The sequence below is a fragment of the Micromonospora sp. AP08 genome, from assembly GCF_008085935.1.
In the GTDB taxonomy this organism is placed as follows: domain Bacteria; phylum Actinomycetota; class Actinomycetes; order Mycobacteriales; family Micromonosporaceae; genus Micromonospora; species Micromonospora chersina.
Genome location: NZ_VSEZ01000001.1, coordinates 399,167 through 454,291, shown reverse-complemented (window position 1 = coordinate 454,291; position 55,125 = coordinate 399,167). Strand labels below are relative to the sequence as shown.

The window sequence follows — 55,125 nt, the reverse complement described above, 5'->3', positions numbered from 1 at the left end:
TCGTCCGGGTCGAGATCGCGGAGCGCGGCCACTCCCAGCGCGCGCCGGCCGGGATGCCGGTCCGGGGCGCTGAACCGGCTGACCGTCCCGCGCAGCCAGGCCAGGGTGCCGGGCGGGCCGCCGGGTGCGACGGGCACCACGTACCGGGGATCGGTCAGCACGGCGACCACGTCGGCGTGCCGGGTGACCAGCCAGCCGCCGGCGACGGGCACGGGCGCCCCGCAGGGGGGCGTGTCGGGGTCGGGCGGGATCATCGGCCAGCTCATCGCCCGACCGTATGGCCGGCTTCCTTCGGCCCCGACCGAACGATCGCGCCGCCGCCGACTCGCCGCGGCCGGCATTGCCCGCGGGACGTCGCCGCACCGCCGCCGGCGGTTAGCCTGACGGCGTGCGTACGGTCGAACTGCTCTGCTCGCCGGAGCTGGAGGAGGCGGTACGGGCGGCCTGGGACCGGCTCGCCGCCGCCGGCCTGCCCAGCCTGGCCCGCAACGCGCACCCGACGAACCGGCCGCACCTCACCCTCGCCTCGGTCGACGAGTTCCCGGCCGGCGCCGAGCAGCGCCTCGCCGACCTCTGCGACGCGGCGCTGCCGCTGCCGGCCCGGCTGGACCGGGTGGCGGTCCTCGACGGCAGCGCCCCGCTGGTCTGGCTGGTCCGGCCGACGCCGCAGCTCGTCGCCCTGCACGGCGCCGTCTGGGACGTGCTCGCCCGGGCGCCCGGTCCGCGGCCGTGGCACCTGCCCGGGCGCTGGGTGCCGCACCTGAGCCTGGCGCTGCGGTTCCGCGACGCCGACCGCCGCCGCGCCCGCGCGGTGACCGGGCCCGAGCGCCCGGGCGGGGAGTTCGTGGCCGCACGCAGCTACGACAGCGACACCCGGACGGTCAGCGAGCTGACCGCGGCCTGCCCGCGTCCCGGCGCCTGACCGGGACCGCCCGTCACCGCACGGCCCCGACGGACCGGGGCCGCCGTCCCCGGATGAGCCCGGCGGACCGGGGCCGCCCGCAGCAGGACGGCCCCGGTCGCGCGGGTCAGCGGTGGAACCGCAGGTAGTCGAACTGCGCGGTCACCGCCGGGGTGGCGCCGCCGTGCGCGACGAGGCCGATCCGGGGCGTGGTGTCGGCCGGGAAGGTCCACACGGCGCCCCACGTCCAGTGCGTGCCGTCCCGGCTGGACCCGGCCCGGAACTCGTGCTCGCCGCTGACCGGGGCGACGTGGTGGGCCAACCGCAGCCAGGTGGTGGTGGCCGGGGTGCCGACGATGCTGCCGCCGTAGACGGGCCGGCCGGCGAAGGGCAGCTCGTAGCCGTACTCGACCTGGCGGGTGTTCCAGATGGCCACCTGGGCGAGCCGGGCGAACCGGTCGTCGTCCACGTACGCCACGAGGCCCGCCTGCTGGTAGTTGCGGACCACGTCCTCGCCCAGGTCGAGGGTCACCTTCGTCTCCGCCACGTAGTCGCCCGTGGGCGCGTCGCGCAGCAGGACCCCGGCCGTGTTGCCGGTGCCGACGAGGTCGCCCGACTCGACCGGCCAGCGCAGCGCGCCGCCGGTCACCGTGGCGGCCGGGTTGGGCCGGATCCACTGCCAGGCCGGGTCGAGCCCGTCGGTGAACTCATCGGACCACCCGGAGAGCACCGGGCCGACCCGGGGCGGGGCGACCGTGTGCCGGACCGGGCGGTACAGCCGGGCCGCGCTGACGTTGTCGAACTCGGCCGGGCCACCCTCGGCGCGCAGCGCGAGCGGGCCGGCCGCCGGCCGGGTCAGCGCCAGCGTCACCACGGCGAGCTGGTCGCCGAGGCGGGCCGGGCTCAGCTCGGCGACGAGGTGCCGGTCGCGTACCTCCACGGCCAGGTTGTGCCGGTCGGTGAGGTCAAGTCCGGCGGGCAGCGGCACGCTCGCCGTGGCGCCGCCGCTCTGCCGGGCGGTCAGCCGGCCGCCGCCGACCGTGACCTCCACCGTCCCCAGCCGCAGCCCGGCCGTCTCCGCCCCGGCCAACCGCAGGTCGGCCTCGGCCCGCACGTCCCCGCCGAGCCCGGTCCGGCTGCTCAGCGTGCCGGTGCCGGCGAGGACGCCGCCGGTCACCCGCCACTCGCCCGTGCCGCCCCGCCAGTCGTGCAGGTCGGCGGTGTCGAAGCGGGCGTCGACCCGGCCGGTGGTGACCGGCGCGGGCCGCGGCTCCTCGGAGGGGCCGGCGCCCGCGTTCACGGTCGGCCAGCCGTCCACCCAGTCGAGGCGGTCCAGCAGCATCGGCCGCTCGTTGATCCCGAACGGCTCGTCCAGGTACGGGTCGGCCCGGTCGATCGCGTGGTACGCGATCCAGTCCTGGCCGGACAGGTCGGTGAGCACGGCGTTGTGCCCGGGGCCGATCCAGCGGTTGCCGTTCTGGGTGAGCACCGGCGTGCCGCCGGCCCGGGACACGTCGAGCCGCTGGCCCTCCCGGTCCACGAACGGGCCGCGCGGGTCGCGCGCCCGGCCGACCTGCACGGAGTAGCCGGTGGCCGGGCCGGCGCAGCAGTTCGCCGTGGAGGCGAACAGCCAGTACCAGCCGTCGTGGCGCAGCACGTAGCTGCCCTCGAACTTGTTGTCGATGGCGACCAGGGTGGACGCGCCGACCGCGCGCAGCCCGTCGGCGGAGAGCTCGGTGACCGAGATGCCGCCGTAGTAGCTGCCGTAGTACAGGTAGGACCGGCCGTCGGAGTCGGTGAACTGGCTGGGGTCGATGGTCCAGAGGTAACCGCCGCCCCCGCCCGGCCGCGGGGCGACCACCGGCGCGTCGGAGAACGTCCACGGCCCGGCCGGGGTGGGCGCGGTGGCCGCCCCGATCGCGGTGTCGAAGGTGTCACCGGAGACGGTGGTGTCGGTGACGGTCACGTACATCACCCAGCGGTCGCCGATCCGGCGCACGTCGGGCGCCCAGAACGCGGCCCCGGGCGCGGCGAAGGGCGGCCGCTGGTCGGGAGCGAAGGCGTCGCCCACGTAGGTCCAGTCGACCAGGTCGGCGGAGCGGGCGATCGGCACCCGGTGCGCCTGGCGTTCGCCCTCGCGCAGCGGGTCGGAGGTGCCGAAGGCGTACCAGAGGCCGTCGTCGCCGCGGACCACGGCCGGGTCGGCGAAGGTGTCGGCGAAGCCGGCCGTGACCGGGTTCCGGTAACGGTCGGCCCCGGCGGCCGGCGCGGCTGCCGCGGCCGTGGTCGTGGTCAGGAGCAGAGCGAGTGCGGCGGCGAGCACGCCGCCGCGGTGGAGGTGTCCCATCAGACCTGCCTTGGAGGTAGACGGAGGTCGCTGCGGTGCCCCGTTTCTACAACGTTGGAGACAACGATGTAAAGAGCGACGCGCACGGGTCGGTGGGGACCGAACAATTCCCGTGTCAGCATTGCCCGCATGACCACCCGCACCGACGGACAGGCGCTGGCCGGGCTCGCCGCGCTGCTCGCCGACCCGACCCGGGCCGGCTTCTGCCTCGCCCTGCTCGACGGTCGGGCCTGGACGGCGGGCGAGCTGGCCCGGTCCGCCGGGGTGGCGCCCTCCACCGCGAGCGACCACCTCACCCGGCTGGTCCGCGGCGGGCTGCTGGCCGAGGAACGGCAGGGCCGGCACCGCTACGTCCGCCTCGCCGACCCGTCGGTGGCCCAGCTCGTCGAGGACCTGGCCGGCCGGGCGCCCGCCCCGGCGACCCCGCCCCGCACGTTGCGCGCCGCGTCGGCCCAGGCGTCCCTCGCGTACGCCCGGACCTGCTACGACCACCTGGCCGGCCGGCTCGGCGTGCTGGTGCACGACGCCCTGCTGGCCCGCGGCGTGCTCGACCGTGCCGGCGGCCTGGCGGTGACCCCGGCCGGGGTGGCCTGGCTGACCGACCTCGGCGTGCCCGTCGAGCCGCTGCGTGCCGCCCGGCGGCCCCTGGTCCGGGACTGCCTGGACTGGACCGAGCGCCGCCCCCACCTGGCCGGCGCGCTCGGCGCCGCGCTCTGCCGGCGCTTCCTCGACCTCGGCTGGACCGCGCGCGGCACCGGCCGGGCGGTCCGCGTCACCCCGGCCGGCCGCCCCGCCCTGGCCGCGGCCCTCGCGCTCGACCCGGCCGCCCTCGCCCCGCCCTCCCGCGACTCCGGTCCCGCCCGCGCCTGACCCTCGCCGCCCGGCGGCGCCGTTCCGGCCGGCGTGCTGCCGTCACCCGCCGAGCTGGCCCGCTGCCGCGGCCGCGTCCGGGTGATCCAGCCGGGGGACGGGGCCCTGCCGGGTCACCCCGGCGTGGCGGGGGCGACGGTTTGCGGCGGTCGCCGCGACGGCCGGGTGGGGGTGATGAAAGGCTTGCCCCATGAGTTCCGCACCAACCCCGACCGATCCCGCCACCCCCGCCGAGGACGAGGCCGCCGCCTTCGCGGACCTCGGACTGCGCACCGAGCTGCTGAACGCGCTGGCCGTCCTCGGCTACGAGGAGCCGACCCCGATCCAGCGGGAGGCGATCCCACCGCTGCTCGCCGGCCGGGATCTGCTGGGGCAGGCGGCGACCGGCACCGGCAAGACCGCCGCGTTCGCCCTGCCGCTGTTGCAGCGGATGCCCGACGACCGGCCCGGCGGGGACCCGGTGTCGCTGGTGCTGGTGCCCACCCGGGAGCTGGCCGTGCAGGTCTCCGAGGCGTTCCACCGCTACGGCAAGGACCTGGGCGCCCGGGTGCTGCCGATCTACGGCGGCCAGCCGATCGGCCGGCAGCTGCGCGCCCTCGACGCCGGCGTGGACGTGGTGGTGGCGACCCCGGGCCGGGCGCTGGACCACATCGCCCGGGGCACCCTGCGGCTGGGCGCGCTGGCCACCGTGGTGCTGGACGAGGCGGACGAGATGCTCGACATGGGCTTCGCCGAGGACATCGAGGCGATCCTGGAGCACGCCCCGGCCGGCCGGCAGACCGTGCTCTTCTCGGCCACCATGCCGGCCCGGATCGACGGGCTGGCCCGCAAGCACCTCACCGACCCGGAGCGCATCCAGATCGAGCGGGAGCGGCCCGTCGCGGGCGAGGCGCCGCGGGTGCGCCAGAGCGCGTACATCGTGGCGCGGGCGCACAAGCCGGCGGCGCTGGGCCGGGTGCTCGACGTGGAGTCGCCGACCGCGGCGATCGTGTTCTGCCGCAGCCGGGAGGAGGTGGACCGGCTCACCGAGACGATGAACGGCCGGGGCTACCGGGCCGAGGCGCTGCACGGCGGAATGAGCCAGGAGCAGCGCGACCGGGTGATGGGCCGGCTGCGATCGGGCACCGCCGACCTGCTGGTGGCCACCGACGTGGCGGCCCGCGGGCTGGACGTGGAGCAGCTCACCCACGTGGTCAACTACGACGTCCCGTCGGCGCCCGAGTCGTACGTGCACCGGATCGGCCGGGTGGGCCGGGCCGGCCGGGAAGGGGTGGCCATCACCCTGGCCGAGCCGCGCGAGCACCGGATGCTCAAGACCATCGAGCGCGTCACCGGCCAGCGGATCGCGGTCGACAAGATCCCGACGGTGGCGGACCTGCGTACCCGGCGGCTGGAGCTGACCCAGGCGGCGCTGCGGGAGTCGCTGCTGGAGGACGACCTGGAGCCTGTCCGGGCGATCGTCGAGTCGCTGACCGACGAGTTCGACCTCATAGAGGTCGCGCTGGCCGCGGTGCGGCTGGCCCACGAGGCCACCCTGCCCGGCACGGCCGACGAGGAGGAGGAGATCCCGCAGGTCGCGGTCCGCGCGCCCCGGGAGACCCGGCCGGGGTACGAGGGCCGGGACCGGCGCGGTGGCGCGCGTCCCCGCGCCGGGGGCACCACGCAGGTGTTCATCGGGCTGGGCCGGCGCGCCGGGGTGCGCCCGCAGGACCTGGTCGGTGCGATCACCGGGGAGACCGGGGTCAGCGGCCGGGACATCGGCTCGATCGAGATCGCCGACCGGTTCTCCCTGGTCGAGGTGCCGTACGGGGTCGCCGACGAGGTGATCCAGGGGTTGCGCGGCAGCACCATCAAGGGCCGCAAGGCCACCGTGCGCCGGGACCGGGACGGCGACGGCGGCGGCGAGCGCCGCTTCGACGGTGACCGCCGGGAGCGGCGCGGCCGGGACGGCGACGGTGGCGAGCGGCGGGAGCGCCGGGACCGCTGGTGAGCGCGGCCGAGGCCCCCGGTCCGGGTGGACCGGGGGCCTCGGCGTGCCGGGTGGTCAGGCCGCGGCGAGCGGCTGGCCGCCCAGCGTCTCCGCGTCGACCTCGGCCGGGCGCAGCGCCAGGGCGAGCACGTCCGCCACGTCGGCGAGGGTGTGGATGGTCAGCGCCTCCCGGACCTCGGTGGGCAGGTCGTCCAGGTCCGGCTCGTTGCGCTTCGGGATGATCACCTCGGTGAGGCCGGCCCGGTGGGCGGCGAGCAGCTTCTGCTTCACGCCGCCGATGGGCAGCACCCGGCCGGAGAGGGTGACCTCGCCGGTCATGCCGAACTCCGGGCGGACCGGCCGGCCGGTGACCAGCGACGCCAGCGCCGTCACCATGGTGATGCCGGCACTCGGGCCGTCCTTGGGCACCGCGCCCGCCGGGAAGTGCACGTGGATCCGCCGCCCGGCGAGGGCGTTCGGGTCGATGCCGAGGCGTCGCCCGTTGGAGCGCAGGTACGACAGCGCGATGCGCGCCGACTCCTTCATCACGTCGCCGAGCTGACCGGTGAGGGTCAGCCCCGGCTCGCCCTCCATGCTGGTGGCCTCGATGAAGAGCACGTCCCCGCCGGCGCCGGTGACCGCCAGGCCGGTGGCCACGCCGGGGACCGCCGTCCGCTCGGCCGACTCCGGGGTGAACTTGGGCCGGCCCAGGTAGCGGGCGAGGTTGTCGGTGTCGACGCGGACCGGCGCCGGGTCGGACGCCAGCGCCACGGTGACCTTGCGCAGGATCTTCGCGAGGGCGCGTTCGAGCTGCCGGACACCGGCCTCCCGGGTGTACTCACCCGCGATCAGCGCCAGCGCCTCGTCGGCCACGGTGACCTCGTCGGCGGTCAGCCCGGCCCGCTCCCGCTGCCGGGGCAGCAGGTGGTCCCGGGCGATGGCCACCTTCTCGTCCTCGGTGTAGCCGTCCAGGGTGACCAGCTCCATCCGGTCCAGCAGCGGGCCGGGGACGCTCTCCACCACGTTGGCGGTGGCCAGGAACAGCACGTCGGACAGGTCGAGGTCGACCTCCAGGTAGTGGTCCCGGAAGGTGTGGTTCTGGGCGGGGTCGAGCACCTCCAGCAGGGCCGCGGCCGGGTCGCCGGAGTAGCCGACGGCCAGCTTGTCGACCTCGTCGAGGAGCACCACCGGGTTCATCGAGCCGGCCTCGCGCAGCGCGCGGACGATCCGGCCGGGCAGCGCGCCCACGTAGGTGCGCCGGTGGCCGCGGATCTCCGCCTCGTCGCGGACACCGCCCAGGGAGACCCGGACGAAGTTGCGGCCGAGGGCCCGCGCCACGGACTCGCCGAGGCTGGTCTTGCCGACGCCGGGCGGGCCGGCCAGGGCGAGCACCGCGCCGGAGCCGCGGCCGCCGACCACGCCGAGGTTGCGCTCGGCGCGCCGGTTGCGCACCGCGAGGTACTCCAGGATGCGGTCCTTCACGTCGGCCAGGCCGGCGTGGTCGGCGTCGAGCACGGCACGCGCCGCGGCCAGGTCGGTGTTGTCCTCGGTACGCGTGTTCCACGGCATCTCGAGGACGGTGTCGAGCCAGGCGCGGATCCAGCCGGCCTCCGGGGAGGCGTCGCTGGCCCGCTCCAGCTTGCCGACCTCGCGCAGGGCCGCCTCGCGGACCTTCTCGGGCAGGTCGGCGGACTCGACGCGGGAGCGGTAGTCGGCGGAGCCGTCCGGCTCGTCCTCGCCGAGTTCCTTGCGGATGGCGGCGAGCTGCTGGCGGAGCAGGAACTCGCGCTGCGACTTCTCCAGCCCCTCGCGCACGTCGCTGTTGATCCGCTCGGTGACCTCCTGCTCGGCCAGGTGGTCCTTCACCCAGCCGACCAGCAGCTCCAGCCGGGCGGTGACGTCCGGGGCGGCGAGCAGCTCGGTCTTCTGCGCCAGCGTCAGCCAGGGCGCGTAGCCGGCCGCGTCGGCCAGCTCGGACAGGTCGGTCATCCGCTCCATGGCGTCGATGACCTGCCAGGCGCCCCGCTCCTGGAGGACCGAGGTCATCAGCGCGCGGTACTCGCGGCCGAGTTCCCGGGCCCGGCCGGCCGGGGCGGGTTCGTCGAGGGTGGTGGCCTCGACCCAGAGGGCGGCGCCCGGTCCGGGCACGCCGGAGCCGATCCGGGCCCGGGCGAGGCCGCGGACCACGGCGGCGGGCTCGCCGCTGGGCAGCCGGCCCACCTTCTCGATGGTGGCGACCACGCCCACCGAGCCGTACTCGCCGTCGAGGCGGGGCACGGCGAGCAGCTTCTTGTCGCCCGTGGCGCGGGCCGCGTCGACCGCGGCCTGGGTGGTCGGGTCGAGGGTCACCGGGATGACCATGCCGGGCAGCAGGACGGCGTCGGTCAGAGGAAGTACCGGAAGAGTTGCCATCGAACACCTGCTATCACGTTGGGTTGAGCGTGTCAGGCTCAAGTAACAAACCGTCTCCCTTGTTCCGGCTTGTGACCCACGCCACTCCCGAGGCCCGGCCGGACAGCCCCACCGGGCCCGAACGCCCATTGGGCGGCACGGAGATAAGACGACCCGCCGAATGGCGAAGGACGGGTATTGTTGCGAAATTGCCGCGAGATACGTCAAACTCTTAGCCACACCCCGCCCGACACAGGGAGTAATGGCGATGGCAAGGAAAGTAATCACCGTTCTGACCGACGACCTCGACGGCGGAAAGGCTGATCGGACCGTCGAGTTCAGCCTGGACGGCGTGGCGTACACGATCGACGTCTCCGACGAGAACGCCGGCGTTCTGCGCAAGGCGCTGGACCCGTACATCAGCGCTGGCAGGCGGATCGGGCGCGGGCCCGTGGAGGCCGGGCGCCCGGCGCGCGGCGCGACCCGCCCCAGCACCTCGGGAATGGACCGCGAGCAGAACCGCGCCATCCGGGAATGGGCCACCAAGAACGGCTACGAGATTTCCGAGCGGGGTCGCATCCCCGTCTCGGTGGTGGAGGCCTACAAGAACCGCTGAGCCCTCCCGGTTCACCGTCGGGCATCCCGGGGTCACGCTGAGAAATCGGCGTGGCCCCGGTCGGCTTTCCTACCGTTAACGATTTTCGGCCGGGCGGGGAATCCCCGGCAGGGGAACTTCACCCGCGCGCTCCGGTCCGCAAGGCGCGCGATCCCGGACCCAGGAGGCCACCCGTGCGCGTCAGCATGGCGACCAGCGCCGGCCACGGCGGCCGCCCGAACGAGGACTTCCTCGGCGCGGTTCCCGGCGCCGCCGTACTGCTGGACGGCGCCGGCATCCCGGGCACCGGCGCGATCTGCGCCCACGGCGTCGCCTGGTACACCCACCGCCTCGGCGGCGCGCTGCTCGGCCGGCTGTCGCGGGACGACGGGCGGGACCTCGTGTCGCTCCTCGCCGCCGCGATCGACGAGATCGCCGCCACTCACCGCGACACCTGCGACATCACGCATCCCGCCAGCCCGCAGGCGACCGTGGCGATCGTCCGCGCCCACCGGGGCCGCCTGGACCATCTCCTGCTCGCGGACTCCTTCCTCGTGCTCGACCAGGTTCGCGGCGGCCCGCAGGTCGTCACCGACCCGCGCGAGGCCACCGCCCGGCGCATCTGCTCCGCGCCGCTGGACGGGGTCGCGCCGGGCACGCCGGAGTACGACCGCGTCCGGGAGTCCTGCGTCGCGGCGCTGCGGGCGCGCCGGAACCAGCCGGGCGGCTACTGGATCGCCAAGGACGACCCGTACGCCGCGGAGGAGGCGGTGACCGGCAGCCGGCCCCTGGACCACCTGCACGGCGTCGCGCTGCTCAGCAACGGCGCCAGCCGCATCGTCAGCCCGTACGGCCTGACCGACTGGGCCGGCGTGCGGGACCTGATCGCCACCGACGGGCCGGCCGAGGTCGTCCGCCGCGTCCGGCGCGCCGAGGCCGGCTTCGGCACGGGCCCCGACGCGCCGGTCCCGGACGACGCCACGATCGTGCACTGCACCGAACTGGCCCGCTGGGAACTCGGCGACGCGTCGGGGCCGGCATCCGGTCGCTGAGGCGGGCGACCCGGGTAGGCACGCACGGAACGGCCGGAGCCGCCCGGGCGTGCCCCCGGGCGGCTCCGGCCGTCGGTGTTCAGTTGACCCGGATCCGCACCGCGTCGAAGGCGGGGGTCTGGTTGGCCCGCTCCATCATGGGGATGCGGTGCGAGCCGTCACCGGCCCAGACCGCGCACTGCGCGAGGCCCGACTGGGGCAGACCGGGAACCTGGATGGTGACCTGGTCGGCCTGGCGGCTACCGCCGCCGTCCTCGGTCGCCACGAAGAACGCCGGAACGTCCTGCGGGTTCGACGGCGCCGCCTGGGTGCTCTGCAGCATCCGGCACGCGGTGTGGAAATGGCCCCGCACCAGGCCCTGGTCGTTGAGCAGCGAGCTCTCCACGTAGTAGCCGCCCTGGCCGGCCGCGAGGAAGCGGTCGCGGATGAGGTTCCGGGTGCTGACCCGGAGGGTGAACGGCTGGTTGCGCTGGACCCGGTTCGGGAACTGCGTGATGAGCAGCGAGGGGTTGTTGGCGGCGGCGCCGACCTCACCGAAGGCGGTGCTCACGCAGCGGTTGCCGTTCTGGAAGCCGTCGTGCGCCTGGAGCTGGCTGTTGGAGCAGTCCTTGGCGAGCACCTGGAGACCGTTGTTGCCGCCGTTGTTGCCACCATTGTTGCCGCCGTTGTTCCCGCCGGTCTGGCCGCCGTTGTTGCCGCCGGTCTGCCCGCCGGTCTGGCCGCCGTTGTTGTCGCCACCGGTCTGTCCGCCGTTGTTGTCGCCGCCGGTCTGGCCCCCATTCTGGCCGCCGTTCTGGCCGCCGTTCTGGCCGCCGTTCTGGGCGTTGTCGGCGAGGGCGCACTGGGCCAACTGGTCCAGGCCCTGAGGGCGGTCGGCGACGCGGCCGATGGCCGTCGCGATCCGGTTCAACGTCGCGGTCCGCTTGTCGGCGAGGGGCCGCAGGATCGTGTTGTTCACGACGTCGCCGTTGCGGGCGCCGTCCGCCGCGAGCCGCCGGTTGGCCTCGGCGATCTGGCTGTCCAGCAGGGCGAGGTTGCGGTCCACCTCGGCGCGCGCCTGGTCGGGCACCTCCGGCAGCTTGCTCCGCACATCCGGGCAGGCCACGGTCGGCGTCGCGGCGCCCGCGCCGCCCCCCTTGGTCTGCTGGCACTCGGCGGACGACATCTGGCCGTCACCCCAGTGGTTGCGGACCCACCGGCCGTTCTGCCAGGTCCGCGTGGTGCTGCCCTGGCCGCCCGGCGCGGTGGCACCCGGGCTCGCGGGCACGCAGGACGCCGAGGCGGTACGGACGGTGGTCCGCCGGTCCTGGGCGGACGAGATCTGGGTGACGGCGACGATTCCGCCGAAGACCGCGAGCGTGCCGACCACGGCCAGCAGACGCTTGCTCCGCGCGTTACCGGATGACCGGCGCGCCCGTGTGGACCTGCGCATCGAATTGCTCTCCTTCTCGATCCGGTAGCTGACTGGTGATCCCGGCGGACCGATGGAATTCGGGGTGAGGATCACTGCGACGTTCCGGTCGCACGTCGATGACCGACGATGCCCTTTCCGCACCGTCACCGCGCCGTCCGGCGCGGCGGGGAAGATCTGCGTCCATTCCCGCTTAGGTACGGAGCGAGGGCGGCGAAGGTTCAACCGGGGAACGGGAGAATTCGCGGGGACACCCGCGGGGCCGGCCGGGGGCCGGGAACACCGGTCAGTCGGCGCAGAGGTGGTCGAAGGCGAAGCCGCCGTCGAACTCGTCGCGCCGGGCGGCGAGCTGCCGGATCCGCCCGCGCAACTCGTCCCGGTCCACCAGGGACGGTCCGGCGGCGTCCAGGTCGCGCAGCCGCTCCCCGACCGCCACGGCGGCCAGGTCCTCGGCGAGCCGGCCCGGATCGACGCCGCAGGAGAGGCGCTCGGCCGCCAGGTGCACCCGCTCCACGAGGCACCGGCCGGGCCGCACCTCGACCCAGCTCCAGCCCTCGGCCGGGCCGTCCGCCCACCGCACGTGCAGCCCGCGGACGATCGGGTCGGCGAGCCGACGCTCCACGTACGCCTCGACGGCGGCGGCCCGGGTGAGCGCCCCGAGGTCGTTCACGGGCCCGCGGCGGCCGTCCGGGAGCCGGCCGACGATGTCCCGGAACCCGACGGCGTCGCCGGTGTCCGGGTCGGTGCCGGCGTCGTAGCCGCGCGCGTCGATGACGTACTCGACGAGGCGGCGGGCGTGCTCGGCGCCGCGCAACGTGGGCGACTCCACCCGCAGCAGCGGCAGGCCGACCGCGGCGCAGACCGCGCTGGTCATCCGCTCGGCCCGGCGGGCGGGCGACCCGGCGGGCGCGGGCGGGGCGAAGCGCACGGCGAACAGCGGCAGGCCGCTGTCGGCGGCGCAGACGACCTGGTCGAAGCCCTCCCGGCCCGCGGTGCTCCACTGGTGCCCGGTGACGCCCGGCGGCCGGCCCTGCACCAGCTCACCGAGCCGCCGGGCCGGATACCCGACCTGGTTCGCCCGGGTGAGCTGCGGCGCGACCCCGGGCGGGATCGGACGCAGCCAGGAGGCGGCCACGCTGCCGGTGCTCGTCATCTCGCCAGTTCCATCCGTCGTTCGGTCGACGCCCGAGTCTAGGGCGTCGATCATGGTGGCCGCCTCGGCGGTGCGGCGGTACCCCGGTCACCCGGACCGCCGAAGGCCCGTGAAACGGTCCGTGCGGCGCGCGCCGCACCCCGGCGGGCACCGATCCCGACCCGTCGTCTGGTGCGCGCCGGGTTCCGGGCCTCTAGGCTCGGCCGGTGCACAGCGGACGGACCCCGGAGCGCCTGACCAAACGCCATCTCGTCGCCGTGTCCCACGCCATCGAACGGGCCGCGCTGGCCGAGGCGGAGGACGGGCCGCTTGTCGTGTTCGCCCTCTTCCAGCGGCTGCCGTACTTCGCCCGCGAACAGGCGGTCTACCGGCGGATCGCCGCCCGGGCCGCGGTCACCGTGGTGGGCATGGTCGGCGGGCCGCCGCCGGACCTGCCCGCCGGCGTGTACCCGGTGGTGCTGGGGGAGGCCGAGGAGCTGGCCCGGGAGTGGAGCGTGGTGGCGCTGACGCCGCGCTTCGGGGCGAGCCTGGTGGCGTACGACCGGGCCGAGGTGGCGCCGGCCGACACCCTGGAGGCCGGCCGCCTCTTCGACGGGCGCTGGGGTTTCCGCCGGGACGAGGCGCTGCACGACGTGATCCGGCTGTCCCGACTGCTCGCCGAGCGGCTGCCCGGGCCGGCGCGGGCCGGGCTGGACGAGGCGGTGGCACGCGTTCGTGACATCCCGGCCGCACCGGGCGAGTCCCGCGCCGAGGCCGCGCTGCGGTTGCTGGCCCGGCGGGGTGAGCGGGCACGTCCGGTCGAACCGGCGGACGTCCTGCTCGACGAGGCGGGGCTGCGCCGGTGGACCGGTGTGGACGGGGTGACCGCCTCGGGCACCCTGCCGGTGGCGCTGGTCGGCCTCCGGGTCGACGAGCCGGCCGGCGCGCCGGAACGCTTCGGCCGGCGCGGCGCGGCCCGGGAGGGCCAGGCCGTCCTCGCGGCGGTCACCAGCGTGCTGAGCCCGGTCGACCGGGCGGTCCGCGTCGCCGACAACGAGTTCCAGCTGATCCTGCCCGGGCGGGACGAGGCGGCGGCGCTCGCCGTGGTGGGCCGGCTCCGGGAGGCGGTGGCCGGGTTGGCCCACTCGTACCCGTTCGTCGCGTACGCGGCGCACGCGGCGGTCACGGTGACCGCCCGGCGGCCGCTGCCGGTCGCCGACCTGCGGCAGGCGGTGGAGTGGGCGGTGCGGGAGGGCGTGCCCGTGGCCTCGCTGCCCTCGGAGCGCGCGTCCGTCCCGGCCGGGGCCGGCTGACCGCCGGAGGAGTGCCGCGCCCGGAAACGGGTACGCCCCGCCGGTCCGGTCGAGCACGGCGGAGCGGAGGTGGGGGCATGACGCGCGGGCAGTTCGGCTTCCTCGCCGGGTTCCTGGTGGTCGCGGTCTGGGCGCTGGGCGGCGCCGGGGCGGCGGCCGCCGCCACCGTGGCCGGCCTGGTCGGCTGGCTGCTGGTCCGGGCGCGCGACGGCGACGTCACCGTTCCCGGGCTCGCCGACCGGGCCACCGCCGCCCGGCGCCGCTGAGACGGTCCGCCATGACCGGCATCCTGCCCCGCCGCGCCACCGCCCCGCCCGCGCCGGCGCACGACCGTTCCGGCGCGTCCGCGGCCCGCCTCGTCCAAGGCCGGCCGGCCTGGTCGGAGGAGCGGATCGCCGGGCTCGCCGAGGAGGCGGCGCGGCGTACCGGGGCGGTCAGCGAGCCGGTCGCCACGGTCCGCGCCGACGACGGCGCCGTCCGGGTCGACCTGGACGTCGTGGCCGCGCACGGCGCGGAGCTGACCGCGGTGGCCGGGGCGGTCCGCCGCCGGGTCGCCGCCCGGATCGAGGCGTGCACCGGGCTCACCGTCGAGGCGGTCACCGTCACGGTGGTGGGCCTGCGCCTGCCCGCCGAGGCGACCTCGCCGGCCGGCGGGGACCACCCGGAGGCCGGGCGGCGCCACCCCGCCCCAGGCCCGGGACCCGGGACGGACGCGCGGGAGGCGACGTGAGCGCACCGCACGGCGACCGGAGCGCGACGTGCGCACCGTGAACCGGGTCGCCACCCTGCTGCTCGCCGTGGCCCTGCTGGCCGGCGGGGTGCTGGTGGCCGTCGCGGGGCTGCTCGCCGCGCTGGGCCGCCCGGGCCCCGTGCCGGCCGGGTGGTCGGCCACCCTGAGCGCCGTCCGCTGGCGGGACGCCCCGGTGCGGACGGTCGCCGCCACCGCCACCCTGCTGGGCCTGCTGCTCCTGGTCGCCGAGCTGCTCCGGTGGCGGCCGGCCCGGCTGCGGCTCACCGCCGACGACGGCTGGCACCTGCACCGCCGCTCGGTGGAGCGGCGGCTGGCGCGGGCGGTCCGGTCGGTGCCGAGCGTCCGCCGGGCCCGGGTACGCGTCCGCCGGCGCGGGAACGCCTGGCGTCCCCGGGTGACCGCCACCGGCGACCCGGCCGCCCGGGCCGACGTCGAGTTCGCGCTGCGCCGGGAGCTGGACCGGTTGACCGCGCCCCGCCGCGACCCGATCGAGGTGCGGCTCGTCCCGGCCCGGCGGACACCGTGAGCAACGCCGCCCACCGGCTGCTCTGGACGGTGCTCGCCCTGCTGCTGGTGGCGGCGGGCGGCGCCGCGTCGGCGGTCGGGGCGGGCCGGCTGCCCGGCGGCGGCGTGCCGGTGCTCGCGGCCGGGCCGCTGAGCTGGTGGCGGGCCGGCGCCCCGTGGAGCGCCCTCGCGGTGGCCGTCGGCGGGGTCCTGCTGGCCCTGCTCGGGCAGCGGATGCTCGCCGCCGGGCTGCGGGTCCCCGACCGGCTCGGTGGCACGCTCGCGCACGCCGGCGACGGGGCCGGCCGGACCCGGGTGGCGAGCGGGGTGCTGACCGGCGCGCTGGAACGGGACATGCTCCAGGCGCCCGGGGTGCGCCGGGCCCGGGTGGTGCTGACCGGCCCGGTCACCGGGCCGGACGTGTGGGTGGAGGTGCGCCTGAGTCCGTCCGCCGGGCTCGACGCCGCCCGCGCGCACGTCGACGCCGCGGTACGCCGGTTCGCCGCCACGATCGGCTGCCGCCCCGCCCACCTGGACGTGACCGTGCTGGTGGACGAGACGAGCGGCTGACCGCCGACCCGCGAACCGGTGACCGTCGATGCGCGACGATGGGCCGGGACGTGGGAGGGAGCGGTCGTGCGGGTGGTGTCGCTGGTGCCGTCGTTGACCGAGGCGGTGGCGCTGACCCGCCCCGAGGTGCTGGTGGGCGCCACCGACTGGTGCACCCACCCGGCGGGGCTGGACGTCGCCCGGGTGGGCGGGAGCAAGTACCCGGACCTGGACCGGGTGCGCGCGCTCCGGCCCGACCTGGTGCTGCTCAACGAGGAGGAGAACCGCCTCGCCGACGCGGAGGCGCTGCGGGCGGCCGGCGTGCCGGTGCGGGTCACCTTTCCGCGTACCGTGCCGGAGGCCCTGACCCAGCTCGGCGAGCTGGTCGGCGCGCTCGGCGTGGCCGGCGAGCCGGACTGGCTGCGGGCCGCCCGCCGCGCGTGGGCGGCGCCGCCCGCGCCGGCCACGCCGCGGGCGGCCGTGGTGCCGGTGTGGCGGCGCCCCTGGGTGGTGCTCGGCCGGGACACCTTCGCCGGTGACGTGCTGCGCCGGCTCGGCGTGACCAACCGGTACGCCGACCACCCGGAGCGCTACCCCCGGCCCGGCCTCGACGAGTTGCGCGCCCGGGAGCCGGAGCTGGTGGTGCTGCCGGACGAGCCGTACCGGTTCACCGCCGGCGACGGGCCGGAGGCGTTCCCCGGGGTGCCGGCCGCGCTGGTCTCCGGCCGGCACCTCACCTGGTACGGGCCGTCGCTCGCCGAGGCTCCCGCGCTGCTCGCCGCCCAGCTCGCCGCGGCGGCCTGAGCCCGTCGCCCGGTCAGGCGACCGGGGTGGCGTGCACCGGGTCCAGCTCCATGAGCGTGGTGTCGTCCACGTCGTACCCGATCGCGTTGTGCACCGCGACCACGCCGCTCACCTGCGCGGCGAGCCGGCCGGCCAGCTCGACGGCGCTGCGCCGGTCCAGCCGTCCGTCCAGGGTGACCTCGCCGGCGCGGACCTGGACGGTGACCAGGCCGTCCCGGACGGCGAGGACCCGGCGCAGCACCTCCCGCACCACCTCCTCGCGGATCTCCGCGTCGGTGCGCAGGTGCACCCGGAGCAGGTCGCCGCGGGTCACGATGCCGACCAGCCGGCCCAGGTCGTCCAGCACCGGCAGCCGCTTGACCGCCTCCTGGTCCATGAGCCGGGCCGCCGCGGGCAGGGTGGCCCGCGCGTCGGTGGTCACCGCCGGCGCGGTCATCAGGTCCCGGGCCACCAGCGCGCCCGCCTTCTCCCGGGCGGTGCGCCGACGCCGCCCCTCGAACACCCGCCGCTCGTCGGGGCGCCCGGCCCACTCCACCTTGTGCAGCAGGTCCGCCTCGGAGACCACCCCGAGCACCCGCTGGAACGAGTCCACCACCGGCACGCCGCTGACGCCCCGCCGGATCAGCACGTCGACGATCCGGCGGTACGGGGTCTCCTCCCCCACCGTCGCGACGTCCCTGGTCATCACGTCGTCCACCTGCCATGTGCGCATCACGGCCTCCTCTGTCCGGCCCTCCTGTGGCGACGGTAGGCCGCCGGCGGCGCCGCTGGTCAGAGGCGGCGGGCAGGCCGCGGCGGGCCGACCGGACCGGGCCGGGAGGGGACCAAGGTCCCGGTCAGGAGGGCACCGGTCGGCCCTGCTGCCGGAGCGCCCGCGGCGGTGGAATGAATGTGCCACCGGAAAAGCGCGGTGCGAGGCACAGGAAGGGACGTGGACACCATGACCGCGACGATCGAGCGGATCACCGCCAACACCATCGCTCCGGCGGCCGAGACCACCCGGGACGCCGAGACCACCCGCCAGAAGGCCACCCGGTACGTCTTCGCCGGACTGCGGATGGCGCTGGGCTGGACGTTCCTCTGGGCCTTCCTCGACAAGATGTTCGGCCTCGGGCACGAGACCGCGGCCAAGGCGGCCTGGATCAACGGTGGCAGCCCGACCAAGGGGTTCCTGACCTTCGGCGCGGCCGGCCCGTTCAAGGGGTTCTACAACGAGATCGCCGGCGCGGCGTGGGCGGACTGGCTGTTCATGCTCGGCCTGCTCGGCATCGGCGTGGCCCTGATCCTCGGCATCGGCACCCGGGTCGCCGCGGTCGCCGGCGCGCTCCTGCTGGTCATGATGTGGACGGCCGTGCTGCCCCCCGAGAACAACCCGTTCATGGACGACCACCTCATCTACGCGGGTCTGCTGGCCGGCCTGGCCCTGGTCAACGCCGGTGACACCCTCGGCCTCGGCCGGGCCTGGGCGAAGCTCCCCGTCGTCCAGCGGCTGCCCTGGCTGAAGTGAGGTCACCGCGGGCAGTACCCACCGGGCGGGCGTCACCGAGAGGCGGCGCCCGCCACTCTCGTGCTCGCCACCGGTCCCCGCCGCCACGCCGCGGCGGGGACCGGCGCGTATCAACCGGCCGCGATCCGGCAGGATCGACGGGGACCGCACCTGTCAGCACCGAGGAGACCCGCTCATGGAGAAGCCCGAGGTTGGCCCGATCGAGGGCGCGCCGCCCGCCGATCTCGTCATCGAGGACATCACGGTCGGCGACGGCCCGGAGGCCCGCCCCGGCCAGCTGGCCACTGTGCACTACGTGGGCGTGGCCCACTCGACCGGCCGCGAGTTCGACGCGTCGTGGAACCGGGGCGACACGTTCGAGTTCCCGCTCGGCGGCGGCCAGGTCATCGCCGGCTGGGACCAGGGCGTGGTCGGCATGAAGGTCGGCGGCCGGCGCCGGCTGACCATCCCGCCGCACCTGGGCTACGGCGCCCGGGGCGCCGGCGGCGTGATCAAGCCGAACGAGACGCTGGTCTTCGTGGTGGACCTGGTCGGCGTGCGCTGACCCGCGAACCGTGCGCACGGCCGTCGGCGGCACGCCGGCGGCCGTGCCGGGCCGGGCGGGCCGTCACGACCCGTGCGTGGCGCCCGACCGGTCAGGCCGCCGCGCAGGCGACCAGCTCCCGGGCCGACCCGCACGACGACTCGCGGACCGGCAGCACCCGGTGCAGGCCGGTGGCGCGCAGCACCCGGGCGACCACCGGGTCGGGATCGACCAGCACCAGCTCGCCGCCGCGGGCCCGGACCCGCAGGTGGGCGGCGACCAGCGCGCGCACCCCGGCGGCGGAGAGCAGCCGCACCCCGGACAGGTCCAGCCGCAGCACCGGCCGCGCCGGGGCGGACCAGAGCGCGGCCCGGAACGACGCCACGGTCGCGATGTCGATCTCGCCGACCGCCCGCAGGTCCACCACGTGGTCGCTCACGCTCATCGCCACGTGGAACCGGTCGCCGCTGCTGTCCATGTCCCCGAACCTATCCCCCACCCCCGACAGTTCCGGCCCACCCGCGACGGGGTTCCGGGTAGGTCCCGGGTGGGACCCTGAGCGGCCTCCGGGTCATCCCGCAGGCCGCCCGCCGAAGCTGAACCGGCCGCCGGGACACGCCGCCGGGTACTCCCGGCGGGGGCATCGGCGGGGAAGAATGGCCGGATGGTCGTCCCCCGCCCGCGAGCGCCCCTGCTGATCCGGCCGGTCCGCGAGCCGGCCACCGTGCCGCCACCCCTGGAGGGGCCGTGGGCCCCCACCGACGTCCGGCTGGACCGGGCCGACCTGCTGCCGCTGCCCGACGGCGCGCACGGCCCGGAGGACGTGCTCGTCGACCCGGACGGCCGGGTGTTCAGCGGCGACGAGGACGGCCGGCTCTGGTGGTGGCCGGCGGACGCCCCGGCCGGCTCCCGCCCCACGCTGCTCGCCGAGACCGGCGGCCGGCCGCTCGGCATCGAGCTGGACCCGGTCGACGGTGGGCTGGTGGTCTGCGACGCGTACCGGGGGTTGCTGCGGGTCACGCCGGACGGGGCCGTGCACGAGCTGACCGGCGCGGGGCCGTCGGTGCACCTGGCCGACAACGCGGCGGTGGCCCGGGACGGCACGATCTACTTCACCGACTCCTCGGACCGGTTCCCGCTCTCGCACTGGAAGCGGGACCTGCTGGAGCACCGGCCCAACGGCCGGGTGCTGGCGTACGACCGGCGGACCGGGCGCACCGAGGTGGTGGCGAGCGGGCTCTACTTCCCCAACGGGGTGGCGCTCACCCCCGACGAGTCCGGCCTCATGCTGGTCGAGACGGCCACCCACCGGCTGCTCCGGCTGGACCTCCCCGACGGCCGGGCCACCGTGCTGGCCGACCTGCCGGCCTACCCGGACAACGTCTCGGCGGTGGGCGACGGCACCTACTGGATCGCGCTGCCCAGCCCCCGGCTGCCGATCATGGAGAAGCTGCTGCCGCATCCCCGGGTGCGCCAGCTCGTCGCCCTGCTGCCGGGGGCCGTGCAGCCGCAGCCCCGCCGCTACGGCCTCGTCGCGCTGGTGGACGGGGCCGGGCGGGTGCTGCGCACGCTGCACGGCCCGAGCGGGGCGTACCCGATGGTCACCGGCGTGCGGCAGCACGGGCGGCGCCTCTGGCTGGGCAGCCTGACCGCGACGGGCGTGGCCCGGGTCGACCTGGACTGAACGGCGCGGGGCCGGCCAGCGTTGGTCGCGGGCCGGCCCCGGCCGTTCCTCCCCCCGTGGTCAGCCGCCGGTGTTGCTCTTGGACGGGGCCGGGGCGGGCGCCGATCCGCCGGCCACCGCGCCCGGGTGCGGCGTGGCGCTGTGCGTGGGCTTCAGCCCCGCCGGCACGGGCAGCGCGCTGCCCTTGGCGAACTCGTCCCAGCCGACGTTCCACGCCGTGAAGCCGTTGCCCTGGTCAAGCGTCACCTCGGTGCCCTTGACCGTCACCAGGTCGCCGACCTGGGTGACGCCCATCAGCCAGTCCGCGGCGGCGGCGGAGACGTTGGTGCAGCCGTGTGAGGTGTTGGTGAAGCCCTGCTCCCCCTCCGACCACGGGGCGGAGTGGATGAACTCACCACCCCAGGTGAGCCGCTGGGCGTCATCGACCTCGACCACGTAGGGATCGGCCGAACCCCGGGTGTCGAAGATGGTGTGGTCGAACTTCTCCATGATCACCATCTTGCCGCTGGAGGTGGGCGTGCTCGACTTGCCGAGGCTCACCGGCACCTTGCGGAGCAGCTTGCCCTCCCGGAAGACGGACATCTGCTTGGTGGCGTTGTCGATCTCGAGCGAGACCTGCCGGCCGACCTTGGCGGTCGCACTGTGGTCGGCGTCGCCGATGGCGTCCTTGCCGATCGGCAGCCCCGCCAGGGCGCTCCTGACGCTGATCTTCGTGCCGGACTTCCAGAAGTCGGGCGCCCGGTACTCGACCTGCTTGCCGTCCGACATCCAGGACCAGGTGCCCGGCTGCGGCGGGTCGGTCTTCACGAACAACCGGCGCTGCACGTCCGCTCTGGCCTCTTTCGGAATGGGCGGATCGAATGCGACCACCACCGGCATCGCTGTCCCGTACGTCTGATTACTGGTGAAATAGAGCTCGCTGGTGACGGTCGGTTTGGTGGATTTCGCCATCGTGGTGAACGTCGTCTTCTGCGTGGTGGTCCGACCGGAATCGCCGGTCGCGGTGACCTCCGCGGTGTACGTCCGCGAGTTCTCCAACGGGCGGTCCGGCACCCAGCCCGACCCGTCCTCCCGTGGCTGCGCCGGCACCGGCCGGCCCTTGTCGTCGGTGAGCTTCACCGCCGTGACCTTGCCGCCGCTGACCGTGGTTCCCACCTCGGCGCTGACCGGCACGTTCTTCGTCCGGTCCACCGGAGTCAGGTTCACCGACGGCGCGGCCGCCCTGCCGTGGCCGGGCTTCACGGCCTCCCGCTGGCCGGCGGTGCACCCGCCGACCACCAACGGTGTGGCTGCGACGGCCACCGCCAGCAGCGTCATTCGCCGCCTCACGTCCATATTCCGCACCCCATTTCCACTCCCCCCATGACTCACATTCTGTACGGCCCTCCGGACGCCGTGGCATATTCGGCGGAATTGCATTGGCCGGCCGACTTCGATTTCGGGCCGGCCGTACAGAAATGCGAATTGGCGACGTCGACGGGCGGGAGCGTCACGGCCGCGACCGATTGCGCCCGACGCGCCGGGACGACCGGTTCAGCCCCGGTCGTCGTCCCCGCGATTGCGCTCCCAGCCACCACCGACCGGCGGCGTGTCCAACCGGACGGGCGCTTCCGCGTTGCCGGCCAGGTCGTTGTCCTGCACCCGGCAGTCGACGCAGCTGCCCTGGTCGGTGATCCAGATGCCGTGGGTCTGGGTGGCCGGCTCGTGGCTGTCCCAGATCCGGTTGCCCCGGATCGTGGCCGCCGTCAGGGCGGCGTTGACGGTGATGCCGGCTCGCGTCGACGGCGGCGCGGGCTTCACATAGGTACTGCCCGGGGGCGGGGTGTCCCCGCTCCAGGCACTGGAGCCGTCCGGGCGGACCGGGGCCAGGTGCAACTCTGTTTCATCGTTGGCCGCCACCACCGCGACCCGCTTCCCGACGCTGATCGTCTTGCCCCGGTGCGCGTCGGGCAGCCAGCGCTCCCGGCGGTCGACCACCGACTTCGCGGTGTACCGCACCGAGTCACCGCTACCCACTGTCGAAGGCCCGCACTGCCGGCCGTTCGCCCGGATCCGGTTGTCGTTGATGAAGGCGTCCCGAATGGGCCGGTCGATGCGCACGGCGTCGAGGCTGTTGCCGTAGAAGTCATTGCCCTCGATGACGATCTCCCGGGCGCATCCCTGCTCCTGGCCGCCCAGGCTGCGCTGGTGGTAGCCGTACCGGCCGTTGCCGCTGATCCGGTTGCCGCGGATCGTGTAGGGCCCGGGGGTGTTGCCGATGCTGACCCCGTCGCGCAGGTTCCCGTCGATGACGCAGTCGGTGAGGATGCCACCGCGACCGGCGGTGCTGGTGGTGCCCTTCGCCGAGACCTGGAAGCCCGCGTCGAGGTTCCCGGTCAGGGTGCACGCCGACACGATGAGCCCGTTGGCGCCCCAGTCGGCGATCCCGAACCGGTTGCCCTCGGCGTGACACCCGACCACCCGGATGCCCCGGGGGCGCAGCCCTCCCGGAAACTGCAACTCGAAGAACATCCCGCTGGTGGCGTTGGCGACCGCCGAGCAGTTGACCACGTTGACCCGCTCGACGCTGCCCCAGCCGCCGATCCCGATCCCGATCCCCGCGCCGCCCATCTCGGTGCCGTTGTCCATCCGCCCGCACCCGGCCACCAGCACCCCGTCGATCAGGCAGTCCTGGAGGAAGTCGCAGCCCAGGCCGGTCGCCGCCGTGTGGTGGATGTAGAGGTTGCGGAACACTCCCCGGACCACGTACTGGAGGCCCAGCCCCTTGGCGAGCGGGTTGTACTCGGCCATCGCCACCCCGGACCCGTCGATCTCGAAGTCGGCGAAGGTGCAGTACGCGAGGTGACGGTCCCGGTCCGCGCCGTGCAGGGCGGCAGTGTAGAAGGCCAGCGGGGTCGGGTCGGCCCGGTTGCCGGGGTTGCCGAGCACGAACCGGGTGGCGCCGGGACCGGCGCCGACCAGCGAGACGCCGGTCCGCCAGACCGTGCCGGCGTCCCGGATCGAGTACACCCCGGGCGAGCAGTAGATCACCCGGGCCCGCCCGTCGGCGGCGTACGCGTCGCCCAGCCGGTCCACCAGCGCGGCGAGAGCCGGTTGGTCGTTGGTCGTGCCGTCCCCGGACAGCCCGTGCTCCCGCGCGTCGCACATCAGCGGCGCGCCGGCGACCGGATGCGGGCGCACCCCACGGGCCGAGGACATGTGCGGATACGTCATCCGGCCCCTCCCCGTCGGCGACCGGGCTCGTCTTCCCGGTGCGGCGGCGGAGAAACCGGGGTGCGGCCCCCGGCCGCCAGGGCGGCCGGGGCACACGGCTCAGACGTTCGCCACCAGCAGGGCGGGCTGCTCGACGCAGTCCGCCACGTGCCGCAGGAAGCCGCCGGCCACGCCGCCGTCGCAGACCCGGTGGTCGAAGGTGAGGCTGAGCTGGGTCACCTTGCGCACGGCGAGCTGCCCGTCGACCACCCAGGGCTTGTCCACGATCCGGCCGACGCCGAGCAGCGCCGCCTCGGGGTGGTTGATGATCGGGGTGGAGCCGTCCACCCCGAACACCCCGTAGTTGTTGAGGGTGAAGGTGCCGCCGGTCAGCCGCGCCGGGGGCAGGGTGCCGGCGCGGGCGGCCGCCGTGGTCTCGGCGAGCGCGGCGGCCAGCTCCCGGGTGGTGAGCCGCTGGGCGTCGCGCAGCACCGGGACGACCAGGCCCCGGTCGGTCTGCGCGGCGATGCCCAGGTGCACCCCGGCCGACTGGACGATCCGCTGCCCCTCGGTGTCCACGTGGGCGTTGAGCTGCGGGTACCTCCGCAGGCCGCTGAGGCAGATCCGGGCCAGCAGGGCCAGGATGCTGACCGGCGCGTCCGGAGTGGCGGCGTTGATCGCGGCCCGGGTCGCCAGCAGCCCGGTGGCGTCGACGTCCACCCAGATGGTCACCTCGGGGATCTCCCGCCGGCTGCGGGAGAGCTTGTCGGCGATGGCCTTGCGGATGCCGGTGAGCGGGATGACCACGTCGCCGTCCGCGGTCGGGGCCAGCCCGACGTGCGGGGCCGGGCTGTCCGGCACGGCGGCGAGCTTCGCGGGCGCGGCCGACGCGGTCTCCACGTCGGCGCGGCGGATCACCCCGCCCGGCCCGGTGCCGTGCAGGGCCGCCAGGTCGAGGCCGCGTTCCCGGGCCAGCCGCCGGACGATCGGCGAGATGACCAGCGGAGCCGTCCGGGACCCGCCGTCCGCTCCGGTGGCCGCCGGGCCGGCGGCTCCGCCGGTGGCCGACGTCGCCGTCGCGGCGGGAGTCGGGTCCGCCGTCGCGGCCCCGGCCGTGGGCTCCGGGGCGAGGGCCAGCCGCGGCCGGCGCCGCCGCCGGCCCGAGCCGCCGTGGCCGGTGCCGTACCCGATCAGGACGTTGCCGGAGCCGGCCCGCTCCTCCTCGCGGTAGGTGGCGTGCGGGTCGCCGCCGTCGCCGTCCAGGGGCGCGATCGTGATCAGCGGCTGGCCGACCGGGCGGACCTCACCCGCCGCGCCGTGCAGGGCGACGACCCGGCCGGCGTACGGGCAGGGGACGTCGACCACGGCCTTGGCGGTCTCCACCTCCACCACGGTCTGGTCCACGGTGACCACGTCGCCGACGGCGACCCGCCACTCGACGATCTCCGCCTCGCTCAGCCCCTCGCCCAGGTCGGGCAGGAGGAAGTCCCGGGTCCCGGTCGCGGTCGTCATGCCGTGCCGGCCGGGCATGCCCTCACGGCCCTCGCTTCGCTCGGTGCGTTCGCTCATGCCGTGCCGGCCGGGCATGCCCTCACGGCCCTCGCTTCGCTCGGTGCGTTCGCTCATGCCGCCACCCACCGCTCGTCGGGCTGGTCGTCCCACTGGAGCCGGGCCACGGTGTCCAGCACCCGGTCCACCGAGGGCAGGTGGGTGTGCTCCAGCATCGGCGCCGGGTACGGGATGTCCAGACCGGACACCCGCAGCACCGGGGCGTGCAGCGCGTGGAAGCAGCGCTCCTGCACCCGGGCGGCGATCTCCGCGCCGACCCCGGCGAAGCCCTGCGCCTCCTGGATCACCACGCAGCGGCCGGTCTTCCGCACCGAGGCCGCGACGGTGGCGTCGTCGAACGGCACGATGGTGCGCACGTCGACCACCTCCAGGTCCCAGCCCTCCTCGCGGGCGGCCTCGGCGGCCTCCAGCGCGACCGGCACCGCCGGCCCGTACGCGACGAGGGTGGCGTCGGTGCCGGCGCGGCGCACGACGGCCGTGCCGAACGGCGCGGTCCGGGCCGGCAGGTCCGCCTCGCCGCTTCCGAAGTAGAGCTTCTTCGGCTCCATGAACACGACCGGGTCCGGGTCGTCGATCGCCTCGCGCAGCAGCGAGTACGCGTCCTCGACGGTGGCCGGGGTGACCACCTTGAGGCCGGGGGTGTGCGCGTAGTACGCCTCGGAGGAGTCGCAGTGGTGCTCCACGCCGCCGATGCCGCCGGCGTACGGCACCCGGATGACGATCGGCACGCTGAGCGCGCCCCGGGTCCGGTTGCGCAGCTTCGCCACGTGCGAGGCGATCTGCTCGAACGCCGGGTACGCGAACGCGTCGAACTGCATCTCGACCACCGGGCGCAGCCCGGACATGGCCAGGCCGACGGCGAAGCCGACGATGCCGGCCTCCGCGAGCGGGGTGTCGAAGCAGCGCTTGTCGCCGAACCGGGCCTGGAGCCCGTCGGTGATCCGGAAGACGCCGCCGAGCTGGCCGACGTCCTCGCCGAAGACGACCACCCGCTCGTCGTCCAGCATCGCGTCGGCGAGCGCGGCGTTGAGCGCCTTCGCCATGGTCATGGTGGCCATCAGGCGTCCCCCTCCTCGGCGCGGGTCGCGGCCAGCTCGGCCCGGACCTGTTCGCGCTGCTCGACCAGTTGCGGGGTCGGCTCGGCGTAGACGTGGTCGAAGAGGCTCAGCGGGTCGACTTCGGGTTGGGCGTTCATCCGGTCGCGCAGCGCGGCGGCGTACGCCTCGGCCTCCTCGGCGACCGCCGCGACCGCGGCGTCGTCCAGCACGCCGCGGTTCCGCAGGTACGCCTCCAGCCGGGCGATCGGGTCGCGGTCCCGCCACGCCTCGACCTCCTCGGCGTCCCGGTAGCGGGTCTGATCGTCGGCGTTGGTGTGCGGCTCCATCCGGTACGTGTGCGCCTCGACCAGGTACGGGCCCTTGCCGGCGCGGGCGTGCGCCACGGCCCGGTTCAGCACGGCGAGCACGGCCACCGGGTCGTTGCCGTCGACCTGCTCGCTGGGCACGCCGTAGCCGACGCCCTTGTAGGCCAGGCTCGGCGCGGCGGTCTGCCGGGACAGCGGCACGCTGATCGCGTACCTGTTGTTCTGCACGAAGTAGACGACCGGGGCCTTGAACACGGCGGCGAAGTTGACGCCCTCGTGGAAGTCGCCCTCGCTGGTGGCGCCGTCACCGATGAACGCCAGCGCCACGGTGTCCCGCCCCTGGTACGACTCGCCGTAGGCCAGCCCGGCGGCGTGCACGCACTGGGTGGCCAGCGGGGTGCACTGCGGCGCGGTGTGCACCTCCGTCGGGTCGTACCCGCAGTGCCAGTCGCCGCGGAGCAGGGTGAGCACCTCGACGGGGTCGATGCCGCGCGCGGTCAGCGCCATCGACTCGCGGTAGGTGGGAAACACCCAGTCGGTGTCGCGCAACGCCAGGACGCCGCCGACCTGGCAGGCCTCCTGGCCGCGCGAGGACGGGTAGACGGCGAGCCGCCCCTGCTTGGTCAGCGCGGTGGCCTGGACGTCGAAGCGACGGCCGACGACCATCCGGCGGTACATCTCGCGCAGGGCCTCGACCGGCGGCTCCGGGTAGTCGTCGCGGGCCGGCAGCGGGGCGCCGTCCGGGTTCAGCAGCCGGACCGGCTCGCTGGCCGGCAGCAGGCCCTCGGAGGGGTCGGGAGCGGCCGGGGTGGCCGGCCGGCGGGTGCGCGGGGATGCCCTGCGGACCGCCTCGGGTGTGGTCGTCACGGCGGGGACCTCCTGGACGTGTGGTGGCCCTATGCTTCCGCTGTCGGATGATTGACTCAACATCCGGCGTGAACGCGGGACGAACGGCACGGGAAGGCGGGCTCCATGAGCCAGGAGACCGGAACCACACCGGGCACGGCGGGCGGAACGGGACGTTCGGCCGGGCCGCTCGACGAGGTCGACCGGCGGATCCTGCGCGAACTGACCGAGGACGCCCGGCTCTCCATCCGTACGCTGGCCGAACGCGTGCACGTCTCGCGCACCAACGCGTACGCCCGGGTGGAGCGGCTGCTGCGCGACGGGGTGATCACCGGGTTCCGGGCCCAGGTGGCGCCCGAGCCGGCCGGGCTGGGCACCTCGGCGTACATCGCGCTGACCATCGAGCAGAACACCTGGCGGGAGGTCTCCGCCGAGCTGGCCCGGGTGCGCTACATCGAGCACGCGGCGCTGCTCAGCGGCGAGCACGACGTGCTGGCCCTGGTCCGCGCGCCGGACAACGCCACCCTGCGGGACGTGGTGCTGGACCGGGTGCAGAGCATCGCCGGGGTGCTGTCGACGCGGACCTGGCTGGTCTTCGAGGAGTTCGACGGGACGCTGAGCCCCTGGCAGTGACGCCCTACCGCTCGGGCGGGGCCTCGATCCCCTCGCGGTCGGCCAGCTCCAGCAGCGGCTCCAGGGAGAAGCGGCGCTCGTCCAGGCCGGCGTGCGGGTCGCCCCGCTCGGCGAACCGGGCCGGCAGGCTGAGCACGTCGAAGTCCTCCGGCCGCGCGTCGTCCAGCTCCGCCCAGTCCAGCGGCGCGGAGACCAGCGCCCGCGGGGTGGGCCGGATCGAGTACGCCGAGGTCACGGTGTGGTCGCGGGCCATCTGGTTGTAGTCGACGAAGACCGGCCGGTCCCGCTGCTCCCGCCACCACGTGGTGGTCACCAGGTCGGGCAGCCGGCGCTCCATCTCCCGGCCCAGCGCCAGCACCGCGCGCCGGCAGTCGCCGAAGCTCCACCGCGGCTCGATCGACAGGTAGACGTGGATGCCCCGCCCGCCGGTGGTCTTCGGGTAGCCCACCAGGCCCAGCTCGTCGAGGAACGCGCGCACCTCGTGGGCGACCGGGACCACCTGGGCGAAGTCCACCCCGGGCATCGGGTCCAGGTCGATGCGGAGCTGGTCGGGGCGCTCCACGTCGCCCTTCGAGACCGGCCACGGGTGGAAGCGCAGGGTGCCCAGGTTGGCCGCCCAGATCACCACGGCCAGCTCGCTCGGGGCCACCTCGTCGGCGGTCCGGCCGCTGGGGAAGGTGATGTGCGCGGTGCGCACCCACTCGGGCGCGCCCGCCGGCAGCCGCTTCTGGTAGAACGCGTCGCCCTTGTTGGTCTGCCGGGTGGCGATCTTCGCGCCCTCGAACACGCCGCGCGGCCAGCGCTCCAGCATGGTCGGTCGGTCGCGCAGCGCGCGCAGGATGCCGTCGCCGACGGCGAGGAAGTAGCGGACCACGTCCAGCTTGGTCAGTCCGCGCTCCGGGAAGTAGGGCTTGTCGGGGCTGGAGACGCGGACCAGCCGCTCCCCCACCCGGATCTCCTCCGCCGCCGTGGTCGCCACGCCTGACACCGTACGACGCGAACGGTCCCGGCGCGGGGATCCCGTCAGGTGATGAGCAGGACCCCGACGACGATCAGCGGCACCGAGACGAAGAGGAAGATGCCGACGCCGGTGAGCACCCGCCCCCCGCCGCCGTCCTCCCGCTCCGGGGCCAGGCCGAAGGTGGACCGGGCCGGCAGCATGCCGATCCGGCTCAGGGTCAGGTCGCCGGTCATCCCGATCACCGCGCCGACCACCATGAACGCCACGCCCAGCCGGTGGACGAAGTCACCGCCGCTGAGCGCGACCCAGACGCCCACCGCGATCGCGATCGTCACGACCGCGATGAGGAAGAGCACCAGCGCCTCCCGCAGACCCCTGATGACCGTCGCCATGCGTCGCCTCCCCGGCAACCGGGCCCGCCCCGGTACGCTCGACGACATTCTGCCCGGTCGATGCCACCCCGCGCCGCCCCGACGGGTTCCGGACACGCCGGTGGCCGGGTGGGCGCACACCCACCCGGCCACCGGTCGTACGGTCAGCCGTTCTCCTTCTGGAGCCGGTCCATGAGCATCTTCTTGCCCTGGTCGCTGGCCTTGCGGTTGTTCTCCTGCATCTTGCGGAACCAGTTGGCGAGCTCGGTGTCGCCCCGGTCCTCCGCGTCGGCGATGTAGATCTCCATCTGCCAGACGTGCTGAAGTGACATCTGCACCGCGTGGATCAGGTCGTAGTTCTTGTCCTTGACCGGGCTTTCTGGCTGTCGGACCATCGTCGCCACGGCACACCTCCCCCTGTGTCGGCTTCCGCGTAGCGGACCGCGCTTACCCACCCGGCCGCCGTTCACGCCCGCCCGGCCCCACGGACCGCCGCCGACCGCACGGTTACCCGCCGGACGGCCCGGGTACCGGAGGCCGCATGGCGGAACTGGCAACCCTGTGGATCGTCCGGCACGGCGAGAGCACGGCGAACGTCGCGGCCACGGCGGCCGAGGCGTCCGGCGCCGAGCTGATCGACCTGACCCACCGGGACGCGGACGTGCCGCTGTCGCCCACCGGCGAGGAGCAGGCCCGGGCGACCGGCCGGTGGCTGGCCGGCCTGCCCGAGGGGCGGCGGCCGGACGTGGCGGTGGTGTCGCCGTACCTGCGGGCGGCGCGGACCGCGGAGCTGGCGCTGGCCGGCACCGGCGTGCCGGCGAGCCGGGACGAGCGGCTGCGCGACCGGGAGCTGGGCATCCTCGACGGGCTGACCGGCCACGGTGTGCGGCAGCGGTATCCCGAGGAGGCGGCGCGCCGCGCCCGGCTCGGCAAGTTCTACTACCGCCCGCCCGGTGGCGAGTCCTGGACCGACGTGGCGCTGCGGCTGCGCGCCCTCCTCGGCGACCTGCGCCGGGACCACGCCGGCGGCCGGGTGCTGCTGTTCGGCCACGACGCCCTGGTCTTCCTGCTCCGATACCTGGTGGAGGGGCTCACCGAGGCGGAGCTCATGGCGCTCACCCGGGAGCATGTGATCGCGAACTGCTCGGTCACCGCCTGGTCGGCCGACGCCACCGGCCGGCTGACCCCGGACGTGTTCAACGACGTGGCTCACCTGCACCGGCAGGGAGCGCGGCCGACCAGGGAGGACGAGGTCCATGCCGAGCCGGTCTGACGTCATCACCCCCGCGCTGCTGCGGGACTGGGCGCTGCCGGTGCCGACCGGCGGCAAGGAGGCCCGTGGCACGGTGCTGGTGGTCGGCGGGTCCCGGTTCACCCCCGGCGCGGTGCTGCTCGCCGGGGTCGCCGCCCTGCGCGCCGGCGCCGGCGTGCTGCAACTGGCCGCCGCCGAGTCCACCGCCGCCGCGCTCAGCATCCAGGTGCCCGAGGCGCTGGTGGTCGGGCTGCCGGAGACCGCCGACGGCGCGGTCCAGGGGGACCCGGGCGACCTGCTCGGCGGCCTGGTCGCCGAGGCGGACGTGGTGGCGCTCGGCCCCGGCCTGAAGGACATCGACGCCACCCGGGCGCTGCTGCACGTGGTCCTCGACGCGGCCGGCCCGGAGACCTCGCTGGTGCTCGACGCGTACGCACTCGGCGCGCTCAGCCACGAGCCGGACCTGTTGGTCGGCTCGGGGCGCCCGGTGGTCCTCACCCCCAACCTCACCGAGGCCCGGCACCTGCTCGGCCGGAAGCCCGGCGACGACCTCGACGCCGACGCGGTCGAGCTGGCCCGCCGGTACGACGCCGTGGTCTCCCTCTACGGCCACATCGCCACCCCGGAGGGGCGGGCCTGGCGGGAGGAGAGCGGCGACGCCGGGCTGGGCACCTCGGGCAGCGGCGACGTGCGGGCCGGGCTGCTCGCGGGGCTGCTGTCCCGGGGCGCCGAGCCGGCGCAGGCCGCCTGCTGGGCCGCGTTCGCCCACGCGGTGAGCGGGCAACGCCTGGTCCCCCGCTACGGCCGGATCGGCTTCCTGGCCCGCGAGCTGCTCGACGAGATCCCCTACACGGTGGCCACCGTCTGACGGTTGTTGTTCGTCCGTTCGGATGTGTGTAACACCACACCCGGCTCCCTACGCTGGTTGACCGAAGGCAAGCAACCTGCTCGTCTTCCGCCGGCCCGCTTCCCACCAGGGAGTGGGGTCGGCCGGATCGGCCCCCCCTGGGAGTCTGTGTGAAGAACCTCCGTCGCAAGACACTGGCCGCCGCGTCCGCCGCGACGCTCGGCGTCGGCCTCGCCCTCACCGGCGGGCTGGCACCGGCAGCGGCCGCCGGACCGGACACCTCCTATCTGGTCCTCGCCCCGCAGGGCGCCAACACCAGCAAGGCCGCCGCCCGCGTGGCGGCCGCCAAGGGCACCGTCGTGGCCACCTACGACCAGATCGGCGTGCTCGTCGTCCGCTCGACCAACCCGGACTTCGCCACGCAGGTGGCGGGGGCGGGCGTCGAGTCGGTCGCGTCCACCGCCGGCCTGGGCACCGCCCTCGACGAGGGCGAGACCGTGGAGGTCTCCGCGGCCGACGTCGCCAGCGCCACCGGCGACCCGACCACGGAGCCGCTCTACGGCCAGCAGTGGGACATGAACATGATCCACGTCCCGCAGGCCCACGCGGTCACCACCGGTAGCTCGAACGTCGTCGTCGGCGTGCTGGACAGCGGCATCTCCAGCACCCACCCGGACCTGGCGACCCAGATCGCCAAGGACAAGAGCACGTCCTGCATCGGCGGTGTCACCGACACCACCGAGGCGGCGTGGAACCCGACCACCAGCGACCACGGCACCCACGTGGCCGGCACGATCGCCGCCGCCGTCAACGGCGTCGGCGTGACCGGCATCGCGCCGGGCGTCAAGGTCGCGGCCGTCAAGGTGGTCAACGACGGCGGCTACATCTTCCCGGAGGCCGCGGTCTGCGGGTTCCTCTGGGCCGCCGACCACGGGATGCAGCTGACCAACAACAGCTACTACATCGACCCGTGGGAGCTGAACTGCAAGAACGACCCGCGCCAGCGTCCGGTGTGGCAGGCCGTGCAGCGGGCCATCCGCTACTCGCAGTCCAAGGGCGTGCTCAACGTGGCGTCCGCGGGCAACTCCAACTACGACCTGGCGCACAAGATCACCGACACCGGCAGCCCGAACAACGGGACGCCGGAGGAGCGTGAGAACCTCACCAACGCCTGCCTCGACCTGCCGGCCGAGGCGCCGGGCGTGGTGACTGTCGGTGCGGTGGGCCCGACCGGGGAGAAGAGCTACTACTCCTCCTACGGCCAGGGTGTCATCGACGTGACGGCGCCGGGTGGCGACAGCCGGATCCGTACGCGGGGCGCCAGCCCGACCAGCGCGGACCAGATCCTGTCGACGACCTTCAACACCACCACCCGCACCAACGGGTGGGGGTACAAGCAGGGCACGTCGATGTCCGGCCCGCACGCCACCGGCGTCGCGGCGCTGGCGTTGTCGGCGCACCCGGGGATGACCCCGGGCGAGCTGGCGTCGTTCCTGGAGGGCACGTCGGTCGCGCAGTCCTGCCCGGCGGGCGTCTTCAACCTGGTGCCGCTGCACCCGAACGGTGCGCACTTCTACGACGCGACCTGCTCCGGCGGGGCCCGTAACGGGTTCTACGGCGCCGGCATCGTCGACGCGTACAACGTGGTGAAGTAAGGGGTAGCACCAACGGTGGGGCCCGGCGACGTGTCGCCGGGCCCCATTCGTTTGTCCTGGTCGGGACGGGGGTAGGGGGGCCACATCAACCGACTCTAGGAGGTACCCCGGTGTCCACCGATGCGATCGTCCTGCTCAAGGAGGACCACAAGGAGATGCGCCGCCTGTTCAAGGCCTTCCAGGACGCCGAGGAGGGCCCGGCGAGCGAGCGGCAGAAGCTGGTGAAGCAGATCCTCGAGGCCCTGACGGTGCACACCTACCTCGAGAACGAGGTGATGTACCCCGAGGTCCGCAAGCTCGTGCCCGACGTCGAGGACGACATCCTGGAGTCGTACGAGGAGCACCACGTCGCCGACGTGCTCTGCTTCGAGCTGTTCACCATGGACGCGGACGACGAGCGCTTCAACGCCAAGACGACGGTGCTCATCGAGAACGTGCTGCACCACGTCGAGGAGGAGGAGCAGGAGTGGTTCCCCAAGGTGCGCGAGGCGCTCGGCCGTAACCAGCTCCAGGAGATCGGCCAGCGCATGATCGACCTGCGCCCGAAGGCGCCGAAGACCCCGGCCGCCCCGAAGGCGCTGAAGAAGTCGCTGGACGCGGTCATCGCCTGACCCGGCACGACGTGACGGCGGGACCCGGCGCAGGCCGGGTCCCGCCGGCGCCGCGGCCGGCGTCGAGCGCCAGCGCGTCGACCGGCCGGCCCAGCTCCGTCACGGCCCCCGCCAGCTGCTCCACCCCGTCGGGCGTGGCCAGTTCCACCCGGACGGGGTACGCCTCCGGGCCGTAGTCGCGCCGCAGGTCTCGGTCAACTGCGCGGCCAACTCGTACCCGATGCCGCTGGACGCGCCGATCACCACGGCGAGCGGACTGCCGCTCGTCGGTGTGCTCATCCTCGTGCCTCCCCTTCCCCCGGGCGTGGGCCGCGTGGCCCCGCCCCACCCGACGGGTTTGCCCAGCCCCGGACGGCCCAACCCGGCCGGCGCGCGGCGGAGGTGCGCCCGGCCGGCCGGAGGCCCACCCGGTAGGATCGGCGCGGGCCGTGACTGGCGCGTGGGGATGGAGAACCATCGGGGAGCGGCCCCGTCATGAGGACGCATGCCGAGCGCCTGGGCCTTCCGCACGTCACCAGGAGGTCGCATGTCGCTGAACGCCGAATCCACCGCCTTCCGCAGCGCGCTGGAGGTGATCCGGGCCGTCGAGCCGCGGGTGGCGGACGCCATCGGGGCCGAACTGGCCGACCAGCGCGAATCGCTCAAGCTCATCGCCAGCGAGAACTACGCCTCCCCGGCCACCCTGCTGGCCATGGGCAACTGGTTCAGCGACAAGTACGCGGAAGGCACCATCGGCCGCCGCTTCTACGCCGGCTGCCAGAACGTCGACACCGTCGAGGCGCTCGCCGCCGAGCACGCCAAGGAACTGTTCGGCGCGGCCCACGCGTACGTGCAGCCGCACTCCGGCATCGACGCCAACCTGGTCGCCTTCTGGGCGATCCTGGCCGACCGGGTCGAGTCCCCGGCACTCAAGAAGGCCCAGGTACGCCAGGTCAACGACCTCACCGAGGCCGACTGGTTCGCGCTGCGCCGCGAGCTGGGCAACCAGCGGATGCTCGGCATGTCGCTGGACGCCGGCGGCCACCTCACCCACGGCTTCCGGCCCAACATCTCCGGCAAGATGTTCGACCAGCGCAGCTACGGCACCGACCCGGCCACCGGCCTGGTCGACTACGACAAGGTCGCCGAGGCGGCCCGCGAGTTCAAGCCGCTGATCCTGGTCGCCGGCTACTCCGCGTACCCCCGGAAGGTGAACTTCCGGATCATGCGGGAGATCGCCGACTCCGTCGGCGCCACCTTCATGGTCGACATGGCGCACTTCGCCGGCCTGGTCGCCGGCAAGGTCTTCACCGGCGACTTCGACCCCGTGCCGCACGCGCACATCGTCACCACCACCACACACAAGTCGCTGCGCGGCCCGCGCGGCGGCATGGTGCTCTGCGGCCCGGAGCTGGCCGACCAGGTCGACCGGGGCTGCCCCATGGTGCTCGGCGGCCCGCTGCCGCACGTGATGGCCGCCAAGGCCGTCGCCCTGGCCGAGGCCCGCCGCCCCGACTTCGCCGGCTACGCCCAGCGGATCGTCGACAACGCCCAGGCCCTCGCCGAGGGGCTGCTGCGCCGGGGCGCGAAGCTGGTCACCGGCGGCACCGACAACCACCTGGTGCTCATCGACGTCTCCGGCTACGGCCTCACCGGCCGCCAGGCCGAGCAGGCGCTGCTCGACTCGGGCATCGTGACCAACCGGAACGCCGTCCCGCAGGACCCGAACGGCGCCTGGTACACCTCCGGCATCCGGATCGGCACCCCCGCGCTGACCACCCGTGGGCTCGGCGCCAGCGAGATGGACACCACCGCCGAGCTGATGCACACCGTGCTCAGCCAGACCACCCCGGGCGCGAACGCCGACGGCACCCCGTCCAAGGCCAAGTACGTCCTCGACCCGGCCCTGGCCGAGACGGTGAGCAAGCAGGCCAGCGACCTGCTCGCCGGCTTCCCCCTCTACCCGTCCGTCGACCTCGGCTGACCACCCGCTCCTGGACGCCCCGCCCGGCCCCCGGCCGCGCGGGGCGTTCCCGTCCCCGGCGGCCCACACCCAACCCCGGCACCCACCCTGCCGACGCGCCCCGCGGCGCCCGCTCCACGCCGGCTCGCAGCGGTGATCATGAAGTTGCCGTCCTGGAACGCGCTTTCCAGAGACGCCAACTCATGATCGACGCGGCGGGGCGGGGCGGTGGCGGCGCGCCTGTAGGCGGTGGAGGATGTTCGTGCCGCCGCGGCCGAAGTGGTCGTGCAGGGTGCGGTAGTCGGCGTACAGCTCGTCGTAGGCCGCGGCGCGGGCCGGGTCCGGGTGCCAGGTCTCCCGGTGCGACGCGCCCATGGCCGCCGACGCGCTCTCCACGTCCGGGTACGCCCCGGCGGCCACGGCCGCGTGGATGGCCGCGCCCAGCGCCGCCGGGTGGGCGGCGTCGAGCACGTGCAGCGGGCGGCGCAGCACGTCGGCGTAGATGCGCAGCAGCAGCCGGTTGGCGGTGAGCCCGCCGGCGGCGGTGAGTTCGTCGACGGGCACGCCGGCGGCCTCGAACGCCTCGACGACGGTGCGGGCGCCGAACGCGGTCGCCTCCAGCAGGGCGCGCCAGATCTCCTCGGGCCGGGTGGCGAGGGTGAGCCCGATCAGCACCCCGCTCAGCTCGTGGTCCATGAGCACCGACCGGTTGCCGCTGTGCCAGTCCAGCGCGAGCAGCCCGTGCCCGCCCACCGGCTGGTCGGCGGCGAGCGAGTCGAGCAGGTCCTGCACGGGCATGCCGCGGCCGGCGGCCTCGGCCGTGTACGACGCGGGCAGGGCGCGGTCGACGTACCAGGCGAAGATGTCGCCGACGCCGCTCTGGCCGGCCTCGTAACCCCACCGGCCGGCGGTGACGCCGCCCTCGACGACACCGCAGACGCCGGGCACCTCGTGGCAGGTCTCCGCGTTCATGATCAGGCAGGTGGAGGTGCCGAGGACGGCGAGCATCCGGCCGGGCGCGACCGATCGGGCCGCCGCCGCGGTGACGTGCGCGTCGATGGCTCCGGCGGCCACGGCGATGCCGGCGGGCAGACCGGTCCAGCCAGCGGCCTCGGCGGTGAGCCCGCCGGCGCGAGCGGCCGGCGGCAGCAACGGCCCGTCGTCGATCTTCGCGAGCAGGTCCGGCAGGTCCGGGTGCAGCGCGGCGAGGAAGTCGGCGGCCGGGTAGCGGCCGTTCTGACGTAGCCCCTTGAAGCCGGCGGCGGAGGCATTCCGCGTCGGATTGCCGCACAGCAGCCGGACCAGCCAGTCTGCGGTCTCGACCCAGCGGTCGGCGCGGTGGAAGACCTCCGGGTCCTCCTCCAGCACCTCCATGGCCTTGGCGAGCTGCCACTCGGCGGAGACCCGCCCGCCGTACCGGGCCAGCCACGGCTCGCCGCGCTCGGCGGCCAGGGCGTTGATCCGGTCGGCCTGCCGCTGCGCCGAGTGGTGCTTCCAGAGCTTCGGCCAGGCGTGCGGGCGGTCCCGGAACTCCGGCAGCTCGGCGAGCGGGGTGCCGTCGGCGCGGGTGGGCAGCACCGTGCAGGAGGTGGCGTCGAGGCCCACGCCGACCACCTCGGCCGGGTCGATCCCGGCGGCGCGGACGGCGGCGGGCACGGCGGTGCGCAGCACCTCGACGTGGTCGGCCGGGTCCTGGAGCGCCCAGCCGGGCGGCAGCGCCGGCCCGCCGGGCAGCCGCTCCGTGACGACCCCGTGCCGGTACGCGTGCACCGCGCTGCCCCGCTCGGCGCCGTCGGCCACGTCGACCACCACGGCCCGCCCGGAGAGCGTGCCGAAGTCCACCCCGACGACGTACCTGCCCACCGCTGCTCCTCCCCCACCTAAGAGGATCAGGCTAGTGCCGTGACCACAAACGTTCGCCGGGTTGGTTGCTGGAGGGTTTTGTCGTACTGGTGGTGTTGGGTGTGGTGGTGCCTCGTCGTCGGGATCCTGCCGCGCCTCGGGTGGTGCATCGCACCGCGCGTGTGGCGTTGCGGGTGACGCCCGGGCAGCGGCGGCGGTGTTTCGGGCTGTTGCGTTCGGCCGGTGACGTGTGGGCGTGTGTGTTGGAGGTCAACGGGTGGCGGCGCCGCCGCCGGGATGCGCCGCTGGTGGGCTATCAGGAGTTGTGTCGGGAGTTGTCCGTGTCGGGGCCGGGCACGTTCGGGGAGTTGGATTCGACGGGTGCCAGGGTGGCCGGGGTGGACCTGGGGATCATCCACCCGTACGCGGTGGCCGGCCCGGACGGTGCGGGGCTGTTGGTGTCGGGGCGGGCGATCCGCGCCGAACACCGCATGCACCTCGCGGACACCAAAGCTCGCCGCCGTGCCGTGGCGCGGCGGGCGCCGAAGCCGGGGCAGAAGGGGTCACGGCGGTGGCGTCAGTACCGGCGTCGGGCGCGGCTGGTCGAGGGCCGGCACCGACGTCGGGTGCGTCAGGCCCAGCACGAGGCCGCCCGCCAGGTGGTGTCCTGGGCGGTACGCGAGCGGGTCGGTGTGCTGCGTGTGGGTGACCCGCGTGGGGTGCTCGACCTGGACGCGGGGCGGCGGCACAACCTGCGGCTGCGGCAGTGGCAGATCGGCCGGTGCCTGCAGGTCCTCACCGACAAAGCTGTCCTGGCCGGCATCACCGTCCACCTCGTCGACGAGCGCGGCACCTCCTCGACCTGCCCCGCCTGCCGGCGGCGGGTACCGAAACCCCGCGGCCGGACCCTGACCTGCCCCCACTGCGCGTTTGCCGGGCACCGTGACCTCGTCGCGGCCGCCACCATCGCCACCCGCACCCCGGGCGGCGGAACCACCACCCCCACACCCGCCCGGGTGCCCGGGGTGATCACGCACCGTCGAGCCGGCCGACACCTCCCCGGTGCCGGCCAGTCCCGACGTGACCCCCGCCGCCCAAACAGGGCGGCGCGAGGATCAGTTGGCCCGCGGAGGCCCGCCCCACCACCCGGTGGGGAGTCGCTCGCCCAAAAAGCGAGGATCCACAACCAACACCGGACACCCGGCGAACGTTAGTGGACACCGCACTAGCCGCTCAGCGCAGGGGGCGCTTGAGGTGGTAGCGGTGCACCTCGGTGCTGCCCTGCACGTTGTTCACGTCCTCGGCGGCGGAGACCAGCTCCCAGCCCTCCCGGCCCACCCGGTTGAGGTGCGCGATCGCGGTGTCGCCGTACGCGGTCACGTCGGTGCGCGACCCGTCCGGGCCGTACCAGACGAACGAGACGTGGAAATTGCGGCCCTGCCCCTGATAGCGGCGGACCAGCAACGCGTACTCCCAGGCAACCATCCGTCCATTATCAACGGTGGCCCTCGCGCCCGGGAACACGGGTGGTGGCGGAACGACGACAGTGGGGTGTCAGGCCGGGAGGGGCAGGGCGGTCAGCTGGGCCCGGGTGGGAGGATCGGCTCCCTTCCGCCCACACGTCCAGGCGGCCACTCGTGCGGCGTACCGGAGCACGCCGGCGATCGTGGCCGGGTCGGCGGCGTCGAGGGCGGCCCGCCGGGCGGCGCCGAGCAGATCCCGCTGGGCCAGCGCGGCGAGCAGCCCGGCGGTGAAGGCGTCCCCTGCCCCGACGGTGTCCACCACCCGCACCCGCAGGGCGTCGACCCGCACCTCGCCGTGTCGGGTAGCCGCCCACGCTCCCCGTTCACCGCCGGTCACCACGACGAGGACGGCGCCCCGCTCGAGCCACTCCCGTCCGACCCGTTCGTGCGCGCGTCCCGGGTGGAGCCAGGCCAGGTCCTCCCGGCTGACCTTCACCACGTCGCTCGCCGCCACCAACTCCTCGACCCGGCGCAGGACCGTCGCCGGCTCGCCCATGAGGGACGGCCGGCAGTTCGGGTCGTAACTGATCATCGTGGTGGCCCGCCGGTCCTGGACCAGCGCCAGCACGTCGTCCGCGCCGGGCGCAAGCACGGTCGCCAGCGAGCCGGTGTGCAGGCAGTCGCTGCCGGCCCCGACATCGGTCAGGGCCCGCTGCGGGAAGGAGCGCCAGTCGATGTCGAAGTCGTAGCCGGCCTGGCCGTCCGCGCCCACCCGGGTCCGGGCAACGCTGGTGGACGGCAGGTCCGACAGCGACGCCGGATCCAGCCGTACGCCGCTGCCGGCCAGGTGGGCGCGGAGGAGCCGCCCGTACGCGTCGTGACCCAGCTGGGTGAGCAGGGTGGCGGGCTGGTCGAGGCGGCCCAACGCCACCGCCACGTTCGCCGGGCTGCCGCCCGGGTGGGCGGCCGCCACGCCCGACGGATCCTCGATGAGGTCCACCAGGCTCTCGCCGACAACGGTGATCACAGTCTTCCTTTCCTGGAGCCCGCGCCACCCGGTCACGGGCTTGGCGGTTCAGTCCGCCGCCCGGCCCGGCGTCTCCTCGAGGGTGGTCGCGCCGGTCATGATGGCCACCACCTCCGGCATGGTGTGGGAGGCCGGAGTCACCACGCCCGCGCAGCGACCCAGCCGCTGGATGTGGATGCGGTCGGCCACCTCGAACACATGGGGCATGTTGTGGCTGATGAGGATGACCGGCAGGCCCCGGGAGCGCACCTCCTCGATCATCCGCAGCACCTGGTTGGACTCTTTGACGCCGAGCGCGGCGGTCGGCTCGTCGAGCACGATCACCTTGCTGCCGAAGGCCGCGGCCCGGGCCACCGACACGGCCTGACGCTGGCCGCCGGAGAGCGTCTCGACCGCCTGCGCCACGTTCTGCAGGGTGCCGATCCCCAGGTCGGCCAGGGCCTGCGCGGCCTCCCGGCGCATGCCCTTGTGGTCGAGCATCCGGAAGACCGAACCGAGCACGCCCGGCCGGCGCTTCTCCCGACCGAGGAAAAGGTTGCTGGCGATGTCCAGGGCCGGCGCCACGGCGAGGGTCTGGTAGACCGTCTCGATACCGGCGTCCCGGGCATCCTGCGGCCGCTTGAACTGTGCCGGCTTCCCCGCCAGAAGGATCTCCCCGGCGTCCGGCGTCAGCGCGCCGGTCAGGCACTTGATCAGGGTGGACTTCCCGGCGCCGTTGTCCCCGATCACGGCGAGCACCTCGCCCGGGTACAGGTCGAGGTCCACCCCGTCCAGCCCGACGACCCTGCCGAACGTCTTGACCAGGCCCCGGGCCGACAGCACCGGTGATCGCTGGCCGCTGTCGGCGGCGCCGGACCGGCCGGCGGTGGCGGGCGTGGTGGTGGCGGTCATGACCTCACCTTCCTGATCCACTGGTCCACGGCCACGGCGAGGATCACCAGCAGGCCGACGGCGAGTACCCGGTACTGGTCGTCCACTCCGGCGAGGGACAGGCCGCTGCGGAAGAAGCCGACGATCAGCGCGCCGAGCAGGGTGCCCAGCACCGCGCCCCGGCCACCGAAGAGGCTGGTGCCACCGATGACGACGGCGGTGATGCTCTCCAGGTTGGCGTCCGTGATGGCGTTGGGGCTGGCCGCGCCGGCGCGTCCGATGAGGATCCAGGCGGTGAGGCCGTAGATCGCGCCGGCGACGAGGTAGACGCTGAGCAGCACCCGGTCGACCCGGATACCGGCCAGCCGGGCGGCCTCCTTGTCGTCGCCCACGGCGTAGACGTGCCGTCCCCAGGCGGTCTTGGCCAGGGCGTAGCCCACCGCGAGGTAGAGGACGAGGACCGCGACGACCCCGAAGGTGATCCGGAACCGACCCACCGGGAACGACTCACCGGTCCAGCTCAGCACCGCCGGGAGGTCGGTGGCCTGGACGCTCTGGCCGCTCGAGTAGAGCAGCCCGAGGGCGGTGAAGACGCTCAGCGTGCCGAGGGTGACGATGAACGGCGGCAGCTTGAGGCGGGTCACCAGCGCCCCGTTGAGCGCGCCCGCTGCGGCGCCGACCGCGATGGCGAGGACGATGGCGAGGAGGCCCGGAAGTCCCTGCCCCTCGGCCATCTTCGCGGAGAGCATCATGGCCAGGATGACGATGGCGCCGACCGAGAGGTCGATGCCGGCGGTCAGGATGATCAGCGTCTGCCCGACGGCGAGCGCGCCGATCACGGCCACCTGCTGGAGCACCAGCGAGAGCGAGTTGGGTGACGCGAAGCGCGGGTTCAGCGTGGAGAAGACGACGAACGAGATGACCAGCACGAGGAACGGGCTGATCGCGGGGTGCGCGTGCAGCAGGTGCTGAACGCGTCGCAGTGGCGTGTGCCGGCGCAGCGCGAACTGCTGGGCGGCGGTGGTGGGTGGGGTCGTGGCGGTCATCGGAGGCTCCCTGCCGGATTCGGCGGTGGCGGACGGACTGCCCGGCTGAGGGCGCGGGGCGGAGGATGCCCCTGGCCCTCGACCGTGGCGGGGATGGTCAGCCCCAGCAGCGCTGGGCGCCGTCGGCGCTGGTGATGCTCTCGACGCCGGCGGCCGGCTTGTCGGTGACCAGAGCGACGCCGGTGTCGAAGAAGTCAAGGCCGTCGGAGACCTTCGGCTTCTCACCGTCGTTCGCGATCTTCTTGATCGCCTGGACGCCCAGCTCGGCCATCTTCAGCGGGTACTGCTGCGAGGTGGCGCCGATGACGCCGTCCTTGACCTGCCGTACGCCGTCGCAGCCGCCGTCGACCGAGACGACCAGGACACCCTGGGTCTTGCCGGCCGCCTGGAGGGCCTTGTGCGCGCCGACCGCGGCCGGCTCGTTGATGGTGTAGACGACGTTGATGTCCGGGTTCTTGGTCAGGCAGTTCTCCATGGCCGTCCGGCCGCCGTCCTCGGCGCCGTTGGTCGGCTCGTTGCAGGCGATCGTGTAGCTGCCGCCCGAGTAGCTGCCCGTCTTCGCCTCGTCGCCGTTCTTCTTCTTGTCGCCGGTGTCGATGCCCATGCCGGTCAGGAAGCCCTGGTCCCGGTTGTAGTCGACGGAGACGATCTTGTCGTTGAAGAGGTCGAGCAGGGCGATGGTGGCCGGCTTGCCGGCGAGCTGGGTGGCCGTCCACTTGCCGATCAGCTCGCCGGCCGTGAAGTTGTCGGTGGCGAAGGTGATGTCCACGGTGTTCGCCGGGTCGGGCGGGGTGTCCAGCGCGATCACGTAGAGGCCGGCGTCACGGGCCTTCTTGATGGCCGGGTTGACGCCGGGACCGTTCGGGGTGATCAGGATGCCCTCGTCGCCGCGGGCGATGGCGTCCTCGATGGCCTGCACCTGGCCGGCCTCGTCGCCGTCCTCCTTGCCGGCGGCCAGGGTGAGCTTCACGCCCTCCGCCTCGGCGGCCTTCTTCGCGCCCTGCTGCATGCTGACGAAGAACGGGTTCGTGGAGTTCTTGGTGATCAGGGCTACCGCGACACTCTTGTCGCCGGAGCCGCCGTCACCCGAGCTGTCACCGCAGCCGGCGACGACCATGCCGGTCGCCGCTACGGCGGCCAGCAGAGCGGCGCGGCGGCGGGCGATGCGCTGGATCATGTTTTCTCCCATCAGGCACCCACGGGGCCGGGGCAGATTTGACAACGATGTCAGGGCAGTTTCGGCGCAGTAGCCGAGAGATGTCAATGCCTTTGCCGGTGGTTTTCTCTAACCGCCACGTAACTCGTACGCCCCCCTTGACATCGATGTCAGAGCGGGCTCACGATTCGCCACGGTCACGCCCGACGCCCACCCGGTCGGCCCGGGCGTCCTCGATGGACGGAGGATGGGATGAGGATCCGCCGATGGTTGGCCGCCTGCGCGGCCGCGGCTCTCGTGGCGGCGGCGCCGGGCGCCGCTGCCGCGGGAGCGACGACCAGGGACGAGCCGTACCGGCCACAGCTGCACTTCAGCCCGGCACGCAACTGGATGAACGATCCGAACGGGCTCGTCTGGTACCAGGGCGAGTGGCACCTCTTCTACCAGTACAACCCCGAGGGTGCGCAGTGGGGGAACATGTCCTGGGGGCACGCGGTCAGCCGGGACCTGGTGCACTGGGAGGAGCTGCCGCTGGCCATTCCGTACTCGGCCGACGAGCACATCTTCTCCGGGTCGGTGGTGGTCGACGAGCGGAACACCTCCGGCTTCGGCCGACCCGGCGCGCCGGCGCTGGTCGCCGTCTACACCAGCTGGTACCCGGCCACCGGAATCCAGGCCCAGTCGCTGGCGTACAGCACCGACCGGGGTCGCACCTGGACCAGATACGGCGGAAACCCGGTGCTGGACCTGGGTTCGCGGGAGTTCCGCGATCCCAAGGTCTTCTGGGACACCACGTCCGGTCGCTGGACCATGGCGGTGGTCCGGGCCACCGAGCACAAGGTGAGCTTCTACGGCTCGGCCGACCTGCGGTCGTGGACCCATCTGAGCGACTTCGGCCCGGCCAACGCGGTCGGTGGTGTGTGGGAGGTGCCGGACCTGTTCGAGCTGCCCGTCGACGGCGACCCGGAGCACCCGAAGTGGGTGCTGATCGTCAACCTCAACCCCGGCGCGGTCGCCGGCGGTTCGGGCGCGCAGTACTTCGTCGGCGACTGGGACGGCACCACCTTCGCCGCTGACAACGTGGTGACCGGCCAGGCGGAGCCGCCGGCCGGGACGCTCTTCGCCGACTTCGAGGACGGTTACGCCGGCTGGACGGTGGAGAACGACCCCGTGCTGGGGCCGGGGCCGTTCGGCGGCGCCCCGTACCCGGGCACGGTGCCGGGCCAGCAGCAGGTCAGCGGTTTCCGGGGCGGGGCGCTGGTGAACACCTTCCTCGGCTTCGACGCCCCCCGCGGCCGGCTCGTCTCCCCCGACTTCACCATCGACCGGGGATATCTCAACCTGCTCGTCGGCGGGGGCGCGCACCCGCACCTGCCGGACACGACGACAGACTTCGTGCCGGCCGGCGCCGAGCGGGTGATCGACTTCGAGCTGCCCGACGGCCGGACGTACGAGCAGGCGGGCTGGACGGCGACCGGCGGCCTGCGCGACCGCGCGCCGGTGGTGGGCCCGGCCCGGTGGGAACGCGGCCACGTCGGCGACAAGCTGCTCACCACCTTCTTCGAGGCCGACTCGACGACCGGCACGCTGACCTCGCCCGCCTTCACCGTCGACCGCGACCACCTCGGCCTGCTCGTCGGGGCCGGGGGGCACCTCGACGACGGCACCGAGCGGACGGTGGTCGAGCTGCTGGTGGACGGCCGGGTGGTGCGCACCGCCACCGGCAACTTCTCCGGCTTCATGAACTGGCGCGACTGGGACGTGACCGAGTTCCGTGGCCGCAGCGCCCAGCTGCGGATCGTGGACGAGAACACCGGCGGCTGGGGCCACCTGCTGGTGGACCAGCTCGTCGCCAGCGACGAGCCCGTCCTGCCCCGCGCGGTGGAGACCGCGGTGAACCTGGTCGTGGACGGCCAGGTGGTCCGGACCGCGACCGGCGCGGACAGCGAGCGCCTCGACTGGGTGGCCTGGGACGTCCGCGACCTCACCGGGAAGCGGGCCCACCTGGAGGTCAACGACTTCAACTCGGGCGGCTGGGGGCACATCCTCGTCGACCACGTGATGTTCGCCGACCGGCCGGCGCCCCGTGAGCTGGACCGCTACGACTGGCTCGACCACGGAGCGGACTACTACGCCGCGGTCACGTACAACAACGCCCCGGGCGGGCGGCGGGTCGCGATCGGCTGGCTGAACAACTGGCAGTACGCCGGCAGTGTCCCGACCGCGCCCTGGCGCGGGGCGATGGCCCTGCCCCGGGAACTCGCCCTGCGCACGATCGACGGCCGGGTCCGCCTGGTCCAGTCGCCGACCGCCCAGCTCACCTCGCTGCGGGGCGACGGCCCGGCGTACACCCTGCGGGACACCACGGTCCCGGCAGGGGTGCGCGACCTGCCGGCGGCGGCGGACGGCACGGTGCTGGAGATCCGGGCGGAGTTCGAGCTCCGCGACGCCCGCCGGTTCGGCCTCCAGGTACGCGCCGGTGGCGACGAACGGACGCTGGTCGGATACGAGGCGGGGGCCGGCCGCCTCTTCGTCGACCGGACGCGCTCCGGCCAGCAGGCCGCCCCGCCCTTCCCCGCCGTGCACTCCGGCCCCCTGTCCGTGGACGGCAACCGGGTACGGATGACGGTGTACGTGGATCGTTCCTCCGTCGAGGTGTTCGGCGGCGCCGGGCAGACCACCGTGACGGACCAGATCTTCCCCGCGCCCACGAGCGACGGGACCGGCCTGTTCGCCGAGGGCGGCGCCGTGGTGGTGCGCTCGCTCACGGTCCGACCGTTGCGGTCGGTGTGGCGCTAACCTGGCAGACGATCAACGGCGGGTGGGGCTAGTCGTTTCGCCCTGGCCCCACCCGCCACCGCACGCACTCCCTTCCGGTAGGAGCGCCCATGCACGCTGCCGCCTCCGCCCCGCCGGCCGGCGTCAAGGCCCGGCCCACGCTCCGAGACGTCGCGCTGCTGGCCGGGGTCAGCACCAAGACGGTCTCGCGGGTGGTCAACGGAGAGGCGGGGGTCTCCGCGCCGAAGCTCGCGGCGGTACGCCGGGCGATCGCCCAGCTCGACTACCGGCCGAACTTCACCGCGAGCAGCCTGCGGCGGTCCAGCGGCCGCAGCGCGGCCATCGCCGCGGTCCTGGAGGATCTGGCCAACCCCTTCTCCGCCGCCCTGCACCGGGCCCTCGAGGACGCCGCCCGGGACCGGGGCGTGCTCATCTTCGCCGGCAGCGTGGACGAGAGCCCGGAACGGGAGCGGGACCTGGTGCACGCCTTCACGATGCGGCAGGCCGACGCCCTGGTCGTGGTGCCCGCCACCGACGACCAGAGCTACCTGGCCGGGGAGGTCGCGGCCGGCACCCCGGTGGTGTTCGTGGACCGGCCGCCGGTCGGCCTGGCGGTCGACGCCGTGCTGTCCGACAATCACCACGGCGCCGCCACCGCGGTGCACCACCTCGTCGCCCACGGCCACCGGGACATCGCGTACCTGGGCGACCTGCGGACCATCGCGACGGCCCGGCAGCGCGCGCAGGGCTTCAAGGAGGCGCTGAGCGAGCACGGCATCCGGCCGGCCACCATGGTCCACGACCTGCACACCGAGCGCGACTCGGCGGAGGCGGTCCGCCGGCTGCTGCGCGACGACCCGGCCCCGACGGCGCTGTTCACCTCCCAGAACCTGGTCACCATCGGCGCCATCCGCGCCCTGCAGGAACTCGGCCGGCAGCACGAGGTGGCCCTCGTCGGCTTCGACGACTTCCCCCTGGCCGACCTCCTCCAGCCGGCGGTCACGGTGGTCGCCCAGGACCCGGCAGAGATGGGGCGGGTGGCCGCCTCGCTGATCTTCCGGCGGCTGGACGGAGATCAGTGGCGACCCACCATCCACCCGGTCGCCACCCGGCTGGTGGTGCGCGGATCCGGCGAGATCAGGGGGCCGCACGCGCGCTGACGGCGGTGCTCACCGACGCTGCGGCCGGGGTCCACGGGCTCCACGTCAGCCTCCGGTCAGGGTGCGCAACTCGCGGGCCGCCGCCGGGTCGGCGCAGCCGCTGAGGATGAACGCGTCGCGCAACTCGGCGGCGAGCAGCGCCAGGGCCGCGTCGGCGCCGGCCCGCCCGCCGGCCGCGAGGGCCCAGAGCAGCGGCCGGCCCACCAGCACGCCGGCGGCGCCGAGGGCGAGCGCGCGCAGCACGTCGGTGCCGCCGCGCACGCCGCTGTCCAGCAGCACCGCGCAGCGCTCCCCCACCGCGGCGACCACCTCGGGCAGCACGGCGGCGCTGCCCGGAGCGCCGTCGAGCTGCCGTCCGCCGTGGTTGGAGACCACCACCGCGTCCACGCCGACCTCCGCCGCGCGGACCGCGTCGCGCGGGTCCAGGATGCCTTTCACGAGCAACGGCACGGGGGTACGCTCCCGCAGCCAGGCCAGGTCCGCCCAGCTCAGCGCGGGGGCGAAGACCGCGCCGGTGTGCGCGGCCACCGCGGACACCCCGGGCGTGCCCTGGTGGGCCAGGTCGTTCCGACCGCCGGGCAGGTTCGCGGCGGTGACGTGCGGCGGCAGCGCGAAGCCGTTGCGCACGTCGCGCAGCCGCCGGCCGAGCACCGGCACGTCGACGGTGACCATCAGCCCCGCGCAGCCCGCGCCGAGCGCCCGGTCCAGCAGGTCGGCCACCATGCCCCGGTCGCGCAGCCAGTAGAGCTGGAACCAGACCGTGCCACCGACCGCGGCGACCTCCTCGACGGGTGTGCTGGCCAGGGTGCTCGTCACGTAGGGCACGCCGGCCGCGCGAGCCGCCGCCGCGAGCCCCACCTCGCCGTCGGGGTGCAGCAGTTTCTGGTACGCCATGGGCGCGACCGCCACCGGCAGGGCGAACCGGCCGCCGGGCAGGGCCGCCTCGGTGGACGGGGTGTCCACCCCGGCCAGCATCCGGGGCAGCACCGCCACCCCGTCCAGGGCCGCCCGGTTCGCGGCGAGGGTGGTCTCGGTGCCGCTGCCGCCGGCCACGAAGTCCCACACGTCGGCGGGTAGCGCGGCCCGGGCCAGCTCCGCGAAGTCGGCCAGGCTCGCCGGCGGCACGAACGCGCGATCCCCGGGCTCACCGAGTGCCCGCCCCGCCGCCGGACCCACCGGCGTCGCAGCCGTCCGAAGGTCAGCCACGGTCCGGTCCGCCCGCCGCCGTGCCGGTCGTGGCGCCGGCCGGGGAGAGGCCGAACCGTGCCCGCAGGAAGGCCGACGCCTGCTCCTGGGCCCGCCGTCCGGCGTTGAACACGCCCGGCATGGCGAAGAAGCCGTGAACCATGTCGTCGTACCGGGTGGCCTCGGTGGGCACGCCGGCCTCGGCCAGCCGCTCGGCGTACCGCTCGCCCTCGTCGCGCAGCGGGTCGTGCTCGGCGGTGATGACCAGCGCCGGGGGCAGGCCGGCGAGGCCCTCGGCGAGCAGCGGCGAGGCGAGCGCGTGGGCGGCGTCGCCGGGGTCGGCCAGGTAGTGCCGCCGGTACCACTCGACCGAGTGCCCGTTGAACAGCAGCGGGTCCTCCGCGCCGGTGGACCCACGGCCGGGCCGCTGGTCGGTGTTCGGGTGGACCGGGAGCTGGGCGGCGCGGTCCCCGGCTGTCCGGGGGTACGGGTCGGCCATCCGGCCGGCGAAGGGGGCCTGGTGCTCGCCGTGGCGGTCGTCGGGGCGGCCGGACCGGTCGCGGTCGTCCTCGAACAGCGGGCCAGTCACGAGGAGAGGCCGGCGGTGACGTCGACGAAGATGCGCAGCGCGCCGCCGCCGGTGCGCACCGGGGCCACCACCACCTGCGGGCCGAGCCGGCGCTGGGTGCCCATGTCGACCGGCTCGGGCAGGCGCAGAGAAGCACCGGCGGCGTGCCCGGTGAACAGCATGTCGTCCACCCAACTCGCGTCTGTCGACGGAGGATCTGCCGCCATAGGATGTGCTGTCACGATCGCCCACCGTCCAGCCTCGAAGTGGGCGAAATCCGCCCGACAGGTGCGTTCTCCGGGGTGCTGACGGAACAGTACGACAGCCGTTCCATGCATTGCTACATGCAAATGGCTAGATCAGGAAGAGCGGCTGGGCGGATTGCTCAGGCTCGATCGGACAGGCAGGATCGGCCGCACGCCGGCTCGGTATCCCGCCGGCCACCGGATGCTGCCCGGGCGGCGGAGCACGCGCGAGATCAGGTCCCGGACGCCGGAGGCGGGGCGGCGCCGCGCAGCACCACCGCGCTGTTGAAGCCGTCGAAGCCACGCGCCCCGACCAGGGCGATCCGGCTGCGCGGCGGGCGCGGGTGGCGCAGGAACGTCAGCTCGCAGCCGGCCGCGGGCTCCTCCGGGCCGGCCGAGGCGGGCAGCAGGCCGTGGTGGAAGGCGAGCAGCGCGGTTGCCGCGTCCAGCGCCGAACCGCCCTGATGGGCGCGGCCGGTCAGCGGCTTCTGGGTGGTCACCGGCGGGGTCGTGACGCCGAAGACCGCGCGCAGGGCGGCCGCCTCGGCGCGGTCGTACGCGGGCACGCCGAGCGCGTCCGGCCAGATGACGTCCACGTCGTGCGGGCGGACCGCGGCCCGGTCCAGGGCCAGCCGCAGCGCCCGGGCGTAGTGGGTCGGGTCCGGGCCGGCCTCCGGGTCGGTCGGGGCGGCGTCGTGGGTGGCCGCCCAGCCGGTGATCTCCCCGTAGATCCGGGCGCCCCGGGCCAGCGCGTGCCCCAACTCCTCCACCACGAAGACGGCGCCGCCCTCGGCCGGCACGTACCCGCCCGCGGCGGCGTCGAACGGCCGGTACGCCAACTCCGGGTCGGCGACGTCGCTGAGCAGCCCGGAGCGCAGCTGGCAGGCCAGCGCATACGGGCTGAGCGGGCACTCGGTCGCCCCGGCCACCACGAGCGGCGTGCCGCGGCGGATGGTCCGCACCGCGTGGGCGAGGCTGTCCAGCCCGCCGGCCGACTCGGAGACGGTCACCCCGCAGGGTCCCTTGAGCTGGTGCCGGATGGAGAGCTGCCCGACGCTGGCCGCGTAGAACCAGGCGATCGACTGGTACGCCCCGACGGTCCGGCTCGGCCCGCCCCAGAGCCGTTGCAGCTCCCGCTGCCCGAACAGGTTCCCGCCGGAGGAACTGGCCAGGGTGACCGCCCACTGGTACGGGTCGGGAGCCTCCTCGGGCAGGCCCGCGTCGGCCAGCGCCAGCCGGGTGGCGGCGAAGCCGAGGTGCGTCCACCGGTCGGTCTGCACCCGCTGCCGGGTGTCGGTGAACCCGGCCGGGTCGAAGTCGGGCACCTCCCCGGCGATCCGGGTCGGGTAGCCGGCCGGGTCGAACAGGTTGATCGGCCCGGTGCGCCGGGTGCCGGCGAGCACCGCGTCCCAGTGCGCGTCGGCGCCGACGCCGGTGGGCGCCACCACGCCGATCCCGGTCACCACGGCCCGGGCGGTCACGGGTGTACCGCCAGCCGTCGGAAGATCATCGCGGACTGGAAGCCGCCGAAGCCGCTGCCCACCGACAACGCCACGTCGACGGGCACTTCCCGGGCCTCGTTGGGCACGTAGTCCAGGTCGCACTCGGGGTCCCGGGTCGTCCAGTTGGCGGTGGGCGGGACCACGCCGTACTCGATGGCCAGCGCGCAGGCGGCCATCTCGATCGAGCCGATCGCGCCGAGCGAGTGCCCGACCATCGACTTGATCGAGCTGATCGGCACCCGGTACGCCGTCGCGCCCAGCGCCCGCTTGAACGCGGCGGTCTCGTGCCGGTCGTTCTGCCGGGTGCCGGAGCCGTGCGCGCTGACGTACGACACGGCGGACGGGGCGAGCCGGGCCTGGCGCAGCGCGTCGGTGATCGCCACGGCCATCTCCGCGCCGTCGGGGCGCAGCCCGGTCATGTGGAAGCCGTTGCTGCGGCTGGCGTAGCCGGCCACCTCGCAGTAGACGTGCGCGCCCCGGCGGCGGGCGTGCTCGGCCTCCTCCAGCACCAGCACGGCCGCGCCCTCGGCCAGGACGAAGCCGTGCCGGTCGGCGTCGAACGGCCGGGAGGCGTGCTCCGGGTCGTCGTTGTCGGGGCTGGTCGCGCCGATGGCGTCGAACGAGGCGACGGTGACCGGGGAGATCGGCGAGTCGGCCGCCCCGGCCAGCACGACATCGGCCTCACCGTCGGCGACGAGCTGGTGGGCGTAGCCGATGGCGTCGATGCCGGAGGTGCAGCCGGTGGAGACCACCTGGGCCGGGCCGTGCAGGCCGTGCCGGCAGGCCACGTCGGCGGCCAGGCTGCTGGGGATCAGCGCCTGGTACAGGTACGGCCCGCCGAGGGTGTGGTCGACCAGCCAGTGCCGGCCGGAGTCGCTGACCCGGACGTACTCCTTCTCCAGCGCCATGGTGCCGCCGACCGCGGTGCCGAGCACGACGCCGGCGCGTTCCCGCTCGGCGTCGGAGAGGGTGAGGCCGCTGTCGGCGAGCGCCTCGGCGGAGCAGGCGAGGGCGAACTGCACGTACCGGTCGGCGCGCTGCCGCTCGGCGAGGGTGATGCCCGCGGCGTCGGGGTCGAAGTCGCACTCGGCGGCGATCTGCGAGCGGAACGGCGACGGGTCGAAGAAGCTGATCCGCCGGGTGGCGGTGCGCCCCTCGGTGATGGTCTTCCAGAACCGGTCCCGGGTGGCGCCGCCGGGGGCGACGACGCCGACGCCGGTGACCACGGTGCGCCGGCCGGTCACGACGGTTTCCGGGGTGGTGGGGCGCCCTCGGTGTCGACGTGGCCGAGTTCCGGGCGGGGGGCGAGCGGTCCGAGGTGGAAGACCACCTCGGCCGGCTCGTCGCCGGTGTTGCGCAGCCGGTGGCGTACGTGCCGGGGCACGAAGAGCGCCTCCCCGGCCGCGACCGGAACGGGCCGGTCGTCCAGGTCCACGGTGATGGCGCCGCGGGCGACGTAGAGGAACTCCTCGCTGTAGGGGTGGTAGTGCTCGGCGATCCGCTCCCCCGGCGCGAGGGTGGCCACCCCCATGAAGCCCGAGGTGCTGCCGACGGTCTTCGGGCCGAGCAGCACGCGCAGCTCGCCGCCGCGCCGGCGGTCGGCGGTGACGTCGTGGACGGAGACGCGTGCGGTACCGGTGTCGGTCATCGCGTGCCTCCCGCGTGCGCCCGCTCGATCTTCTCCTTGATGACGGCGAGCTGGATCTTGCTGTTGGTGTTGATCCGCTCGGTCATGCCGGCGTTGTCGACCGGCGCCGTGGGCTTCATGGCGAAGTCCTGCACCCAGGTCATCCGGGTGCCGCCGGGGATCTCGTCGTAGCGCCAGTAGATGCGCATGTACTCGAACGGGCCGGTCTCCACCCGCCGGGCGTGTACCTCGCGGGTGGCCGGGTCGGCGGTGCGTTCGCTGACCCAGCTCCACGAGGTGCCGTTCTCGTCGGGGTGCATGGTGAGCCGGAACCGGACCGTGTCGCCGTCGGAGTGCAGGATCTCGACCACCGCGTACTCGGTGAACAGCTCCGTCCACCGGGCGACGTCGTTGGTGATCTCCCAGACCAGCGGCAGCGGGGCGGCGATGTCGACGGCGTTCTCGGTGTGCCCGGGCGGCGGGTCGGTCTTGCGGGCCACCAGGTCGGCGACCCCGGCGATGCTGAGCTGCCCGGCCTGCTCGGGGATCTTCACCCGCCACCGGTCGGCCACGACCGCGGAGAGTTCGAGCAGTGCCAGCGAGTCCATGCCCAGCTCCTCGAGGCTGGCGGCCGGGGTGCGGGCGGCCGCGTCGGCGTCCAGGCCGCAGTGGGTCACCAGGATGTCGGTGATCTCGTTGGCGAGCGGGCGGTCGGGGGCGACGGTCATGGGTTCCTCCAGGCGTTCGGGCCGGCGGCGGGCACGGCGGTGACGGGGGTACGGCCGGCCGGGTCGGCGTCGGCTCGGATGTCGGGCACGGGGGCGGGCACGGTGGGCTCGGCGGCCGGGACGGCAGCGGCGGCCGGCGGGGCGTCGACGGCGGGAGGGGCGCCGGCGGCGGGTGGGTTGAGCAGGCGGTCGACCAGGGCGGTGGTGTGCCGCCCGGCGCGGAAGGCGGCGTCGCGCAGCACCCGGCGGGCGAACGGGATGGTGGTGCGCACGCCCGGGCCGGCCACGTCGAACTCGCCGAGCGCCCGGTCGAGCCGGTCCAGCGCGCCGTCCCGGTCCGGCGCCCAGACCGCCACCTTGGCCAGCAGCGAGTCGTAGTGCGGGCTGACCAGGTAGCCGACGTGGCCGTGGGTGTCGACCCGGGTGAACGGGCCGCCGGGCGGCCGGAAGCGGTCCAGCCGGCCGGGGGCCGGGGCGAAGTCGCGGTCCGGGTCCTCCACGTTGACCCGGCACTCGACCGCCACCCCGCGCAGCCGGACGTCCCCCTGTCGCCAGCGCAGCGGGGTGCCGGCGGCCACGTGCAGCTGCTCGTGGACCAGGTCGATGCCGGTGACCAGCTCGGTCACCGGGTGCTCCACCTGGATCCGGCAGTTGATCTCCAGGAAGTGGCAGCGCTCGGCCTCGTCCACGAGGAACTCGACGGTGCCGGCGCCGGTGAAGCCGACCGACAGGGCGCCGCGCAGGGCGGTCTCCGCGAGGGTGTCCAGGGTGGCCTGCCGCAGCGCCGGGGCGGGGGCCTCCTCGACGAGCTTCTGGTGCCGGCGCTGCACCGAGCAGTCCCGGGTGCCCAGGTGGATGCCGTTGCCGTGGTTGTCGCAGAGCACCTGCACCTCGACGTGCCGGGCGTCGGCCAGGTAGCGCTCGACGTACACCCGGTCGTCGCCGAAGGCGACCTGGGCGGCGGCGCGGGTGCGGGCGTACGCGCGGGGCAGCTCGGCGGCCGAGCGGACCACCGCCATCCCGCGCCCGCCCCCGCCGGCGGCCGCCTTGACGATCACCGGGTAGCCGACCTCGGCGGCCACCTCCAGGGCCTCGGCGGCGGTCGGCAGGGTCCGTACGCTGCCCGGCGGCAGCGGCAGGCCGGCCCGGCTCATCAGCGCCCGCGCGGTCGACTTGTCGGCGAGGGCGGCCATCACCTGCGGCGGCGGGCCGACGAAGGTGAGCCCGTTCTCCGCGCAGATCTCGGCGAAGTCGGCGTCCTCGGAGAGGAAGCCGTAGCCGGGGTGCACGGCCTGGGCGCCGGTCTGCCGGGCCGCCTCGACGATCGCGGCGGCGTTCAGGTAGCTCTGCCGGCTGGACGCCGGTCCGATCCGGACGGTCTCGTCGGCCAGCCGCACCGGCAGCGAGTCGGCGTCGGCGCTGGAGTGCACCACCACCGTCCGGACACCCAGTTCCCGGCAGGCGCGCAGCACGCGCAGCGCGATCTCGCCGCGGTTGGCGATCAGCAGCTTGTCGAACATCAGCCGTCCCGTCCGGTGAGCGGTTCCAGGGCGATCAGCGGCTGGTCGTACTCGACGGGCTTGCCGTCCTCCACCAGCACCTCGACCACCCGTCCGGCCTGGCCGGCGGTCACCTCGTTCATCAACTTCATGGCCTCGACGATGCCGACCACCTGGCCGGGCCGGACCACGTCGCCGATCGCCACGAACGGCGCGGCGCCGGGCTCGGGCGACCGGTAGAAGGTGCCCACCACGGGCGCCCGCACCGCCGGCCGGTCCGCCACGGGCGCCGCCGCCTCCACCCGCGGCGCGGGGACCGGGTCCACCTCGGCACGCGGCGCCGGCGCCGGCCGGGCCGGGCCGTGCCACTCCACCTCCAGCACGGTCTCGCCGCTGCGCAGCCGTACCCGGCGGACCGGGCCGGCCAGCTCGGCCACCAGCTTGCGGGCGTGCCGGCTCAGCCCGTCCAGCACCTCCTCGGGCCCGGCGTCCCCACTCATGGCGCCACCTCCGTCCGCGTGCCGTTCCGGATGACGTCGCGCGGCTCGGTCCCGTCCACGACCCGGGCCGCGCCGAAGCGGCGGAACCGCTGCCGACGGCGGCGGACCAGGGTGGCCGGCGGCACGGCCAGCAGCGGGGCGAGGTTCGCGGTCACGGCCCGCCCCAGCAGCTCGGCCGCGGCAGCCGGGTCGCCGTGGGCGGCGGGCCGCGGCTCGGGCACCACCTCGTCGACCACCCCGAGCCGGCACAGGTCGGCGGCGGTGAGCCGGAGCGCCCGGGCGGCCTGCGGGGCGGCCGAGCTGTCCGGCCAGAGGATCGCGGCGCAGCCCTCCGGGCTGATCACCGAGTAGACGGCGTGCTCCAGCATCAGCACCCGGTCGGCG

The 55,125-nt window shown here is 74.7% G+C and carries 54 protein-coding genes, 1 pseudogene and 1 riboswitch (2 of these 56 only partly in view); of the genes and pseudogenes, 23 read left to right on the top strand and 32 right to left on the bottom strand.

The features are described 5' to 3' along the window. A protein-coding gene (locus FXF50_RS02055) for a cytochrome P450 (protein ID WP_255509838.1) crosses the window boundary here: on the bottom strand, positions 1-266 show its beginning. 928 nt of this gene lie to the left of the window's left edge; 266 of the gene's 1,194 nt are visible here — the first part of the coding sequence; the start codon lies at positions 264-266; the stop codon falls past the left edge of the window. Positions 267-388: 122 nt separating this feature from the next. Here FXF50_RS02055 and FXF50_RS02050 point away from each other — a divergent pair, with 122 nt between their 5' ends. Beyond that, entirely contained in the window at positions 389-922 is a 534-nt protein-coding gene (locus tag FXF50_RS02050) for a 2'-5' RNA ligase family protein (RefSeq protein WP_148425461.1), read from the top strand. Positions 923-1,028: 106 nt separating this feature from the next. Here FXF50_RS02050 and FXF50_RS02045 read toward each other — a convergent pair whose 3' ends face one another. Then, on the bottom strand, positions 1,029-3,248 hold the full coding sequence (locus FXF50_RS02045) for a family 43 glycosylhydrolase (protein WP_148425460.1): 2,220 nt from the start codon (positions 3,246-3,248) through the stop codon (positions 1,029-1,031). Positions 3,249-3,377: 129 nt separating this feature from the next. On the opposite strand from FXF50_RS02045, the gene FXF50_RS02040 reads away from it, so the two are divergent. Both FXF50_RS02040 and FXF50_RS02035 read left to right on the top strand, forming a co-directional pair. Continuing rightward, positions 3,378-4,118 carry a helix-turn-helix transcriptional regulator gene (locus FXF50_RS02040; RefSeq protein ID WP_148425459.1) on the top strand — a complete coding sequence of 247 codons (741 nt, stop codon included), beginning with the start codon at positions 3,378-3,380 and terminating at the stop codon, positions 4,116-4,118. Positions 4,119-4,308: 190 nt separating this feature from the next. Next, entirely contained in the window at positions 4,309-6,108 is a 1,800-nt protein-coding gene (locus FXF50_RS02035; RefSeq protein ID WP_148425458.1) for a DEAD/DEAH box helicase, read from the top strand. A gap of 54 nt (positions 6,109-6,162) precedes the next feature. Here the strand turns inward: FXF50_RS02035 and lon are convergent, their stop codons facing one another. Continuing rightward, on the bottom strand, positions 6,163-8,499 hold the full coding sequence (lon, locus tag FXF50_RS02030; RefSeq protein WP_148425457.1) for an endopeptidase La: 2,337 nt from the start codon (positions 8,497-8,499) through the stop codon (positions 6,163-6,165). 247 nt (positions 8,500-8,746) lie between these two features. On the opposite strand from lon, the gene FXF50_RS02025 reads away from it, so the two are divergent. Both FXF50_RS02025 and FXF50_RS02020 read left to right on the top strand, forming a co-directional pair. Beyond that, positions 8,747-9,094 carry an Lsr2 family protein gene (locus FXF50_RS02025; protein WP_148425696.1) on the top strand — a complete coding sequence of 116 codons (348 nt, stop codon included), beginning with the start codon at positions 8,747-8,749 and terminating at the stop codon, positions 9,092-9,094. A gap of 173 nt (positions 9,095-9,267) precedes the next feature. Next, positions 9,268-10,125, top strand: a complete 858-nt coding sequence (locus tag FXF50_RS02020) for a protein phosphatase 2C domain-containing protein (RefSeq protein WP_187399476.1) — start codon at positions 9,268-9,270, stop codon at positions 10,123-10,125. Positions 10,126-10,204: 79 nt separating this feature from the next. Here FXF50_RS02020 and FXF50_RS02015 read toward each other — a convergent pair whose 3' ends face one another. Both FXF50_RS02015 and FXF50_RS02010 read right to left on the bottom strand, forming a co-directional pair. Continuing rightward, complete coding sequence (locus tag FXF50_RS02015; protein WP_187399475.1) at positions 10,205-11,557, bottom strand: hypothetical protein; 1,353 nt, start codon at positions 11,555-11,557, stop codon at positions 10,205-10,207. Positions 11,558-11,822: 265 nt separating this feature from the next. Continuing rightward, the gene (locus FXF50_RS02010) at positions 11,823-12,689 is read right to left on the bottom strand and encodes a hypothetical protein (RefSeq protein ID WP_148425456.1); all 867 of its coding nucleotides are present in this window, start codon (positions 12,687-12,689) and stop codon (positions 11,823-11,825) included. A gap of 206 nt (positions 12,690-12,895) precedes the next feature. On the opposite strand from FXF50_RS02010, the gene FXF50_RS02005 reads away from it, so the two are divergent. From FXF50_RS02005 to FXF50_RS01980, 6 genes are all read left to right on the top strand, one after another. After that, on the top strand, positions 12,896-13,981 hold the full coding sequence (locus FXF50_RS02005; RefSeq protein WP_148425455.1) for a DICT sensory domain-containing protein: 1,086 nt from the start codon (positions 12,896-12,898) through the stop codon (positions 13,979-13,981). Between the two features lie 77 nt (positions 13,982-14,058). Continuing rightward, positions 14,059-14,247, top strand: coding sequence for a hypothetical protein (locus tag FXF50_RS02000; RefSeq protein WP_148425454.1), 189 nt, complete (start codon positions 14,059-14,061; stop codon positions 14,245-14,247). Between the two features lie 11 nt (positions 14,248-14,258). After that, a complete protein-coding gene (locus FXF50_RS01995; protein ID WP_148425453.1) occupies positions 14,259-14,711 on the top strand; it encodes an Asp23/Gls24 family envelope stress response protein in 453 nt (150 codons plus the stop codon). 28 nt (positions 14,712-14,739) lie between these two features. Further along, entirely contained in the window at positions 14,740-15,258 is a 519-nt protein-coding gene (locus tag FXF50_RS01990; protein WP_148425452.1) for a DUF6286 domain-containing protein, read from the top strand. Next, on the top strand, positions 15,255-15,806 hold the full coding sequence (locus FXF50_RS01985) for a hypothetical protein (protein WP_148425451.1): 552 nt from the start codon (positions 15,255-15,257) through the stop codon (positions 15,804-15,806). Before FXF50_RS01990 ends, FXF50_RS01985 begins: the two co-directional genes overlap by 4 nt. Positions 15,807-15,872: 66 nt before the next feature. Further along, positions 15,873-16,589: a helical backbone metal receptor gene (locus tag FXF50_RS01980; RefSeq protein ID WP_148425450.1), complete on the top strand. Its 717-nt coding sequence runs from the start codon at positions 15,873-15,875 to the stop codon at positions 16,587-16,589. A gap of 13 nt (positions 16,590-16,602) precedes the next feature. Here the strand turns inward: FXF50_RS01980 and FXF50_RS01975 are convergent, their stop codons facing one another. Then, positions 16,603-17,301: a CBS domain-containing protein gene (locus FXF50_RS01975; RefSeq protein WP_148425449.1), complete on the bottom strand. Its 699-nt coding sequence runs from the start codon at positions 17,299-17,301 to the stop codon at positions 16,603-16,605. Between the two features lie 228 nt (positions 17,302-17,529). Here FXF50_RS01975 and FXF50_RS01970 point away from each other — a divergent pair, with 228 nt between their 5' ends. Together FXF50_RS01970 and FXF50_RS01965 are read left to right on the top strand one after the other, a co-directional pair. Then, the gene (locus tag FXF50_RS01970; RefSeq protein ID WP_148425448.1) at positions 17,530-18,096 is read left to right on the top strand and encodes a DoxX family membrane protein; all 567 of its coding nucleotides are present in this window, start codon (positions 17,530-17,532) and stop codon (positions 18,094-18,096) included. Between the two features lie 175 nt (positions 18,097-18,271). Continuing rightward, complete coding sequence (locus FXF50_RS01965; RefSeq protein WP_091305934.1) at positions 18,272-18,640, top strand: FKBP-type peptidyl-prolyl cis-trans isomerase; 369 nt, start codon at positions 18,272-18,274, stop codon at positions 18,638-18,640. Between the two features lie 91 nt (positions 18,641-18,731). On the opposite strand, the gene FXF50_RS01960 is transcribed toward FXF50_RS01965, so the two are convergent. Beyond that, positions 18,732-19,097: an STAS domain-containing protein gene (locus tag FXF50_RS01960; RefSeq protein WP_091305931.1), complete on the bottom strand. Its 366-nt coding sequence runs from the start codon at positions 19,095-19,097 to the stop codon at positions 18,732-18,734. A gap of 186 nt (positions 19,098-19,283) precedes the next feature. Between FXF50_RS01960 and FXF50_RS01955 the strand changes: the two genes are divergently transcribed. Further along, positions 19,284-20,303, top strand: coding sequence for an SMP-30/gluconolactonase/LRE family protein (locus FXF50_RS01955; protein WP_148425447.1), 1,020 nt, complete (start codon positions 19,284-19,286; stop codon positions 20,301-20,303). A gap of 60 nt (positions 20,304-20,363) precedes the next feature. Here FXF50_RS01955 and FXF50_RS01950 read toward each other — a convergent pair whose 3' ends face one another. The 5 genes from FXF50_RS01950 to pdhA form a co-directional block, all read right to left on the bottom strand. Continuing rightward, on the bottom strand, positions 20,364-21,638 hold the full coding sequence (locus FXF50_RS01950) for an Ig-like domain-containing protein (protein WP_148425446.1): 1,275 nt from the start codon (positions 21,636-21,638) through the stop codon (positions 20,364-20,366). A gap of 198 nt (positions 21,639-21,836) precedes the next feature. Then, on the bottom strand, positions 21,837-23,516 hold the full coding sequence (locus FXF50_RS01945) for a right-handed parallel beta-helix repeat-containing protein (RefSeq protein ID WP_148425445.1): 1,680 nt from the start codon (positions 23,514-23,516) through the stop codon (positions 21,837-21,839). Positions 23,517-23,615: 99 nt separating this feature from the next. Continuing rightward, the gene (locus tag FXF50_RS01940; protein ID WP_148425693.1) at positions 23,616-25,007 is read right to left on the bottom strand and encodes a dihydrolipoamide acetyltransferase family protein; all 1,392 of its coding nucleotides are present in this window, start codon (positions 25,005-25,007) and stop codon (positions 23,616-23,618) included. Positions 25,008-25,117: 110 nt separating this feature from the next. Beyond that, entirely contained in the window at positions 25,118-26,122 is a 1,005-nt protein-coding gene (locus FXF50_RS01935) for an alpha-ketoacid dehydrogenase subunit beta (protein WP_148425444.1), read from the bottom strand. After that, a complete protein-coding gene (pdhA, locus tag FXF50_RS01930; RefSeq protein ID WP_148425692.1) occupies positions 26,122-27,327 on the bottom strand; it encodes a pyruvate dehydrogenase (acetyl-transferring) E1 component subunit alpha in 1,206 nt (401 codons plus the stop codon). Before pdhA ends, FXF50_RS01935 begins: the two co-directional genes overlap by 1 nt. Positions 27,328-27,399: 72 nt before the next feature. On the opposite strand from pdhA, the gene FXF50_RS01925 reads away from it, so the two are divergent. Continuing rightward, positions 27,400-27,906 carry an Lrp/AsnC family transcriptional regulator gene (locus FXF50_RS01925; RefSeq protein WP_148425443.1) on the top strand — a complete coding sequence of 169 codons (507 nt, stop codon included), beginning with the start codon at positions 27,400-27,402 and terminating at the stop codon, positions 27,904-27,906. 4 nt (positions 27,907-27,910) lie between these two features. Here the strand turns inward: FXF50_RS01925 and FXF50_RS01920 are convergent, their stop codons facing one another. The 3 genes from FXF50_RS01920 to FXF50_RS01910 form a co-directional block, all read right to left on the bottom strand. Next, the gene (locus tag FXF50_RS01920) at positions 27,911-28,894 is read right to left on the bottom strand and encodes a DNA polymerase domain-containing protein (protein WP_148425442.1); all 984 of its coding nucleotides are present in this window, start codon (positions 28,892-28,894) and stop codon (positions 27,911-27,913) included. Between the two features lie 35 nt (positions 28,895-28,929). After that, positions 28,930-29,259: a hypothetical protein gene (locus FXF50_RS01915; protein ID WP_148425441.1), complete on the bottom strand. Its 330-nt coding sequence runs from the start codon at positions 29,257-29,259 to the stop codon at positions 28,930-28,932. 143 nt (positions 29,260-29,402) lie between these two features. Beyond that, on the bottom strand, positions 29,403-29,633 hold the full coding sequence (locus FXF50_RS01910; protein WP_148425691.1) for a hypothetical protein: 231 nt from the start codon (positions 29,631-29,633) through the stop codon (positions 29,403-29,405). 146 nt (positions 29,634-29,779) lie between these two features. Between FXF50_RS01910 and FXF50_RS01905 the strand changes: the two genes are divergently transcribed. From FXF50_RS01905 to FXF50_RS01890, 4 genes are all read left to right on the top strand, one after another. Then, complete coding sequence (locus FXF50_RS01905) at positions 29,780-30,511, top strand: histidine phosphatase family protein (protein WP_148425440.1); 732 nt, start codon at positions 29,780-29,782, stop codon at positions 30,509-30,511. Continuing rightward, on the top strand, positions 30,495-31,358 hold the full coding sequence (locus tag FXF50_RS01900; protein ID WP_148425439.1) for an NAD(P)H-hydrate dehydratase: 864 nt from the start codon (positions 30,495-30,497) through the stop codon (positions 31,356-31,358). Before FXF50_RS01905 ends, FXF50_RS01900 begins: the two co-directional genes overlap by 17 nt. Positions 31,359-31,507: 149 nt before the next feature. After that, on the top strand, positions 31,508-32,992 hold the full coding sequence (locus FXF50_RS01895) for a S8 family serine peptidase (protein WP_148425438.1): 1,485 nt from the start codon (positions 31,508-31,510) through the stop codon (positions 32,990-32,992). Positions 32,993-33,102: 110 nt separating this feature from the next. After that, a complete protein-coding gene (locus tag FXF50_RS01890) occupies positions 33,103-33,603 on the top strand; it encodes a hemerythrin domain-containing protein (protein WP_091305905.1) in 501 nt (166 codons plus the stop codon). Between the two features lie 99 nt (positions 33,604-33,702). Here FXF50_RS01890 and FXF50_RS01885 read toward each other — a convergent pair whose 3' ends face one another. Continuing rightward, positions 33,703-33,882, bottom strand: coding sequence for a hypothetical protein (locus FXF50_RS01885; RefSeq protein ID WP_148425437.1), 180 nt, complete (start codon positions 33,880-33,882; stop codon positions 33,703-33,705). Positions 33,883-34,021: 139 nt separating this feature from the next. Next, positions 34,022-34,111: riboswitch (ZMP/ZTP riboswitch) on the top strand. A gap of 18 nt (positions 34,112-34,129) precedes the next feature. Between FXF50_RS01885 and FXF50_RS01880 the strand changes: the two genes are divergently transcribed. Next, positions 34,130-35,566 (top strand): glycine hydroxymethyltransferase, encoded by a 1,437-nt coding sequence (locus FXF50_RS01880; protein WP_148425436.1) that lies wholly within the window; start codon positions 34,130-34,132, stop codon positions 35,564-35,566. 180 nt (positions 35,567-35,746) lie between these two features. On the opposite strand, the gene FXF50_RS01875 is transcribed toward FXF50_RS01880, so the two are convergent. Further along, entirely contained in the window at positions 35,747-37,408 is a 1,662-nt protein-coding gene (locus FXF50_RS01875; protein WP_222865966.1) for a ribulokinase, read from the bottom strand. An 89-nt stretch (positions 37,409-37,497) separates the two neighbouring features. Between FXF50_RS01875 and FXF50_RS30190 the strand changes: the two genes are divergently transcribed. Beyond that, positions 37,498-38,601, top strand: a complete 1,104-nt coding sequence (locus FXF50_RS30190) for an RNA-guided endonuclease TnpB family protein (protein ID WP_187399474.1) — start codon at positions 37,498-37,500, stop codon at positions 38,599-38,601. Positions 38,602-38,620: 19 nt separating this feature from the next. Here FXF50_RS30190 and FXF50_RS01865 read toward each other — a convergent pair whose 3' ends face one another. The 5 genes from FXF50_RS01865 to FXF50_RS01845 all read right to left on the bottom strand — a co-directional run bounded on the left by FXF50_RS01865 (position 38,621) and on the right by FXF50_RS01845 (position 42,970). Next, positions 38,621-38,872 carry a hypothetical protein gene (locus FXF50_RS01865; RefSeq protein ID WP_013286617.1) on the bottom strand — a complete coding sequence of 84 codons (252 nt, stop codon included), beginning with the start codon at positions 38,870-38,872 and terminating at the stop codon, positions 38,621-38,623. Positions 38,873-38,941: 69 nt separating this feature from the next. After that, positions 38,942-39,877 (bottom strand): carbohydrate kinase, encoded by a 936-nt coding sequence (locus FXF50_RS01860; RefSeq protein WP_148425433.1) that lies wholly within the window; start codon positions 39,875-39,877, stop codon positions 38,942-38,944. A gap of 48 nt (positions 39,878-39,925) precedes the next feature. Next, on the bottom strand, positions 39,926-40,768 hold the full coding sequence (locus tag FXF50_RS01855; RefSeq protein WP_187399473.1) for an ATP-binding cassette domain-containing protein: 843 nt from the start codon (positions 40,766-40,768) through the stop codon (positions 39,926-39,928). Then, positions 40,765-41,793 carry an ABC transporter permease gene (locus FXF50_RS01850; protein WP_148425432.1) on the bottom strand — a complete coding sequence of 343 codons (1,029 nt, stop codon included), beginning with the start codon at positions 41,791-41,793 and terminating at the stop codon, positions 40,765-40,767. Before FXF50_RS01850 ends, FXF50_RS01855 begins: the two co-directional genes overlap by 4 nt. A gap of 97 nt (positions 41,794-41,890) precedes the next feature. Beyond that, the gene (locus FXF50_RS01845; RefSeq protein ID WP_148425431.1) at positions 41,891-42,970 is read right to left on the bottom strand and encodes a substrate-binding domain-containing protein; all 1,080 of its coding nucleotides are present in this window, start codon (positions 42,968-42,970) and stop codon (positions 41,891-41,893) included. A 231-nt stretch (positions 42,971-43,201) separates the two neighbouring features. Here FXF50_RS01845 and FXF50_RS01840 point away from each other — a divergent pair, with 231 nt between their 5' ends. Both FXF50_RS01840 and FXF50_RS01835 read left to right on the top strand, forming a co-directional pair. Then, entirely contained in the window at positions 43,202-45,748 is a 2,547-nt protein-coding gene (locus tag FXF50_RS01840; RefSeq protein ID WP_148425430.1) for a GH32 C-terminal domain-containing protein, read from the top strand. An 89-nt stretch (positions 45,749-45,837) separates the two neighbouring features. After that, positions 45,838-46,887, top strand: a complete 1,050-nt coding sequence (locus FXF50_RS01835; RefSeq protein WP_148425429.1) for a LacI family DNA-binding transcriptional regulator — start codon at positions 45,838-45,840, stop codon at positions 46,885-46,887. Between the two features lie 45 nt (positions 46,888-46,932). Here FXF50_RS01835 and FXF50_RS01830 read toward each other — a convergent pair whose 3' ends face one another. The 10 genes and pseudogenes from FXF50_RS01830 to FXF50_RS01790 all read right to left on the bottom strand — a co-directional run. Next, positions 46,933-48,012 carry an alpha-hydroxy acid oxidase gene (locus FXF50_RS01830; RefSeq protein WP_187399472.1) on the bottom strand — a complete coding sequence of 360 codons (1,080 nt, stop codon included), beginning with the start codon at positions 48,010-48,012 and terminating at the stop codon, positions 46,933-46,935. Between the two features lie 73 nt (positions 48,013-48,085). Next, positions 48,086-48,532 (bottom strand): annotated as a pseudogene (locus tag FXF50_RS01825) (alpha/beta hydrolase fold domain-containing protein); the annotation flags it as partial. 125 nt (positions 48,533-48,657) lie between these two features. Continuing rightward, positions 48,658-48,831 carry a hypothetical protein gene (locus FXF50_RS29145; protein WP_222865983.1) on the bottom strand — a complete coding sequence of 58 codons (174 nt, stop codon included), beginning with the start codon at positions 48,829-48,831 and terminating at the stop codon, positions 48,658-48,660. Positions 48,832-49,118: 287 nt separating this feature from the next. Then, on the bottom strand, positions 49,119-50,366 hold the full coding sequence (locus FXF50_RS01820; RefSeq protein ID WP_148425428.1) for a beta-ketoacyl synthase N-terminal-like domain-containing protein: 1,248 nt from the start codon (positions 50,364-50,366) through the stop codon (positions 49,119-49,121). Continuing rightward, positions 50,363-51,631, bottom strand: coding sequence for a beta-ketoacyl synthase (locus FXF50_RS01815; protein WP_148425427.1), 1,269 nt, complete (start codon positions 51,629-51,631; stop codon positions 50,363-50,365). The genes FXF50_RS01820 and FXF50_RS01815 overlap by 4 nt, the downstream gene beginning before the upstream one ends. Further along, positions 51,628-52,035: a cupin domain-containing protein gene (locus FXF50_RS01810; protein ID WP_091305838.1), complete on the bottom strand. Its 408-nt coding sequence runs from the start codon at positions 52,033-52,035 to the stop codon at positions 51,628-51,630. The genes FXF50_RS01815 and FXF50_RS01810 overlap by 4 nt, the downstream gene beginning before the upstream one ends. Further along, a complete protein-coding gene (locus tag FXF50_RS01805) occupies positions 52,032-52,742 on the bottom strand; it encodes an SRPBCC family protein (protein ID WP_148425426.1) in 711 nt (236 codons plus the stop codon). The genes FXF50_RS01810 and FXF50_RS01805 overlap by 4 nt, the downstream gene beginning before the upstream one ends. Beyond that, a complete protein-coding gene (locus FXF50_RS01800; protein WP_148425425.1) occupies positions 52,739-54,262 on the bottom strand; it encodes an acetyl/propionyl/methylcrotonyl-CoA carboxylase subunit alpha in 1,524 nt (507 codons plus the stop codon). The genes FXF50_RS01805 and FXF50_RS01800 overlap by 4 nt, the downstream gene beginning before the upstream one ends. Next, positions 54,262-54,741 carry an acetyl-CoA carboxylase biotin carboxyl carrier protein gene (gene accB / locus FXF50_RS01795; protein WP_148425424.1) on the bottom strand — a complete coding sequence of 160 codons (480 nt, stop codon included), beginning with the start codon at positions 54,739-54,741 and terminating at the stop codon, positions 54,262-54,264. The genes FXF50_RS01800 and accB overlap by 1 nt, the downstream gene beginning before the upstream one ends. After that, positions 54,738-55,125: the 3' portion of an acetyl-CoA carboxylase carboxyltransferase subunit alpha gene (locus FXF50_RS01790; RefSeq protein ID WP_148425423.1), read on the bottom strand. It continues 1,343 nt past the right edge of the window; only the last 388 of its 1,731 coding nucleotides appear in the window; its start codon lies beyond the right edge, outside the window; it ends in the stop codon at positions 54,738-54,740. Before FXF50_RS01790 ends, accB begins: the two co-directional genes overlap by 4 nt.

What these genes read in the sequence shown, in the direction of transcription:
- FXF50_RS01845 (WP_148425431.1), bottom strand. Translation starts at nt 42,970, where the DNA reads ATGATCCAGCGCATCGCCCGCCGCCGCGCCGCTCTGCTGGCCGCCGTA.
- FXF50_RS01940 (WP_148425693.1), bottom strand. Translation starts at nt 25,007, where the DNA reads ATGACGACCGCGACCGGGACCCGGGACTTCCTCCTGCCCGACCTGGGC.
- FXF50_RS01945 (WP_148425445.1), bottom strand. Translation starts at nt 23,516, where the DNA reads ATGACGTATCCGCACATGTCCTCGGCCCGTGGGGTGCGCCCGCATCCG.
- FXF50_RS01880 (WP_148425436.1), top strand. Translation starts at nt 34,130, where the DNA reads ATGTCGCTGAACGCCGAATCCACCGCCTTCCGCAGCGCGCTGGAGGTG.
- FXF50_RS01955 (WP_148425447.1), top strand. Translation starts at nt 19,284, where the DNA reads ATGGTCGTCCCCCGCCCGCGAGCGCCCCTGCTGATCCGGCCGGTCCGC.
- accB (WP_148425424.1), bottom strand. Translation starts at nt 54,741, where the DNA reads ATGAGTGGGGACGCCGGGCCCGAGGAGGTGCTGGACGGGCTGAGCCGG.
- FXF50_RS01950 (WP_148425446.1), bottom strand. Translation starts at nt 21,638, where the DNA reads ATGGACGTGAGGCGGCGAATGACGCTGCTGGCGGTGGCCGTCGCAGCC.
- FXF50_RS01965 (WP_091305934.1), top strand. Translation starts at nt 18,272, where the DNA reads ATGGAGAAGCCCGAGGTTGGCCCGATCGAGGGCGCGCCGCCCGCCGAT.
- FXF50_RS01935 (WP_148425444.1), bottom strand. Translation starts at nt 26,122, where the DNA reads ATGGCCACCATGACCATGGCGAAGGCGCTCAACGCCGCGCTCGCCGAC.
- FXF50_RS01925 (WP_148425443.1), top strand. Translation starts at nt 27,400, where the DNA reads ATGAGCCAGGAGACCGGAACCACACCGGGCACGGCGGGCGGAACGGGA.
- FXF50_RS02000 (WP_148425454.1), top strand. Translation starts at nt 14,059, where the DNA reads ATGACGCGCGGGCAGTTCGGCTTCCTCGCCGGGTTCCTGGTGGTCGCG.
- FXF50_RS01960 (WP_091305931.1), bottom strand. Translation starts at nt 19,097, where the DNA reads ATGGACAGCAGCGGCGACCGGTTCCACGTGGCGATGAGCGTGAGCGAC.
- FXF50_RS02025 (WP_148425696.1), top strand. Translation starts at nt 8,747, where the DNA reads ATGGCAAGGAAAGTAATCACCGTTCTGACCGACGACCTCGACGGCGGA.
- FXF50_RS01975 (WP_148425449.1), bottom strand. Translation starts at nt 17,301, where the DNA reads ATGCGCACATGGCAGGTGGACGACGTGATGACCAGGGACGTCGCGACG.
- FXF50_RS01910 (WP_148425691.1), bottom strand. Translation starts at nt 29,633, where the DNA reads ATGGTCCGACAGCCAGAAAGCCCGGTCAAGGACAAGAACTACGACCTG.
- FXF50_RS02010 (WP_148425456.1), bottom strand. Translation starts at nt 12,689, where the DNA reads ATGACGAGCACCGGCAGCGTGGCCGCCTCCTGGCTGCGTCCGATCCCG.
- FXF50_RS01840 (WP_148425430.1), top strand. Translation starts at nt 43,202, where the DNA reads ATGAGGATCCGCCGATGGTTGGCCGCCTGCGCGGCCGCGGCTCTCGTG.
- FXF50_RS01855 (WP_187399473.1), bottom strand. Translation starts at nt 40,768, where the DNA reads ATGACCGCCACCACCACGCCCGCCACCGCCGGCCGGTCCGGCGCCGCC.
- FXF50_RS01905 (WP_148425440.1), top strand. Translation starts at nt 29,780, where the DNA reads ATGGCGGAACTGGCAACCCTGTGGATCGTCCGGCACGGCGAGAGCACG.
- lon (WP_148425457.1), bottom strand. Translation starts at nt 8,499, where the DNA reads ATGGCAACTCTTCCGGTACTTCCTCTGACCGACGCCGTCCTGCTGCCC.
- FXF50_RS01800 (WP_148425425.1), bottom strand. Translation starts at nt 54,262, where the DNA reads ATGTTCGACAAGCTGCTGATCGCCAACCGCGGCGAGATCGCGCTGCGC.
- FXF50_RS01995 (WP_148425453.1), top strand. Translation starts at nt 14,259, where the DNA reads ATGACCGGCATCCTGCCCCGCCGCGCCACCGCCCCGCCCGCGCCGGCG.
- FXF50_RS01805 (WP_148425426.1), bottom strand. Translation starts at nt 52,742, where the DNA reads ATGACCGTCGCCCCCGACCGCCCGCTCGCCAACGAGATCACCGACATC.
- FXF50_RS01970 (WP_148425448.1), top strand. Translation starts at nt 17,530, where the DNA reads ATGACCGCGACGATCGAGCGGATCACCGCCAACACCATCGCTCCGGCG.
- FXF50_RS02035 (WP_148425458.1), top strand. Translation starts at nt 4,309, where the DNA reads ATGAGTTCCGCACCAACCCCGACCGATCCCGCCACCCCCGCCGAGGAC.
- FXF50_RS01900 (WP_148425439.1), top strand. Translation starts at nt 30,495, where the DNA reads ATGCCGAGCCGGTCTGACGTCATCACCCCCGCGCTGCTGCGGGACTGG.
- FXF50_RS02015 (WP_187399475.1), bottom strand. Translation starts at nt 11,557, where the DNA reads ATGCGCAGGTCCACACGGGCGCGCCGGTCATCCGGTAACGCGCGGAGC.
- FXF50_RS01835 (WP_148425429.1), top strand. Translation starts at nt 45,838, where the DNA reads ATGCACGCTGCCGCCTCCGCCCCGCCGGCCGGCGTCAAGGCCCGGCCC.
- FXF50_RS01865 (WP_013286617.1), bottom strand. Translation starts at nt 38,872, where the DNA reads ATGGTTGCCTGGGAGTACGCGTTGCTGGTCCGCCGCTATCAGGGGCAG.
- FXF50_RS01885 (WP_148425437.1), bottom strand. Translation starts at nt 33,882, where the DNA reads ATGAGCACACCGACGAGCGGCAGTCCGCTCGCCGTGGTGATCGGCGCG.
- FXF50_RS02040 (WP_148425459.1), top strand. Translation starts at nt 3,378, where the DNA reads ATGACCACCCGCACCGACGGACAGGCGCTGGCCGGGCTCGCCGCGCTG.
- FXF50_RS01915 (WP_148425441.1), bottom strand. Translation starts at nt 29,259, where the DNA reads ATGGCGACGGTCATCAGGGGTCTGCGGGAGGCGCTGGTGCTCTTCCTC.
- FXF50_RS02045 (WP_148425460.1), bottom strand. Translation starts at nt 3,248, where the DNA reads ATGGGACACCTCCACCGCGGCGGCGTGCTCGCCGCCGCACTCGCTCTG.
- FXF50_RS01850 (WP_148425432.1), bottom strand. Translation starts at nt 41,793, where the DNA reads ATGACCGCCACGACCCCACCCACCACCGCCGCCCAGCAGTTCGCGCTG.
- FXF50_RS01810 (WP_091305838.1), bottom strand. Translation starts at nt 52,035, where the DNA reads ATGACCGACACCGGTACCGCACGCGTCTCCGTCCACGACGTCACCGCC.